The sequence below is a fragment of the Bacillus sp. 007/AIA-02/001 genome, from assembly GCF_004634455.1.
GTDB lineage: Bacteria > Bacillota > Bacilli > Bacillales > Bacillaceae_G > Bacillus_A > Bacillus_A cereus.
Window position 1 is genome coordinate 1 of record NZ_SEIY01000027.1, and the last position, 49,844, is coordinate 49,844.

The window sequence follows — 49,844 nt, forward strand, 5'->3', positions numbered from 1 at the left end:
TTGCATGTATTAGGCACGCCGCCAGCGTTCATCCTGAGCCAGGATCAAACTCTCCAATAAAGTTAGTTTGTCTAGCACCTAAAATAAAAATTGACGTTTCACGTTGTTTGTTTCGTTCAGTTTTCAAAGAACTTGTCCGCCGCTTCAGAAGCGACTTCATCATATTAACATCTTCATTTTTCGATGTCAACTAAGTTTTAAAATTTCTTTTTTGTCGTTTTCTGCGTTTCCGCATCAGCGACGTTTATTAATATACCATCATACTTTTTAAATAACAAGTGTTTTTTTATAAAAATATAAAAAAATTATCTACCCTACTTTCTTCTATAGAAATAACTATTATCCTCTCTACTAAAAATAGTTATTCTGATTGTATACTACTACACTTCATTCAACCAAATTGAATTTCACAATACCTTCCCAAATTTTCATTCTCTTCTATATTAAGGTTTATAATAATTATCCTTCTATAAAATAACTATACAAATTAGCCGTAAGAAAAAATCCCATCTACATTAAACAGCCACTCGCGCGCATTATCCCCTTCCTTCTCATTCGAAAATTCCCCCCTACAAATTAACAACATTCCAATCCTAATATAAACTTAAGGATATTGTTAGAATTTTTTTACATTTAATTAATGAAAAATATCCATTTTTTGTTATATAGTAAGAAAGGACGCACTCAACTATAAATAAACCAATGGAGGAATTATTTTATGGATAGGTTAACAAAGTTTTCATTAAAAAACCGAGCTGCCATTATCATCATGATCTTTCTCATTTCCATACTCGGTGTTTATTCCGGCTCTAAATTACCTATGGAATTTTTACCAAGTATCGACAATCCGGCAATTACCGTCACAACCTTATCTCAAGGACTCGACGCTGAAACGATGACAAAGGATGTAACTGATCCTCTCGAAAAACAATTTCGCAATTTAGAACACGTCGACACCATTACTTCTTCTACATACGAGGGATTATCACGTATCGACATTGCGTATACATCAAAAGCAAACATGAAAGATGCAGCACGCGAAGTCGAAAAAGCCGTCAATACAATTAAATTACCTAAAGATGTAACCAAGCCCGTAGTTAGTCAATTAAACACTTCTATGATTCCACTCGCTCAAATTACTATCCAGAAACAAAACGGTTTTTCAAAAGCAGATGAAAAACAAATTGAAAAAGAAATCGTACCACAACTCGAAAACATTGATGGTGTTGCCAACGTTATGTTTTTCGGAAAATCCACCTCTGAATTATCTATCGTACTTGATCCGAACCAATTAAAAAACAAAAACGTAACATCACAGCAGGTACTAACTGTTTTACAAGGAAAAGAAACTTCTACTCCAGCTGGGGCAATTACTGTTAATCAGGAAGAATACAACCTCCGCGTCATTGGGGACATAAAAAATGTAAATGACATTAAAAACATCACTGTGGCACCCCAAGTGAAATTGCAAGACATTGCTCAAATTGAAATTAAACAACACTACGATACAATCTCACATATAAACGGAGAAGAAGGCACAGGATTAATCATCATGAAAGAACCGAGTAAAAATGCAGTTGCCATTGGAAAAGAGATTGATAAAAAAGTTAAAGAGATAGATAAGGAATATAAAGATCAATTTTCTATTAAACTTTTGGCTTCAACCCATGAACAAGTTGAAAATGCTGTTACTAGCATGGGAAAAGAAGTAATACTTGGAGCAATTGCTGCAACTCTAATTATCTTAATCTTTTTACGTAACTTCCGAACAACACTCATCGCTGTTGTCAGTATTCCATTATCTATTTTATTAACACTCTTTTTACTACATCAATCTAACATTACGCTTAACATTTTAACCCTCGGTGGTTTAGCTGTTGCGGTTGGACGTCTCGTCGATGATAGTATCGTTGTCATCGAGAATATTTTCCGCCGTTTACAAAAAGATTCTTTCTCTAAAGATATCATTCTCGATGCAACGAAAGAAGTCGCAGTCGCAATTACTTCTTCTACTTTAACAACGGTCGCTGTTTTTTTACCTATCGGCCTCGTAGCGGGAGCAATCGGAAAATTAATGTTACCTATGGTATTAGCAGTTGTATATTCTATACTATCATCCTTAATCGTTGCACTAACAGTTGTTCCACTTATGGCTTTTTTACTACTCAAAAAAACAAAGCATCGAAAGCCAAATTCTTCATCACGATATGTCGCTACATTAAAGTGGGCTCTTTCTCATAAATTCATTATTCTACTTACTGCATTTTTATTATTTGTAGGATCAATTGTAGCTTATATATTACTACCGAAAGCAAACATAAAATCTGAAGACGACACAATGTTATCTATTAACATGACATTTCCAGCCGATTATAATGCTGAATCTCAAAAACAAAAAGCATTTGATTTTGAAAAGAAATTACTTTCTAATTCAGATATAACAGACGTTATTTTACGAATGGGATCTAGCGCAGAAGATGCACAATGGGGGCAAACAACTAAAAATAACCTCGCTAGTATATTCGTAGTCTTTAAAAAAGGTTCTGATATTGATCAATATATTAAAGAGTTAAAAGAGGAAAATAAAACTTTTGAGCCTGCTGAACTTGATTATATAAAAACAAGTTATTCAAGCTCTGGCGGCGGCAATAACTTACAATTTAACGTAACAGCTACTAACGAAGCGGATTTAAAAGAGGCGGCTACTATCGTTGAAACAAAACTAAAAAGCATGGATGATCTTTCTAAAGTAAAAACAAATTTAGAAGACTCTAAAAAAGAATGGCAAATTCATATTGATCAAACAAAGGCTGAACAACTAGGTTTAACACCAGAAATAGCTGCGCAACAAGTAGCATTCCTTATGAAGAAATCACCTATTGGCGAAATTACAATTAATAACGAAAAAGCTACTATTATGATAGAACACAAAAAAGAAAACATTAATAAACAAGAAGATATTTTAAATACAAACATACTATCACCTATTAATGGACCAATACCTTTAAAAGACATCGCAACTATTTCAGAAAAACAAACGCAAACAGAAATTTTCCATAAAGACGGAAAAGAAACAATCCAAATTACAGCCGAAGCTTCAAATGAAGATTTGAGTAAAGTAAACACAGCAGTAAATAAAGCGATGACTGACTTAGATTTACCTAGTGGTGCAAAAGTAAATATCGCAGGAGCTACTGAATCTATGCAAGAGAATTTTACAGATTTATTCAAAATTATGGGGATTGCAATCGGGATTGTATATTTAATTATGGTTATCACCTTCGGGCAAGCGCGTGCTCCTTTTGCAATCCTATTCTCCTTACCGTTAGCTGCTGTCGGTGGTATTTTAGGATTAATCATTTCACGAACACCTGTTGATGTAAATTCCTTGATCGGCGCATTAATGTTAATCGGGATTGTTGTTACAAACGCTATTGTATTAATAGAAAGAGTCCAACAAAATCGGGAACACGGAATGGAAACTAGAGAAGCCTTACTTGAAGCAGGTTCTACTAGACTACGCCCAATTATTATGACAGCTATTACAACAATCGTTGCTATGCTCCCACTCCTATTTGGCCAATCCCAAGCAGGAAGTATGGTATCAAAAAGTTTAGCCGTCGTCGTCATCGGCGGTTTGGCAGTCTCAACTGCTCTTACATTAGTAGTCGTTCCAGTTATGTATGAACTATTAGATAAAATCGGGAGAAAAAGACGCTCCCGTAGGAAAATAAGCACTTCTACAGAAACACCTGATATTTAAAAACAAAAGGCGTTACCTTCACAAATGAAGATAACGCCTTCTCTCTATTTATTCATAAAATCCATCATTTTTTCCACATATTGCTCTATAGGTTTACTAGAATCCACAATCCAAATTACATCTGTTCTTCTTTATAATTAATCACAAATTCAACAATCATTACATCCATTCCTTCTATATTAAAATACAAAAGAACCCCCTACCTATAAATAGAGAGTTCTTCTTTATAATTTATGCCGCTTTTACCTTTTTCGTTGTTTTACTTTTTCTTTTCGTTCCTGTAAAGCGCTTGTGTAATATAGATGCTATCAAGCGTGAAATAACATTGAATAGTAATACCATAATAATTAATACAGCTGCAGATTTTGTCGCAATCAACTTCGCATCTGGAATAACTCCTTCAGAATTTAATTTCCAAATGTGAACCGCTAATGTTTCAGCTGGTCTAAACGGATTTAAAGGATGCGCAGGACTTGATAAATCCGCTGCTGAATTTAAAATCGGGGATGTTAAACCCGCTGTGTAAATTAATGCTGCCGCTTCCCCAAATATACGACCCGCCGCTAAAATAATCCCTGTAATAATTTGTGGTAATGACGATGGGATAATAATACGAGCGATTGTTTGCCACTTCGTTGCACCTAATCCAAGACTTGCCTCTTTTACATTATGAGGAACTTCTGAAATCGCATTTTCACAAACACGCGTTAAACCTGGTAAATTTAAAATAGTTAAAGCAAGAGCACCACCCATTACTGTGTATCCCCAACCTGTCATTGTAACGAACACTAACAAACCAAATAAACCAACAACAATAGAAGGTAAAGACGCCATCGTCTCTATACATAGACGAACAAAATTTAAAAAACGTCCTTGTTTTGCGTACTCTGCTAAATATATTCCAGCACCTAATCCAAGAGGAATAGATATAATAAGCGTTATAACAAGCATGTAGAAGGAATTGAATAACTGCGGACCAATCCCACCACCAGCTCTTGTATTGCTTGGTTCTCCAAACAAGAAATTAGGATCCCAAAATCCCCATCCCTTTTGTAAAATTTCAAATACTAAGAACACTAGCAAAGCTACAACTAAAGCTGCAACCGCATAAAAGATACCTGTCCAAACTTTATTTACCGTTCTTGCATTCATTATTATCGCTCACCTCTTTGCCCAATCGCTCGAATTACTAAAATAAACAGGAATGAAATAACAAGTAAAATCATCGCTAAAGTCCATAGCGCATTGTTCCAAGCAGTTCCGTTCAATGTATTCGTCATGTCCATTGTTAAAATACCAGTTAACGTCGCTGTCGGACTATATATTCCTTCTGGTAATTTAATCGTATTCCCGATTACCATTTGAACCGCTAGCGCTTCACCAAAAGCACGCGCTAAACCTAAAACAACACCTGTTAAAATCCCTTTCTTCGCAGCAGGAACAATTACTCGGCTAATCGCTTGCCATTTCGTTGATCCTAGACCATAAGAAGCTTCTAAATAATCAAATGGAACAGAACGTATTGCATCAGAAGCGATACTAGCAATAGTAGGTAAAATCATAATACTTAATACAACAATACCTGCAATTAAGCTAAAGCCTACTCCCCCAAACGAATCACGTAATAGTGGTACTAAAATCGTAACACCTAATAATCCGTATACAACCGAAGGAATACCAACTAACAATTCTAGAACAGGCTTCAATACTTTATTTCCAAACTTTGGCGAAATTAAATTCATGAATATAGCAAGAGCTATAGCAATTGGTGCACTAATAATAACCGCACCTAACGAAACCACCGTTGAACCTACAATGAAAATTAAAGCCCCGAAGGATCCTTGATCAGCATTTGGATTCCATTTTGTCGATGTTAACATCTCAGTAAATGAGATACCACTTTGTGTAAAAGATTGAATACCTTTCCCACAAATAAACGCAATAATAGCTAATGTAATTAAAACAATAAAAATACCACAAAACGTAACAAGTGATCTTCCTATATATTCACTTTTTACGTAATTAATTTGTTTTTTCCCCTTCATCACAGGACAGACCCCACTTCACAGATTGAAATGAACAGGACTGGCCTTGCAGCCAGCCCCATAAAATTTTATTACTTATTTAATTTAGACATTGGAATGTAGCCCATATCTTCTACTTGCTTTTCAAAATCTTTACCTTTTACATAATCGATGTAAGCTTTCGTCGCTTCCTTCGCTTCACCTTTTGTTACCATATATTCGTAAGACCAGAATGGATATTTACCAGACGCAATGTTTTCAACTTTCGGTTCAGCACCATCAATTTTCACTGTTTGTAGTGCGCCTTTTTTCTCGCCGACCATGTAAGACATTGCTAAATAACTCACCGAACCAGGAGTAGAGTTAATCGCTTGCTCTACTGCACCGTTAGAATCTTGTGTTGTACCAGTTCCATCATTAATTTTCGCGTCTTTCATAATCGTTTTTTCAAATGTAGCACGTGTACCAGATGAAGCCGGACGATTAATTACATTGATTTTTTCATCTTTTCCGCCTACTTCTTTCCAGTTTGTTACTTTTCCAGTGAAGATATCTTGTACTTGTTGCATTGTTAAGTTATCAACTTTTACATCTTTATTTACGACAAGAGCGAATGCAATACCCGCTACCTTGTTATCTACTAATTCTTTCGCCTTTTCAGCATCTTTTATTTTATCTCCGGACGGAACATCCGAATTACCAATTTGCACTGCACCAGATGCTACTTGGTTAATCCCAGTTCCACTACCGCCACCTTGAACTTGAATAGAAACTTTTGAATTTTTCTCCATGAATTTCTTTCCAGCTTCCTCCGCAAGAGGTAGAAGAGCTGTAGAACCAGCCGCTGCAATCGTACCTGATAATTCTTGTTTTGTATTATCGCTTCCTTTAGCAGTTTCTTTACTAGTTGTATCTTCTGCTTTCCCACAACCAACTAATGCTCCTGCTACCACTAAAGCTGCTAAAGAAAATTTAATACCTTTTTTCATAACCATGTCTTGTACCCCCATTTGGATTATCACTTTTCGAATTCATTTTCTTTCGAACACAAATTCATTGTAGGACAACAATATTATGTGAGTGTTAAGCAATTTTTAATTTTAAGTAAATGACGATAATAATCCTTAAAAGCTAGAAATCCCAACATTTATAGTTAAATAACCCAACAAAAACCACACTAACTACGCTGCAATGTAAATATATTCTTAACAATGTAAATTCAATGTAAATGTTTTTCTCTCTTTTTCCCTTTTCGTTAAAGTTACATTTACAATTCCGCTGTATTTTGTAATTTTTACACACCTAATTTATGCACATTAAAAATAATTTCAGTAATATTTTTTAGTACAACTAAATAAATTGGAACAATTCTAAAAATAAATGAATATTTTTAAAGTACTAATTGACAACATAATCCAATGTAGTCTACTATATTACTAACAAAAAGTTTACCTTAGGAAACTTTTTAAACTCAAACTAAAAATATAGAGATGAGGTAACTTTTATGGTATCGGCTAATATAAAACCACTTTCCGAATTTAAAATAGGAGAGTTTGTACAAATTGAGAAGATACAATTAGAAGGAACTATGAAACGACGCTTATTAGATTTGGGATTTATCCCGGGGGCGACGATTAAAGTATTGCAACGCAGTCCACTTGGAGATCCGGTCGCTTATCAAGTGAGCAACACAACTATTGCACTGCGTAAAGAAGAAAGCTCCCTTATTTTCGGGGTATTAATAGGAGATGATTTCAGATGAGCAAACATCGTATCGCTTTAGCTGGTAACCCGAATACAGGGAAAAGTACATTATTTAATACTTTAACAGGCTTAAAACAACATACTGGAAACTGGACGGGAAAAACTGTTTTAAAAGCTGAAGGAGAATATGAACATAACGGAAGTAATTATACATTAATAGATTTACCGGGAACTTACTCACTATACTCAAATTCCGCAGACGAAGAAGTAGCGAGGGATTATATTATATTTGAAAAACCAGAAGTAACTGTAGTTGTTATAGACGCAACTGCTATGGAAAGAAATTTAAATTTAGCACTCCAGGTGATGGAGATGACAAATAATGTAGTCATTTGCATTAACTTAATTGATGAAGCCGAGAAAAAAGGGATTGTTATCGATGAAAAGAAATTAGCAAAATCACTTGGTGTACCTGTCGTTAAAATTTCAGCACGTAACCGAGTAGGTATTGGTCATTTGCTAAATGTTATTGCAAGAGTAGCAAATAAAAAACTAATTCCAACACCAATTAAAATTACTTACAGCGAAAAAATTGAAAATATGATTCAGGAATTAGAACCACAAATTTATAAAGTGTTCGGTGATACGTATCCAGCACGTTGGATTGCGTTACGTATATTAGATGGAGATAAAAATTTCTTAACTACACTTCAAAAACACCATAATGAACCACTTGTAAGGGAGGTCGTAATTAATGGAATCTCACTCAGCCAGTAAAGGTCTTCCATTAGACTATATTATTCAACATGCACAAACACTTTCAAAAGAAGATATACGAGATGATATAGTCGGAGATATTTACCGAACATCTGCAAGCATATGTAAAGAATCTGTCCAATATACAAATACTGATAAATTATATCGTTCTGAAAAACTAGATAAAATTTTCACATCTCCAATCTGGGGATTCCCAATTATGCTCGGTATTTTATCTATTATTTTTTATCTTACAATTGCAGGCGCTAACGTACCATCTGATATGATTGCCGAATTCTTCGGATGGGCCGAAGGATATTTAACATCTTGGTTCCAAGCAGCGCATGCACCTGAATGGTTACATGGCATTTTAATACTTGGTTTGTTCCGTGGTATCGGTGCTGTTATTAGCGTTATGTTACCACCTATGGCAATCTTTTTCCCTATGTTCGCGCTATTAGAAAACTACGGATACTTACCACGTGTCGCGTTTAATATGGACCGCTTATTCAAACGATCCGGCGCACACGGGAAACAATCTTTAACAATGGCAATGGGATTTGGTTGTAATGCAGCAGCCATTATGTCAACACGTATCATTGAATCACCACGTGAACGTATGCTAGCAATTTTAACGAACAACTTCGTTCCTTGTAACGGTCGCTGGCCTATGTTAATTTTAATGGCTTCACTATTTATGGCTGCTGGTTATACAGGCAGTATGCAAACATTGGTTACTGCTGGCGTTGTAGTTGGAATGGTTGTAATTGGTGTTATTATGACATTAACTGTTTCTTGGGTACTATCAAAGACAGCCTTAAAAGGGATTCCAACTCACTACACACTTGAGTTACCTCCGTACCGCAAGCCAAAAGTTTGGAATACCATTGTTCGCGCAACACTCGATAAATCAATCTATGTTTTAAAACGAGCTATAGTTGTTGCTGCCCCTGCGGCTGCATTAACTTGGTTACTTGCTAACATTTTTATCGGTGACACAAGCTTACTTATGTATTTTGTAAACTTCCTAGATCCATTTGCTAAAATGTTAGGACTTGACGGGTTTATTCTAGCTGCATTCATTCTTGGACTACCCGCTAATGAAATTGTAATCCCAATTTTATTAATGTCTTACTTATCAACTGGGGCTTTAACTGAAATAGATGATTTTAATCAAATTAAAAATCTATTCCTAGAAAATGGTTGGACTTGGTTAACAGCGTTAAACACAATGTTGTTCTCACTTCTTCATTTCCCGTGCGGAACAACACTTGTTAATATATACAAAGAAACAAAAAGTGCAAAATGGACATTCTTATCGTTTGCAATCCCTACCGTTATCGCCATTGTTGTTACATTCCTCTCTACACAATTGGTACATTGGTTAGAGCTTGTATAAAGCAAAGCATACATAGAAGGTATCCCCCTTCACATATGCTTTGCACGAAAGAGACCTGAAATTATTCAGGTTTCTTTTTTTGCACATCAGTATTCCACGGCTGTGCTCCATACGTTGTGAGTTTTTTATGAATAAAATATATAGTTCCTGGAAGAACTGCCATTAATATCGTGCAACTAATTCCTAATCCAGTAAACAACTTTCATCACCTTATTTCACTCTTTTCGGTAAAGCTGAACCTGAATGTTCAATTGTTGGATGAACATGAACAGTAATTTCAGCATTACTAAAGTAATTTTCGCCTTGATCCCAATTCTTACTTATTTTTGTCCACTCTTTATAATTATGTCGCTTATACACTTCCCCTAACTCTAATACATCTACCTTATATTTTTTTTGAACAAGCTTAATCGATTTTTGAATACGCTCCTCCATTTCTTCCGATATATCCTTCTCTAAACGCTTTTCATTCAAAACCTTTTTATGATCACTGAAATGCAACTCAGCCAATGTGCCTTCCAGAGATAAATGAATATCAAACTTTGGTTTTGTAGCATTCGTTGTAGATACTTTAATTTTTCGACGCAACTTATGAATTTCATATGTAATAAGTTGATTTTTTTTACGAATCGTAAAAAAACCTCCAATTTTTTTGCCTATTATATAATTCATCCCTAATGTTTCTTCCCCACTCAAATTGCCTACACATTTATTATCCTTTCCACGAAACAATGCTGCACCGTTCATTTGTACCCCTTGTTTTGTCAGTTCAAGAATAGGTAATACAAAACTGCGGTTAGAGATCATCTTCTCCTGTACCTCCCCAATTCTTGCAGCCTCAATCATTTGGGCATTTTTCGGAGGGTGTTCAGCTAACATATCAATATACTGCGCCGGTAAATTTTCAGGCTTGGCACTTTGTTTTAAAATAGCTTCTGCATTTTTCTTAGAAACGAACAAACGAATATTTCTTCTCATTTCATGATCGCGAATATATACATCTAACGTATTTTGTAAAATGTATGGATGTGAAAGTAATTCTTCAGAGAAAATAATCACTTGTATATGAGGGAAAAATAATGTACGGCTAATTTTTTTAGCGATTATTCTTATTTGTTCAAATACACTATCTGCTTTTGCACTAACATTAATATAATTTTCGCTATCCCCACCCCCTTGTCCACCCTGTTGAGACAATTTACTGGGGAGTACCATCTGATAGGTCCCTTTCATAATTGGATTCGCTTTCTTCTCCTTCACGATATCGTAAGCCGCTCCTACTACAAATCCTCTTTCTTCTATCTCTTCTAACTCAGAACACCCACTCATAAATCCAGTTAAAGCCATAACCATTATAATTTTAAGAAGGTGTTTCATTTCCACCATTCCTTCTTTTTATTTTATATACAATTAAAACAAGCAAAGGTGCTAACACAACACACCCCATATCTATCCAAGCTAAATAAGTCCCATAACTTGATAAAGCATTCAAACTACTAGGTATCATATTCGCCATAAAAATAATTGGGGCACTTACGAAAATAAAAATATGTTTCTTCACTTTCGGAAACATAGCACAAAACAATAAAGATGCGACATCATAGTACATTGCTGTCGTGTTATAAATAGTAATAATCCAAGTCGTAAAAAAAATCGCATCAAACCTTTCTAAAAATCCTCCACCAATTTCAATTTCTTTCCCTAATTCAATTGTTGGATATGTCAATCCACGTGTTGTCATATACGTAAAAACACTAATACAAGTTACATAAATTAAAATGTATGACAGCACGTTTACCATCACCGCTTTCGCGACTGCCATTGGCGCTTTTTTCGCTGTCTTATCATTCAGCAACACCGCATAAAATAAAGCTACTTCAAATCCAATAAACGTAAAAATAGAATTTTTAACTCCAACAGCATATTGACTTACTTTCGTTTGAAAAGCTGGTAGTAAATTATTTATTTCCATTAAATTTATATTCAATAAAGAAAGAAGTACTATCGCAATTAAAACAATAGGCAAGAATAAAACATTTAACCTTAATAAGGCTGCTCTTGATCCTGCTATTCCATAAATAACAACTAATAAGAAGAAAAAAGACAGTAGTTGTATTGGTGTATCACTAAATAAATATGTTTGAGAAATAACTGAAATCATTCGCGATTCATACGCTGTCAAAGCAGCAAACGTTAATACTAAAATACTACTAATTGTGTATGCAACAGGCTTCGTCAAATGCGCACTCGTATATTGAACAAAATTTTGTTTTGGAAATAAGATAGCCACTCTCGTCACAAACCAGCCTAAAACTGCGCAAATCAGTCCACCCAAAAGCAAGATAATCCAACCGTCCGAAAATAAAGTTTGGTTAGCAATATCTCTTGGCATAGACAATGCCCCTATACCAATAATGGTCGATGATACCGCAAACCCAATTTCCCGAGATCCAATCTCTTCATCGCCATACTCAAATGGTTTCAATTATTTTCGCTCCTTTGGACGTATTGTAGAATCTTTTGTTTGTAAGTACTCCGGTCTATCTTTCAACATCGCTTTTGGTATGCGAATAAATTCTTCTTTCCAATCTTTATAAAATGCAGGAGCAATTGGAGTTGTATACGGTATACCAACACTTGTTAAATTTGTAATATGAACAGCAAGTGCAATCAGAGCTAGAATGATCCCATACAACCCAAAAGCCGTTGCAGCTAATACAAAGACGAAAAGTAAAATCCGGAACGTAATCGTAATACTATATACAGGAAGCGAGAACGTAGCAATCGCAGTAACTGCAATAATAATAACTAAAAACGGATTTACAATCCCTGCATTTACCGCAGCTTCTCCAATTACAAGACCTCCTACAATCCCTATCGTTTGTCCCATTGGTTTGGGCAATCGGATTCCAGCTTCTCGTATTAATTCCATAGTCAAGGCCATCATTAACGTTTCAATATATGCTGGAAACGGAACACCTTCCCTCGCACCTGCAATTGAATAAGCCAGTTTAGAAGGAATAAGTCCTTGATGATAAGATACAAGTGCTACATACATAGCTGGTAACAAAACCGCGATTATACCTGAACCCATACGTAAAAATCTTAGTAACGTTCCAATCACCCAGCGCTCGTAATGATCTTCTACAGATTGAAAAATATCAACAAACACAAGCGGTGCAATAAGTGCAAACGGAGATCCGTCTACTAAAATGGCCGCTTTTCCCTTCGCTAATGACGCTATAATATTATCTGGCCTCTCTGTATTCAAAAACTGTGGAAATGGAGATAAATTATTATCCTGAATTAATTGTTCAATCGTACCTGTTTCCAAAATAACATCTGTCACTATTGATTGAAGACGGCGATCTAACTCTTTTACAATGTGAGGATTAATAATATCTTCTATATATACTAGGGTTACTTCTTTCTGCGATCGCTTCCCCATAATATAAGATTGGAACCTCAACTTTGGATCGCGTAAACTGCGTCGGATTAACATTTTATTCACATTAATATCTTCATTTAATCCAACTCTTGGTCCGCGTATTAAATCTTCTGTCACTGGTGGCTCTAAACTTCTCTTCTCCCAAGCCCTACTATTAATAACGATAGCAGTTTGAATATTATCAATTAATATAACTGTATCTCCCGCTAAAATCGCATTTATAATATCCGGAAACGTTGTCTTCTTACCCACTTCCGCAATAGAAATAAAACGATCCAATAACGTCTGAACGACAGCCGCTTCATTTTGCACTTCTTCATATTGAAGAGTACGAACTACATATTTATAAACATTATCCTTGTCTGTTAACCCACATAAAAACACAACCGCACAACGTGTAAAACTCCCAGCAAGAACAACTTCTCTAATTGTTAAATCATTAGGTGAACCTAACTCATCCCTAATTTCTTTCATAACTTCAAATAAGTTACCTTCAAGCTCTAACAATTTCCCCACCTAACTTCCTTTTCAACAAGTTTTTAGTTAGATTCCGCTAATTGAAGAAAATATATACAAAAAAGAGCTATCTCTTTTCAAAGATAGCTCTAATAAAGTAAAACTTTAATCAGCCCTCACCAATCGGACTTTTACAGGCAGCAGGGCCCCTACCTAACTTCTTTGCTTCCGCTGAATTTTGAGTTGAGGGTCTTACTGCCCGTTAATGCGGGATAAACGAATTACTTTTCTACTATTATATTGTTTTTCTTTATAGATACACTTTTTGTAAATCCACTAACTACAAACATCACAATCATATTAATTAACAATGCGACTATGCCTACATTCAAATCTTTTATATACTGCGGGAAACTCGGAAACATTGTGGCTATAGTTGAACCAGATAAGGTAATATATGCGACCACTAACAGCCCAACTCCTATTCCTGCAATCGCTCCTTGCTTCGTAATAATTTGGCGTGGAAACAAGCTACATACAAGTGCAGGGAAAAGTTGTGTAACAATACTGTATCCCATTAATAGAAGCGCTCCTATCGTTTCTCCTCCTTTAAATGTAAATAAAACTGCCACGAGCGTTACTACAGGCACAAATAATTTTGCCATCTTAGCAACTTGTCTATCTGAAGCAGATGGAACTATCGTTCGATAAATATTTTTCGCTAACAGTGTAGAAGCCGCCATAACAAGCATCGAACCCGGAACCAATGCCGTTAATACTCCCGCACTACCAATAATTCCAATAAACCAAGGATCAAAAGTTTGTAAAGCAAGACGGAATAACGAAAGATCTACATCCGCTCCCTTTAACCCAGGAACTTGCAATATAGCAGCAAATCCTGCAAAAAATACGAAAAGTAAAACTAAAGAATACAATGGCATAATTGCTGCATTTTTACGAAATACTTTTTCATTTTTTGCAGAAAAAGCAGAAGCAAATGTATGAGGCCACATATAAAAACCGAGGGCCGTTAATATAATAGTAGAAACAAACCAAGAAATACTCATTCCTTCTTCAGGTAAAGATAAAAATCCCGGTTTCGCTGCCTCTACAGCCTCAAACATCGGCTGAAATCCTCCATAATAATGATACGGTAAATATATACCTAAAAACATAACGATAAACAGTATCATAATATCCTTCAAAGCAGCCGTCCAAGCCGAACCATGTATACCTGAAACCATTACATATATAGTTATAACAATAGCACCAATCCAAACCGCAACAACAGGTGACACCCTTCCGTAAGAAGCTTCTGAAACGATAATTCCCAGTCCTTTTAACTGTAAAACAAGATATGGGATGATGGAAACAACACCAACAATTGAAACAATAATCCCAAGCGCTTTACTTCTATATTTCTTCGCAAAAAAATCCGACTGTGAAACAAGGTTATGCTCTTTCGCATACTTCCAAATCGGTGGCAATAAAAAATACGATAAAAGATAAGCTAAAGCGCCATAACCTAAAATATAAAAGGTAGGTGCTCCTTTGCTATACGCCCAGCCACTTCCTCCCAAAAATGTAAACGTCGTATAAATTTCACCTGCCATAAGGAGAAAAACAAAAATAGTGCCAAACCCTCTTCCCCCAACTGACCATTGCTCTAAATTCATATCTTTTCCATGTTGTGCCCGAATCCCTAAAAATAGTGCGAGAAACAAAAATAAAATAATGATAAGTAATGCAGTCATTTTACATCCTCCTTATTAGCAGGATCAAACACGTACACAAGCCCCATACAAAAAGATGTAATAAACACTGATAATAATACCCAAAATAATAAAAATGGCATCCCTAATACGTAAGGAGTAACTGAATTCGCAAATATTGGCCCAACTACTAAACAAAGAACTGGGATAAGCGCTAGAATGTGTATTTTCTTCATCTCATTCTCCTTTACTTATAAAGTTCATAATGGCTGATACAAAGACTTCCACTCCAATCGGTAATGCATCTTCGTCAATCGTAAAACGAGGGTGATGGTGAGGATATATAATACCTTTCTCTTTATTTCCCGCTCCGATAAAAAAGAATGTCCCCGGTGCCTTTTGTAAAAACGCTGAAAAATCTTCTCCAGCCATCGTCGGCTGTAAACGAACAACTCTATCCCTTCCATAAAGTTGTAATGCCGTTTGTTCAATAAGCTCTGTAGCTTCATAGTCATTTACAACTGGTCGATACCCATATTCATATGAAAATGTATATTTCGCTCCGTAAGATTCCGTAATATGCTTCACAATCCGCTCAATCTTCTTCTCTGTTTCACCTCGTAATTCATGTCTTAAACTTCTCACTGTCCCTTCAATCTCGGCTTGCTCTGGTATTACATTATGAGTTGTCCCCGCATGAAATTGCGTAACAGATATTACGAGAGAATCTAATGGATTCGTGAGGCGAGATACAATTTGCTGAAGTTGCGAAACGACTTGTGTTCCGATTGCAATACTATCCACCGTTTCATGAGGGATTCCAGCATGTCCACCTTTTCCCTCTATCTTAATTTTAAAAACATCCGGTGCAGCCATTGCAGGACCATAAATAACACCTATTTTCCCAACCTCTAACGACGCCCAAAGGTGAGCACCAATAATATAATCCACACCTTCCATTACACCTGCAGCAACCATCTCCTCTGCACCACCAGGAAAATTCTCTTCAGCATGTTGGAATAGAAAACGAATCTCTCCTTTAATCTTCTCTCTTTCTTCTACTAACTTATGTACAACCCCAAGTAATATCGCTATATGTCCATCATGACCACATGCATGCATTACACCTTTATATATAGAAATAAAATCAAACTCATTTTCTTCATGAATAGGAAGAGCATCCATATCGGCTCGAATCGCAACTGTTTTGCCCGGATGTTTACCTACTAACTTTGCCATCACACTATATTTAGTCGGCCGTGACACTTCTAAATATGGGAATTTCCGAAGTATATCGAACACAAACTGCGATGTTTTCTCTTCTTGAAAAGATAACTCTGGATACTTATGAAAATGCCTTCTCCACTCAACTAACTGATTTTTTGACAAAACAAGTTCCTTTGCAACATCCATTTCTCTTCTCCCCTTCTTCACCAAGTTAAATGTTATTATAACGTGAATTGTTAACTTTTAAAAGAATCTTCTGAATTTTCAGTGATAATAAACTAAAAAGAAAAAGCCATCCAAAAGATGACTTTTTCATTATTATAAAATAGTAATTGCTTGTTTTCCCATTTGCTCCCAAGCTTTCTCAAATTCTGCTCGCGGAACAGCCAAGCGCGGATTATTTTTAAGAGGATCATTTACATATACAAAGTTTTGATCATATCCAATTACTACTGCACTATGCTCATAATATGTAATTTTCACTTCGCCTGAACTCGTATTCCATGTTTCAAAACTACTTTCAGCTAGCGGCTTAAACGTCGTATTAATAATGACCCATACCGGAGAACCAGAACTAATTACTTTATATATATCTTGCATGTCTCTACCTGTTAAATTAATTACTTTTTCAGGAACATATTTTTCTGCTAAATCAAAGATTGGTTTATTGTATACACCATATCCAGGCTCTGCCTTTGTATAAATATTTCCCACAAATCCCTCGTAAGGATTTCCACGCAAACCATTTTGTTCAAATGGAACACGATGAATTTCGCTAGCAAGTTGCATCTTATCTACTTGTACACCTTTATATTGCAGCAACATAGCTAAACTTGTCACTTCACATCCTCGAGGTAATTCTGGTAATTGTTTAATAAACGGAACATCTTCAATCATAGCTGCTTCTTTCATTTCAGATAGAAACTCTAAGCGTAGAACTTGCGCCTTTTGCATGATTTTATCTTTTCCTATAAAAAATGCAGCAGCAAGTATAATTCCAAAAACAAAAAGATATTTTAACTTTTTCATTATAAACAAAACTCCATTAATTATTATTTTACAGATACACCTCTTATCATTGTACCCTTCTTCTTACTAGTTTGCTAGAAAGATCATGTGAATTATCGCTTATAGAATTAATTATAAAAATTCTAATTATTTTTAATAAAAAGAAAAATAAATATACATTTACAGAATATTTTGCTAAAATCAAAATTGTTAACATAGTGAAGATATCACCATGTTAACAAACATTCTTAGAGTATTTAGTCATAGTTCGTTTTTTACATACTCCATTCATTTCATAGCAAATAAACCGAGTGTGTTTTGCATCCCCCACTAATGATTAAAAACTCAGAATAAAACGAAGTTTACACATTCAAGAAAATACGGGGTGAGGGGCATATGAATCAACAAATTGAACAAACAGATTTAAAACGAACAATGAAAAGTAGACACCTATTTATGATTGCACTCGGCGGTGTTATCGGAACCGGGCTATTTATGGGATCTGGTCAAATCGTCCATAATGCCGGACCTGGTGGTGCTATTCTTGCATTTTTAGTCGGTGGATTTGTTATGTATTTAACGATGTTATGTCTTGGTGAATTATCCGTTGCTATGCCAGAAGCAGGTTCATTCCAAAGTTATGCAAGCAAATTCATTTCACCTGGTTTTGGATTTGTTGTCGGTTGGATGTATTGGTTAAATTGGGCTGTTACAGTTGGCGTAGAGTTAACAACTGTAAGTATTTTAATGAAACGCTGGTTTCCAGACGTTTCTTCCTGGATTTGGTGCGTTACATTTGCAGCAGCACTCTTCCTCGTAAACGCTTTATCAGCAAAAGCATATGCAGAAGCAGAGTTTTGGTTCGCAAGTGTAAAAGTCGCGACAATTGTCATTTTCATCGTGCTTGGTGGCGCTGTTATGTTCGGTCTACTAGACTTTAATGGAAAGCCAGCTCCAATGCTTCATAATTTCACTGAAAATGGCGGGCTATTTCCAAACGGTGCATTAGCTGTTCTTCTTACGATGATTACAGTAAATTACTCCTTCCAAGGAACAGAATTAATTGGAATCGCTTCAGGAGAAAGTGAAAATCCTGAAAAAACAATTCCAAAAGCAATAAAAAATACAATTTGGCGAACTCTCTTCTTCTTCGTCTTAGCGATATCAGTTGTTGTAGGTTTACTCCCATGGCAAGAGGCTAATCTAGTTGAAAGTCCCTTTGTACTTGTATTTGATGTAGCCGGTGTCCCATATGCAGCAGATATTATGAACTTTGTTATTATTACAGCTGTATTATCCGTTGCTAACTCTGGTCTATATGCAAATTCTCGTATGCTGTGGGCGATGGCAAAACAAGGAATGGCAAGCCCAGCATTTACGAAATTAACTAAAAAAGGTGTACCGCTAAATGCATTAATTTTCAGCCTAATTTTCGCTAGCCTGTCCTTACTAACAAGTGTATTTGCGGCAGATACTGTCTTTCTAGTTTTAACATCTATTGCAGCAATGGCTGCCGTTGTCGTTTGGATGTCAATCGCCGCTTCACAGTTTTTCTTCCGTAGAAATTTCGTGAAAAATGGTGGCGACATAAATGATTTAAAATATCGTACACCGCTCTATCCACTCGTTCCAATCGTAGCGTTCTCGCTCAATTTCATTACATTTGTTAGTTTGGCTTTCATTCCAGATCAAAGAATTGCTCTTTATTGCGGCATTCCATTTATGATTATTTGTTACATTTTATACCAAGTTAAATATAAAAAAATTGTCACACTTGAACAGCCACGAACTGTCACACAAGAAATAAACTAAATATACAAAATATTCAGCTATCTTTCTTATCATAAGATAGCTTTTTTCTATTTCTTGGATATCCTGGTATAACTTTATTTATCTTAAAATTTTCACAATCACGTTTTTCTCTGGAAAATAGTTTACAATGTAATCAAGTTACAAATGATATTCACCTTAAAAAGTGTGCATTTGTGTCTATTTTTTAACAATATATCAAAAACTATTGCCTTCTATAAATTAATAGGTTTATATTGTTTTATTGGCATAGTTTCAATCCAAGGAGAAAGGAGATTTTCAATCGTGCAACTAAAGAAAGCGTTTTGGAAGTTGGCTTCGCTTCTTCCGTTATCATTACTTCTGTTCCTCGGTGGCTGTGATAAAAAACTCGCAGTATTAAATCCGCAAGGACCTGTTGCAAAAGCACAGTATGATTTAATTGTTTGGTCATTCTTGCTTATGTCATTAATTATCGCAATTGTATTCATCTTGTTTACAGTCATCTTGATTCGTTATCGTGAAAAACCAGAGAATATGGACTATGAGCCACCTGAACAACACGGTAACACATTATTAGAAATCATTTGGACGCTTGTTCCTGTTATTATCGTTATCGCATTATCGATTCCAACAGTAAAAGCAACTTATGCTTCGGAAGAGGTTCCGAAAGAGTCCGAACATATTAAACCAGTGGAGATTTATGTTACATCTGCAAACTGGAAATGGTTATTCAGTTACCCAGAGGAAAAAATTGAAACCGTTAACTATTTAAACATCCCAGCTGGTGTACCAATTCAATTCAAACTGACTTCTGTCGGCCCAATGAATGCTTTCTGGGTACCAGAACTTGGTGGTATGAAGTACACAATGGATGGCATGATTATGGACCTTTATTTACAAGCTGATAAGCCAGGTTCTTACCTAGGCCGTAGCGCGAACTTCTCTGGTGAAGGATTCACTCACATGGAGTTCGAAGTTGAAGCAAAAACTAAAGAGAAATATGACAAGTGGGTTAAAGAAGTACAAGAAACTGCTCCTAAACTAACAGAAGCTAAGTACAACGAAATTGTTAAACCTGGTGTAGTTGGTCGTATGACATTCTCTAGTCACCACTTAAGTTATGTTGATCCAAAATCACTTGAATATTGTGATTACAACTACTACAAAAACAAAAAATAATAGCTATAATTCCAACAGATTGGAGTGAACACAGTGAAGCTTGATGAATTCTTTGTCACAGGTGATCCGATTATTTACGGTGCAGACGCTTCTATCGTTCTTGTGACATTAGCAATCATTTTCGTACTAACAAAGTATAAAAAATGGAAATGGCTTTGGGACGAATGGTTAACAACTGTTGACCATAAAAAAATCGGAGCTATGTATATTATTTCTGCGGTTATCATGTTATTCCGTGGTGGTATGGATGGTTTAATGATCCGTGCACAATTAACATTCCCAGAAACAACTTATTTAAACGCTGAACACTATAACGGGATCTTTACAACACATGGTACAGTAATGATTCTTTTCATGGCAATGCCATTCGTTATGGGATTAATGAACCTTGTAGTACCATTACAAATTGGTGCTCGTGACGTTGCATATCCGTTCTTAAATGCTTTAAGTTTCTGGTTATTCTTTGTCGGAGCAATGTTATTCAACATCGCTTTCGTAATTGGTGGTTCTCCAGACGCTGGGTGGACTTCTTACTTCCCAATGGCAGGTACAGAGTTTACTTCGGGCGTAGGAAATAACTACTACGCAATTGCATTACAGATTTCAGGTCTCGGTACGCTAATGACCGGTATTAACTTCCTTGTTACTATCTTAAAAATGCGTACACCTGGTATGACTTTAATGAGAATGCCAATGTTTACTTGGTCAATCTTAATTACAACAATTATCATTATTTTCGCTTTCCCAGTATTAACAGTTGCTCTTGCATTAATGACATTTGACCGTCTATTCGATGCTCACTTCTTTACGATGGCGAGCGGCGGTATGCCGATGTTATGGGCCAACCTGTTCTGGGTATGGGGTCACCCTGAAGTATATATCGTTATTTTACCGGCATTCGGTATTTTCTCTGAAATCATTAGTACATTCTCACGTAAGCGTCTATTCGGTTACAGTGCGATGGTATACTCAATGGTTGCAATTTCTTTACTAAGTTTCGTCGTATGGCTTCACCACTTCTTCACGATGGGTGCAGGTCCAGCGGTTAACTCATTCTTCTCGATTTCGACAATGGCGATTTCGATTCCAACCGGGGTTAAGATCTTTAACTGGTTGTTTACACTGTATAAAGGACGTATTCGTTTTACAGTTCCAATGCTTTGGTCATTGGCATTTATTCCAAACTTCGTAGTCGGTGGGGTTACAGGGGTTATGCTTGGAATGGCAGCTGCTGATTATCAATACCATAACAGCTACTTCCTAATCGCTCACTTCCACTACGTATTAATCGCAGGTACAGTATTCGCTATGCTTGCTGGATTCACATTCTGGTATCCAAAAATGACTGGTCATATGTTAAATGAACGCCTAGGTAAATGGACATTCTGGATCTTTATGAGCGGATTCAACATCTGTTTCTTCCCAATGTACTTCTTAGGTTTAGACGGTATGACTCGTCGTATGTACACTTACTCTGAAAGTCTTGGATGGGGATGGCTAAACCAAATCGCATCTGTTGGTGCGGTAATGATGGGTATCGGCTTCCTACTTCTTTGCTACAACGTAATTTGGAGTGCACGTCACGGTGAACGTGACACAACTGGAGATCCATGGGATGGTCGTACACTTGAATGGGCAACTCACTCTCCTGTACAACATTACAACTTCGCGAAGCTTCCTGAAATTAAAGAAGCTGATGCTTTCTGGTACATGAAAAAACGCGGAGAAACAGTTACACCAGCAGCAGAAGATATCAAACCAATTCACATGCCAAGTAACTCTGGTGTGCCTATTATTGCGTCTGGATTCTTCGGTCTTGCAGGTTTCGCATTAGTATTTAGCTGGTTCTGGCTTGCAGCAATCGGTGGAGTTGGTATTTTAGCTTGCTTAATCTATCGTTCATTCGATTATGATGAAGGTTACTATATCAGTGTTGATGAAATTAAAAAAACAGAACATATAGCATGAGAGGTGAAATGACATGGCGGCTTTAGATAAAAGCTTACCTTTGGAATATCAATCCGAACAAAGCAGATTGAATATCCTAGGATTCTGGATTTTTCTTGGGGCTGAAATTATGCTGTTCGCAACACTTTTCGCCTCTTATCTAGTCCTTGCTGGTCGTACGGCAGATGGCCCAACACCAGCGCAATTGTTTGAACTTAAAACGCTTTTAATTCAAACATTACTACTTTTAACAAGTAGTTTTACATGCGGTATCGTAATTCATGAAATGCGTAAGCATAACCAAAAAGCGATGCTTGGATGGTTCGTCCTTACATTACTTTTAGGTGCAGGTTTCCTATTCTTTGAGATCGAAGAGTTCATTATGTACATTGGTGAAGGCGCAACAATTCAAACAAGTGCTTTCTTATCTGGATTCTTCGTTCTTCTTGGAACGCACGGAGCTCACGTAACAGGCGGTATCATTTGGGCAACTTGTGTTATTATCCAAATTTTAAAACGAGGTTTAACACCAGTTACAGCTCGTAAAGTATTCATTATCAGCTTATACTGGCATTTCCTTGATCTAGTTTGGGTCTTTATTTACACACTAGTTTACTTGAACGGGATGGTGGCGTAAATGGCTCAAAACAACAATCAAGCAAACGGGCATGCGCATAGCGGATTCCCTTGGTCACACGTTTTCGGATTTATTTTATCGCTTGCATTAACGTTTCTAGCGTTATACGTGGCACTTTACACAACATTGCCACTTTCAACAGTCTTAACAACTATTATCATAATGGCTGTTGCGCAAGCATTGTTACAATTAATTATGTTCATGCATTTAAAAGAAGGAGAAGGAAGAGTTCAAATTCTTACAATGATATACAGTTTCTTCGTTGCAACTGCAACAGTTGGTTTAACTGTATGGATCTTCTTCTCAATGTAATGTACATGAAAAAGACTGCTGAGATTCCTCAGCAGTCTTTTTTTATCCCCTCCCCTATTACATCCACATTACGGAATTAACAACAGAATCATGAAAAATATACTTATTATGACAAATGTTAAGAAAAATCTTTCTTTATGAAATCGAATCCATATGCGTTGCTTTTCTACCTATTATATGGCTAAATAGGTACTATATTTATTTGAAGGGAGAGAACGCAATGGAACATCATACTTCTGTTCTATCACTTATGGTTGTCGTTGCAATCGCGTTTTTCGTTCCCCTTTTGTTACAACGCTTTAAATTAAAAGCACTTCCTGTTGTCGTTGCAGAAATTATTGCAGGAATCTTTGTAGGTAAAAGTGGGTTTAATATTATTGAGCCAGATATATGGCTTCAAGTTTTATCAACATTAGGATTTATCTTCCTCATGTTCTTAAGCGGTTTAGAAATTGATTTTTCTATCTTTAAACAAAAAGGGAAAAAAAATACGACAAACGAGCCAAATACATTTCAAGTAGCAAGCATTATCTTCTTATTTATTTTCATCTTATCTTATGCCCTATCATTACTATTCGTATGGCTAGGATTTGTAGATAATGCAATGTTCATGACTTTAATTATTTCAACTATTTCTTTAGGTGTTGTTGTACCAACATTAAAAGAAAACAACCTAGGAAAAACTGCAATCGGACAAATCATTTTATTAGTTGCTGTTATCGCAGACTTAGTTACAATGATTTTACTCGCTGTTTTCGTCGGATTAAATTCCGAAAGCGGTCAAAGTATGTGGCTCTTACTTATTCTATTCGGTGCCGGTATTGTCATTTACTTTATTGCAAAACGCTTTAAAAACATTCCATACTTAGATAGTTTAAAAGCTGGTAGTGTACAAATTGATACACGAGCTGTTTTTGCACTCATTTTAATCTTAGTTGGGTTATCGGAATCTGTTGGAGCAGAAAATATTTTAGGTGCCTTCTTAGCAGGTGTACTTGTATCGTTATTATCACCAAATGAAGATATGGTGGAAAAACTTGATTCTATCGGCTATGGTTTCTTCATCCCTATTTTCTTCGTAATGGTTGGTGTAAATCTAGAGGTGTGGTCTATTTTCAAAGAACCTTCTAGCATGCTAATGATTCCAATCTTAATTGTAGGACTCTTTATTTCGAAACTCTTACCATCACTCGTCTTAAGAAAATGGTATCCACGTAATATCGTACTTGGAAGTGCAATCTTATTAACATCGACACTTTCTTTAGTTATTGCGGCTGCACAAATTGGTGAAAAACTGGAGATCATCAGTCCAAGTTTATCTGCCTCTCTTATTTTAAGCGCAGTTATTACTTGTATTTTTGCACCTATATTGTTTAAAAAAATGTTCCCAAAAGTAGAAACACCAAAACCAAAAGTAGCTATTATTGGCGCGAGCAGAATTACCCTTCCGTTATCACTAGATTTAAAACGAGAAGATTATGACGTAACGCTATATATGATGCGTCAAAACAAAATAAATGATGAAGAAGCGAAATCACATGACTTCCCTATCGTGAAATTAGATGACATCACAATCGCATCATTAACTGAACAAACAGCATTTGATGCAGATCGCGTCGTTGTTGCAACAAGCGATGATGAACAAAACTTATTATTGGCAGAACATGCAAAAGAGCTAGGTGTTGAACATGTTATTGCAAGTGTAGAAGATCCACTTCTACAAGAAAAAGCAACGCAAGAACATATCGCTGTATTCTCAACAATTAACTCTACACGTATTTTATTACGTGCACTTATTGATAAACCTAGTCTCGTTCGCTTAATTACAACAGCAAACGAAACAGTACGTGAAGTTGAACTGCGCAGCAATAAATATAACGGCGTTGCGCTTCGCCGCCTCCCGTTTTTAGGTGATGTACTTGTCATTCAAATCTACCGCGGTAACAAAGCATTAATACCACATGGTGATACAAGACTACAACACGGTGACACATTACTTGTAACAGGTTCAAAAGAACATATCGATACACTAAAAAACATATTAGAGTAAAAAAATGCCCCTCACATAATTGAGGGGCATTTTTTTAACTTCATATGGTAAAATGTTACTATCACATATTATGAGGATGGATCACATTATGTCTATTGTAACTTTAGCTCTTTTATTATTAGCAGAAATACTCGTTGCCATTATTCTCATCGGTGTTAGTATTGAGATTTGTAGTTACGGATGGAAAAAATCGAATGGAATAAAATATTCTTGCCTCCTACTTTCACTCCTTCTCGGAACTGCTAGCATACTCGGACTTCTCGCCGCACCTGCTTATTTCTTTATACAATTAACAGAAAAGGCCTTATAAGAAAGGATGTTAATATGATTATCGTGAAAAATATTGAGGGATCTGAAACTTACGTATTACGTCAAAAAATTTTACGCCCCAATCAAACATTAGCAGATTGTAAATATCCTTCCGATTATGAAACAGACACCTTCCACTTAGGCGCATTTATAAACGATGAACTAATTAGTATCGCTTCCTTCTCAAAAGAAATATACCCTGACCTACCAGCCGGTATTCATTATCGTCTACGAGGAATGGCCACATTACCTGAGTTTCGAAACAACCACGCTGGAAGCTCCTTAATTCAGAATGCAGAACAAATCTTACAAGAGCGTCAAGCAAATATGTTATGGTGTAATGGCCGAATTACTGTAGCTGACTATTACAAGCGATTAGGCTTTCAGGAGCATGGTGAAATTTTTGAAATTGAACCAATTGGCCTTCATAAAGTTTTGTATAAAAAGATATAAGAAAAGCTTTCCTCAATACGGGAAAGCCTTTCTTATATTTCAATCTTCTCTTTTTATTTTTTTCATATATATGTATATAAACAAACTAGGAACTAAAAAACAAGCAAACATAATAAGTCCTGTCATACTAATTTCCTTTATCGAAATATCTGGTGTTACAACGATACAAATAGCTAAAATCCCAATAATAATACCCACCGGAATGAATAATAGCTTCATAAAATAACGACGCGACACTCCGCCCGTATGCTCATACACTTCCACTGAATTTTTCAGATTTAAAAAGTTAATAATTATTATCCCGCCCATAAATACCATTAATAAATCCGAAACACTTTCATATCCTGCCCCTTGCAAGACATAGCGGTAAAAGACGATAGCTAGTATGACGATATTTTGTAAGATGAAAGCTAATCTAATATGTTTTAACCCTTCAATCATTAAACGTTCATCTTTCACGATTTTCATCCTACCACTCCTTTTCCTCCCAAAACAAATCATTCAACGTTTTATCTACTGCATAACAAATTTTTAAACATAAATCTAAAGATGGATTGTATTTCCCCTTCTCAATTAAACTAATCGTTTGCCTTGTAACGCCTACTTTTTCTGCTAATTGTTGCTGTGTTAAATCTAACTGAACACGCGCGACTTTTATTTTACTTACAGCCATTCATGTTCCTCCTCCACCTTTATTGTAACATATATATTGCATTATGTAATTTATATTTTACGAAACCAATTAAGTTTTCACCTTATCCCAATTGGTGCGGGCTAATACACAGTGAGGATATCCCCTACTGCCTATAGTTTCACTTTATTATACACAAAAAGGGAGCCTCCCATAAGAAGGCCCTCTCCTATATTTATATTATAAGAATAAATGACATCCAAATAAGAATGCAAATAAGTATAGTAATGGATGTACTTCCATCCCTTTACCCTTCACAATTTTCAAGACTGGATATACTAAAAATCCAATTGCGATTCCATTTGCAATACTAGATGTTAACGGAATACCTATAAAAATTAAAAATGCTGGTAACGCATCTTCAAATTCATTCCAATTAATATCTCGAATGCTTTGTGCCATTAAACTACCTACTATAATTAATGAAGGAGCTGTAATAGCGGCTACACTTGATAAAGAAGCAATAACAGGACTAAAAAATGCCGTTATAATTGTTAGACCAACAACTACAATCCCTGTTAATCCAGTTTTACCACCTGCAGCAATACCTGCTGACGATTCAATCGTCGCTGCTGTTGGGCTTGTTCCAAAGATAGAACCTGTAGTCCCGCCAATTGCATCTGCAATAAACGCTTTACCAAAACGCTTCTCTGTATTGTCTGTAATTAAACCTGCTTGTTTAATTAAACCGAGTAATGCACCTGTTGTATCGAATAAAAGTACAAGTAAAAATGAAAATACAACGCCGTATAATCCGTATTCAATTACATCTGAAAAGGCATTGATTGGGTTTGAAACGATGATACCCTCTGGTAAATGAGGCATCGCCACAATTTTATCAGCAAACTTCAATTGCCCTGTAAAGAAGGCAATAATTCCTGTCACAATCATACTAATAAATAATGCACCGCTCACACGCAATGTCATTAATACCGCCGCTAATATTAAACCAATTAAAGTTAAAATAACAGCTGGAGAATGAAAATCACCAATCGTAACTAAATTAGACGGATGACCCACGATAATTCCAGAAAGGCGCAATCCAATAAAAGCAATAAATAGTCCAATTCCACCTGCAATTGCATGCTTTAAACTATCAGGAATTGCTAAAATTAACTTTTGCCTAAACGAAGTAAAAGATAATAAAAGAAAAATAATCCCCGTTACAAATACAGCTGAAAAGGCAACTACATATGTAATCCCTTCTGCCTTCTGTACAACAGAATAAGCAAAATATGCATTCATTCCCATAGCTGGAGCAATAACAATCGGGTAATTCGCGAAAATCGCCATACCTACTGTTCCAACAACGGTTGCAATAATTGTTGCTGTAAACGCTTGGTCAAATGGTACACCTGCATCAGATAATATTTTTGGATTGATGACAAGAATATACGCAAATGTAAAAAAAGTTGTGATGCCAGCTAAAAACTCTTGCTTCACAGAAGTGTTATATTTTTGTAATTGAAACATGCTTATGTACCCTTCCTACACCTGAATTATTATCACACATTCTTTTTCTTACTAGTATGTGAGAAATTATAATACTTAATCTTAACAATCAATAAAAAGAAGAGTCAATATATTCCCTAATAGTTCGAATTTTAAGTTTAAGTCTGACAAGTACAGATGTAGTACAGTTCATTATGATTATTTTTGTAGCATAACAGATAGAAATGTTTTATAATTTGAAATAGTTAAATATTTAGTAAACGCATTCAAATATCGTTCACTCTACAAGGGGGATTCTTCTTATGCAGCACACAAACAAATCTGGAACTTTAAATCGTGGTTTAAAAGAACGACATATTACTTTAATGTCACTGGGCTCAGCTATTGGCGTTGGGCTATTTTTAGGATCCGCTTCCGCCATTAAACTAGCAGGTCCTTCTATTTTGCTAGGCTATATGATTGCCGGTCTCGTTATTTTTTTCATTATGCGAGCGCTTGGGGAAATGGCAATTGAACAACCTGTTGCTGGTTCTTTTAGTAAATATGCATATGATTATATTGGACCACTCGCTGGTTATATTACTGGTTGGAATTACTGGTTCTTATGGGTTGTTACTTGTATGGCTGAAATTACAGCAGCTGGCATTTACATGCAGTACTGGTTCCCTGATATCCCGCGCTGGACTTGGGCATTACTTGCTCTATTATTAATGAGCGCTTTTAACTTCTTATCGGTAAAAGTATTTGGAGAACTTGAGTTTTGGTTTGCTCTCATTAAAATTGTCACAATTATCTGTATGATAGTAGTCGGAGCTGGTATTATTTTATTCGGATTCGGAAACGGTGGTATCGCTACTGGTATTTCAAATCTTTGGTCACATGGTGGCTGGTTCCCAAATGGATTTTCTGGGTTACTACTCTCCATGCAGATGGTACTATTCGCTTATTTAGGCGTTGAATTAATCGGCGTTACAGCTGGTGAGGCTCAAAATCCGAAGAAAACACTCGCAAAGGCAATTGATAACGTATTTTGGAGAATTCTACTCTTTTACGTTGGGGCATTATTCGTTATGATGGCAATTTATCCATGGAACGAACTTGGTGAGAAAGGCAGTCCATTCGTATTAACATTCCAGCAAATTGGTATCGCAAAAGCAGCAGGTATTATTAACTTTGTCGTATTAACAGCAGCTCTTTCTTCTTGTAACGGTGGTTTATTTAGTACAGGCCGTATGCTATATACATTAGCTCAGCAGAAAAAAGCTCCTGAAAGATTTGGTCGTTTAAATAAAAATGGCATTCCAAGCCAAGGAATTGTAGCAACTGCTATCGTTTTACTAATTGGTGTTATATTAAACTATCTTGTACCTGCAAAGGTATTTACATGGCTTACTAGCATTTCAACTTTCGGTGCAATTTGGACTTGGGGCATTATATTAGTCGCTCAAATTAAATTCCGTAAAAGCTTGCCTACTCAAAATAAACAAAAGTTATCATATAAAATGCCTTTATACCCATTAAGCTCATATTTCTCACTTGCCTTCCTTGCACTAGTCTTATGTATAATGGCGTATTCAGAAGATACACGAATTGCATTGATTGTCGGCCCAATTTGGCTTATCGGCTTAGCAATCGTATATTACATGAAAGGGTTTCATAAGATTGATGAAACACCTAACTCAAAAATTAGTTAAGCAAAACATCCCTTCCTTATTACTTGGAAGGGATGTTTTTATATCTATATAAATATTTCTCAACAAAATTCACGGTATTTTTACAATTTTTTAATATTTTTTATGTTTTCCGTCTTTATTTTTACAGAAAAATAAATTACATTATTAAAGCACATATATTTATTATTAGGGGGATTCTTCTATGAAGAATAAAAAATGGATTACATTTTCTTTAGCAACAGCAATTACACTAAGTATAGGGACCTCGTTCATACCGTCTACTTATGCCGAAAGCTCTGTAGACCCAGCTCCTGAAATTGCTGCAAAAGTTGTAAATCAAAACAATGGGAAGAAAGTATTATTTGATAATACACACGGTCAAACTGCTGGGACAGCTGACTGGGTTATTGACGGCGGCTTTTCTGACTTCGGAAACGGCATTGCAAAAAACGGATATCACGTAAAGGAACTTCGTAAATCAACACCTATTACGTACGAAGATTTAAAAGATTACAATGTATTTATCGTTCCAGAAGCTAATATTCCTTACAAAAAATCTGAGCAGGACGCTATGTTACAATATGTAAAAAATGGTGGTAGTATCTTCTTTATTGCTGATCATTACAATGCAGATCGTAATAAAAATCGCTGGGACTCTTCTGAAGTATTTAATGGATATAGACGCGGTGCTTGGGATAATCCAGCAAAAGGAATGTCTAATGAAGAAGCAAATTCACAAGCTATGCAAGGAGTAGAAAGCTCTGATTGGCTCTCTGACAACTTCGGTATTCGCTTCCACTACAATGCACTTGGTGATGTTTCAGCGAAAACAATTGTATCACCTGAACAATCTTTCGGAATTACAAAAGGTGTTTCGTCTGTAGCAATGCATGCTGGTTCTACTCTAGCAATTACAAACCCAAAACTAGCAAAAGGACTTGTTTACCTTCCAGAAAATCCATCAAAATGGAATAACGCTGTTGATAGTGGCGTTTATAATGGCGGTGGTATTGCAGAAGGCCCATATGCTGCAATTGCAAAAGTAGGACTTGGAAAAGCTGCCTTTATTGGTGACTCTTCTCCTGTTGAAGATGCTACGCCAAAGTACGTTCGTGAAGATTCTGGCCAAACAAAGAAAACTTACGATGGTTATAAAGAAGAAAACGATGCTATCTTATTAGAAAACATCGTAAATTGGTTATCGAATAAAGAGACATTTACAAGTTTAGATCAAGTAAATGGTTTACAACTTGATTCACCTACAGCTCTACAGACATTTGAACAGCCAAGCTTATCAACAGAACCACAACCTGAACCTTGGGGTGCACCAAATGCAGGTTATCAATGGTTTAATACAAATACTTTCAAACCAGGTTCATACGGTTATAATGGTGCGGTAACAACAAGCGACTACGTCGTTACACACCCTAGCATTCTACCAAACAATGAAATTTTCCAAATGAAGATTCAAGTAAACAACTTACTACCTAATACAACTTATAACAACTATTCTTTAGGTATCTTCACTACTGGAGGAACACAAGTGGCTAAAGTACAAAATGCAAACGGCACTTGGCCATCTACTTTTGGATATAGCAGTGCATTTTCTTTCACAACAAACAGCTTAGGCTCTGCTGAGAAAGTTGTAAATGTACAGATTGATTCAAATACAATTGGACAAGCAACGCTTCGTCTACGCCAAAATACAACAACGAAATATAATGAAACTGTAACAATTAATAAGAAATAATAAAAAAGGCAATCCATACATGGATTGCCTTCTTCTCACTTCTCTTCCTTCGAGAAAAACATTCTTGAAATAACGATACCTATACTACCGACGATTAGGAATAACACTGCCCTAATCATCATCGATACCTCTGGTAAGTCAAGTAAGAATAACTTCCCTACCGTTACGACTAAAACGACTAAACCAGCATATAATATTTCATTCATATTTCTATTTCTTCCAAACCAAACCGCAAATAATGCATATACCATCCATAATAACGATACTGATACACTAATTACGCTTCCATCTGTAGATAAAACTTCACCGATTCTCGTAATTGTAATAAATACAATTATCATAAACCAATAGAGCACTATAGAATACATATATTTGCCGAAGCTCGCTAATACTTCTTTCGCTTCTCTCATGCAATAATAGAACGTTCCTATTAAAATAAGATGAGCAACAAAGCCTGCCGAAATAAATTGATCAAACGGGCTAAAAATAGTCTGTATCATTCCAATTGCGTAAACCGTCGCACTAACATACAATTTTATCTGTTGTTTTACTTTAATAGAAGTGACCATGCCGAGGAAACCTTGTAATAATAGTACAATCGCTGCATTCACTAAACTATACTCATATAAAATTGCTAAACTAAATGCTCCCATTGCGAAACCAAATAAGAGATTTGTAAATGTAGAATGTCTATTTTTCCTATATTCAAATACGAACATAGCGGCATGCACGATTGCACTAATAATTAATCCCCATGTTGTAAAATCATGTATTTTTGAAATAGCTAGTATAAAGAACACTGCATTTGCACTAAATATCGCTAAACGTGGTTCTAGTATAAAACTTCTCTCCGTAAACATATGCCAAAATAATAGTAAATGAATCAAACCATATACAATCGTTAACTGTATTTGCAAGTTCTCTACTAACATTGACATAACAGCAAAGAAAACGAAAAGGACAATGGCTGCAACAGCGTAAGAAATCATATATAAGTATTTATAACGATTTTTCAACGCATACCATAATAAACTAAGTGTTAATACTGTCTCATATCCAAAGAAAATATAAGGATTAGGAGTCGTACTATTTAACAAGAATGGTACGAAGAACGCTCCGACCGCTACGAAAATAGTGAGATATTCCGATTGATATCTTTTCGCTAAATAAATACCTAAAATAACCCATGCAATATTACAGAGAAACGCGACACTTGCCGGAATAAATCCATATAAATAATGTGCTGCAAACGTTGTTAGAACAATCCCGGTAATACTTCCTCCAGCTAATACTAACCCTAACGCCTGCCGCTCTCTTTTAATTTGAATATCTCCTATATAATACAATCCGATAGATAATACGATACCAAACACAATTCGTATCGCTGGTGTTAATAAGCCAGCATCTACCCCTGCTTTAAATAACCAGATCACTCCAAGCAACATAATACCGACAAATACACGCGGTAACCATGTTTGACAAAACTTAATAATATTAAATGGCTCTGGTTTAAAAGCAGATATATCTACTTGTTTTACCTGACGTTCTTGCAAAGGCTCTTTTATCTTAACTATTTCTTCTTTTGGCTTTTCCTCCATTACCGTTTCAATATATTCTTTCTTGTTCTTACTAACATGTTGCTGAGCGTTTTCTACTTCTATTTCCCTTTGCTTTACTTTTAATTCAGCAAGTGCTTCTTGAATTGTTTCAATTGCCGTTTCGAGTGCTTCTATTTTCTTATCCAAATCCTTCTTCATACGCTCCCCCCTCATTTGTAACTCTCATTAAACCTATATATTACCAATTATCTTTATCATACTCCTAGTCTATTCATTTTCAATAGTATTTTTTCCAAAAAAAGAAAGGCGTCTTCCAAAATCGGAAAACACCTTTTTACTCAGTTATTCTTATTTAAAACAATGCTAACGATGAAACCAAGACACATGCCTACAATAGCTGGAACAATCCACCCAACACCTTCTGTATAAAACGGAATGTATTTTAATGCTGACGTCCACTGATTCATCATTACATTTTTATTTAAAATATCAATTGCACTAAATATCGCTACAACCAAAACAGTTACTGCATATACGTATGCATACTTTCCAATATACTGATGGAATAACCCTAGAATAATAAGCGTTAACGCAATTGGATAAATAAATCCAAGAATTGGTACTGATACTTTTAAAATTTGCGTTAACCCTAAATTAGCTAAAATCATACTAACAACGCTTACTATAAATGCCCACAATTTATAAGATACTTTCGGAAATGCACTCGCAAAAAATTGACTACAAGACGTAACAAGTCCAATTGAAACACATAAACACGCGATAGTAAAAATAAGACCTAATAAAACGACTCCGCCCTGTCCAAATAATGTAATCATAACTTGTGCTAACACTTTCGCACCGTTATCGAATGTTCCTAATGAGCCACTAATTGCCCCCATATATCCAAGGATGACATAAATAATCGATAATAATAATCCTGCCCCAATGCCAGCAATACTCATATATTTCGCTAAACCTTTATCATCTTCAATACCCTTTGCACGTAATGCATTTGCAATAACAATTCCAAAGATTAAAGCAGCTAACGCATCCATTGTTAAATATCCATCTAAAAACCCTTGAAACATAGGAGCTTGTCCATAGTTCCCTATTGGTTCTTTCATATCTCCTACCGTTGTAAACATACTCTTTATAAAAATGAGTGCAATCATACATAATAATAACGGCGTCAAGACTTTTCCAAACAACCCCATTAATTTAGATGGGGATAAACTTAACCAGTAAACAATACTAAAGAAAATAACTGTGTAAAACAATAATAATCCGTTTCCTGCTTCAGGGAATAACTGACCTGGCCCCATTTCAAAAGCTAAACTTCCCGCACGTGGTATACCAAGCCCAGGTCCAATAAATACATACACGATACATGGAAAAATAATTGCAAATGAAGAATGAACCCTACCCGCTAACGTTTGAAAACTTCCTGCTTTTGCAATGGAGATAACACCTAATATAGGAAGACCTGTTGCTGATATAATAAATCCTACTAATGAAATCCAAACATGTTCTCCTGCTTCATATCCAAGGAAAGGTGGAAATATCAGATTCCCTGCTCCAAAGAACATAGAGAATAACATAAGGCTAATAAGTAAAATTTCTTTTTTCTGTAACAATTTCATTTCTTTCTCCTTCTTTAATTTCATCTTTTATGAAATCAATTTCACATATAAAAAAGTACAATAACCCGCTTCCTTACAAAGAAAACATAGTCCATAGTCTATCACAAAAGAAACACCCATTCTATAGCTATTCCTCTTTTCCAATTTCTTCTGAAAAATCAACCTTTATTGACTTATAATAGTTAATAAAGTAAAATATTAAATGTACAAAATTATTAACTTTGTTTTTGTTTGTGTCAGGAGGAAAATAACATGGAATCAGCGATACAACTAGAAAGAGAACAACAAAGAAAAAAGAAACATCCTCCAGGTTTATACTTACTCTTCTTTACAGAAATGTGGGAAAGATTTAGTTACTATGGATTACGAGGATTATTAACATTATATTTAACGACAGCTTTAGTAAGCGGTGGTCTTGGGTTTAGTCCCGCATGGGCACTCTCTATTTACGGATTTTATACTGGAGCCTGTTATTTCACACCAATGATTGGTGGATACTTAACAGACCGTTTTCTAGGTAGACGAAAAGCAATCACAATTGGTGGTATAACAATGGCAATCGGTAACCTTACACTATTTGCCTTGCAAAACCAATTAGGCCTATACCTCGGATTAGCGCTTATTATTATAGGTAACGGATTCTTCAAACCGAACATCTCTACACTGGTTGGAGAATTATACGAAGAGAACGATCCAAAACGTGATAGTGCATTTACCATTTTCTATATGGGTATTAACGTCGGGTCATTTTTAGCTCCACTCGTTTGCGGATTTTTATCAGAAAATTTATTCAAAACAACAGTTGATGGCGTTGTACATTACGGATTCCGTTACGGTTTCTTAGCCGCTTCAATCGGAATGATCATTGGACAAATTTTATTTACAACACTATCAAATCGCTTCCTTGGTAATATCGGTAAAAAACCAACTCGTGATTTACAAACAGCTGCTGGACAACCATCAGTAGGAGATACACCGTTAACAAAAAAAGAAAAACAACGTACCGCAGTTATCGTCATTTTAACATGCTTCGTTGTCTTCTTCTGGGCTGGCTTTGAACAAGCTGGTAGCTCATTAACATTATATACAAACAAATTTGTAGACCGCTCTGTGTTCGGATGGGAAGTTCCAACATCTTGGTTCCAATCGGTCAATCCATTATTTATTATTTTACTTGCTCCAGTCATTTCTGCATTATGGGCAAAACTTGCAACTCGCAAGCAAGGTGATTTAAAAATCCCAACTAAAATGGGACTTGGTATGATCTTGCTCGGTATCGGTTATATCATTCTCGTTATTGCTACATTAAAAACAGGTAGTGATGAACATAACATTACAGAAAAAGCAAACTTACTGTTTATCGTCTTTACGTATCTTTTCCATACGTTAGGTGAGCTATTCTTATCACCTGTCGGACTATCAATGGTTAGTGCGCTTGCTCCGGTAAAATTAGCATCTTTATTAATGGGTGTATGGCTAGCAAGTTCAGGTATCGCCAACATTTTAGGCGGACAACTTGCAAGCTTCACAACTTCACTTGGATACGCTGAAGTATTCACAGTTATTGGCGCTGTGGCAATTGTATTAGGCTGTGTTTTATTATTAATTTCTAAGAAATTAGTGAAATGGATGGATTAAAAAAGATGAGGAATTTCTCCTCATCTTTTTTTATACTGTTTTACCTTTTTCTATTGCTTGTTCGTACAGCTCTTTATGTTCTTTATATTCACTTGGTACGAAACTCTTATAGAAAAATGAGAACCAGCTATCTCCCTTTTTATACCCTTCTTCTCGAATTTCCGCTGCTTTTTTATTCGATTTAAATCCTTCAGTAAACCATTTCTTTAACAATTCATTTCGTTCATACTTAGCAGGAACTTTTAAATCATAGTTTTCAAATGCATACTTATAGCCAGCCTTTTCTACTGCCTTTTTTGTAGACTTATAGCCTTTTTCATACGCTTTTTCATATGCCTTCACGTATACTTCTTTCTCTCTATTTCCAGGATTCTTTTCAGCTAGTTCTTTCCCTGTCTTTTCCCCTAATTCAGCTTGCTCTTTTTCAATTTTTTCTGTTCTTTCTTTATTCCCTACTTTGAATCCGTCTGCAAAGTTTACCTTAAACTCTGGAGCAACTTGACTATCGTCCATTGTCTCTTGTGCTAAACCTTGTTCTTTTCCTTTTTCAAAATGCGTTTTCTTCTGCTCTTCTAAAGACCATGCGGCTGCATAAGTCGCTTTAAACGCTTGTTTATATGCATCAGATTTTCCAGCTACATGCACTTCTGCATCATTTTTTCCTGCTTTAAAATCAGTTTCTCCATTCTTTTGACCTTCAAGTTGACCTTTTTCCATATCAGCTTGGCGCTGCGCTTCCTCTTGCTTACGTGCCTCTTCAGCTTTTCTTTGTTCCTCGGCTACACGTTGTCTCTCTTCTTCAGCTTTACGCTGTGCTTCTGCAGCACGTTGTTTTTCAGCCTCAGTATTGCGCTGTGCTTCTGCTTGTCTCTCAGCTTCTACAGCACTATTATTATTCTGACTAGGAGCTGGGCTCGTTGCGCCACTACTAGAAGCTGGTTTATTGTGATAATGATATTCCCCGTACTGTAATCCCCACTTCTCACAATTTGTACGACACGTATGTCCGCCATTAGCATCTGTACGCCCTGGATGCGCATAAGCTGAAATTGGAGCTACCAATAACGCTATACTCGTTGTTAAAAGAAGTTTCTTCACCTGTTGTCTCACTCTTGTTCCTCCCAAAATATAGAATTCTAACTTTATTATACATAAATAGAAGAATACTTAAATACGAACCGAAATATTCTATTATTTCTCAACATTAGTAAAAAAGAAGGTGAACTCTTTAAAGAGTTCACCTTCTTTTTTACTTCTTCGCCTTCGTTCCTACTAAATCACCAGCAACAACATAACGCTTAGAATTATCCTTTACAGATACACATGTAATAAGCGTTATCTCATCTTTCCCATGATCCTCTACAACTTCCCACTTATCAGGAGTCACTTCAGATACACCAGTAACCGCATACTCATATTCATTTTCATTGTCATACAAATAAATTTTATCGCCTTTTTTCAAAGAAGCTATATCACTAAATAAAACACCTTTTTTAGACATATTATGTCCTGCTAATGCGTAATTTCCTTTTCCCATAACTTGATTCTCTTTTACTGTCGCTGCACCTGATAATAAGTTTTTTTCAGTAGAAGCTTTTAAAACAGGCAGTTCTACTGAAACACTTGGAATCGAAATACGACCAATTACTTGTTTCTTATCTAATGATGCATTCGCTACTTCCGCCAAGTCTGGTTGATTAATTTTGGAAGCATCTACAAATTCCGTCTCATGCTTTTCATAATCCATCTTTTGAACAGCCTGCACATTTTCAGTCTGTTTCTTTTCAGCCTGATATCCATCATAAAATGGCTTTCCAATTAACACGCCACCTACAACAAATAGCAGAATTGCTACTATACTATAAATTCTTTGCTTATTCATACACAGTTCCTTTCCCTTACAAAATCTTACTCTATATAAAATGATAAAATAATATCGTCATATGTACAAGTATTAGCTGAAAAGAAACCTTCTTGCCGGTGCAAGAAGGTTTCTTTTTAAGCTAATTTATTTCTGTATAGTGATACGTGAAATACTGTCATTTGAATAAAGAAAATAGAAAATAGAATATATAATGGGTATCCAGGAAGATATTCATTAATAATAGGCGAAAAAGTTAAAAATCCAACTGCACAAGGTAACACAAACCATAACGATACAAATGTTGTTCGGCAAGCTTTATCCGTAATCGCTTTTTCACGTTCATCTTCTAGCGGAAATAATAATGGATACATCCAAAAAGATAAATTCTTATATTTTTTCTTTTGAATTCTATAAAAAATTGTAACTATAATTGCTCCAATAAATAATAAAATGAATGGTACTCCATTAAACCATACTTCAAACGGGAATTTCTCGTTTTTAATTATATCTGCTAACTCTGTAATAACACTATAAAATTCAACAAATGTCCAACATGCTAGTGCAGTATAGAGTACATTTATAATATAAGAAAAAACAATTCTATTCATCCTCTTCTCCCTCCTTATTTAAAACAAACACATCTTCCATCTTTAACTGGAACACATCACAAATCGTAAGTGCTAATAACAACGAAGGAACGTAATCCCCTTTTTCAATTGCTGCAATTGTTTGTCTCGTTACTCCAACCTTTTCTGCTAATACGCTTTGCGTAAAGTTAAAACGAGCTCTTAATTCTTTTACTCTGTTTAAAATGGTCAAATTTACCACCTCTCACCATTATTGTATGCTATTCTTAACAAAATGTAAACTCAACTTAACATTATTATTATAAAAAAATCCAACTCTACGTATTGTAAAGTTGGATTACTTGTTAGTTTAAAATTGTAACTTTAACTGTTCTTCTGCCCCAGCTACTTGATGAACCTTTATCTGGCATTAAAACATCAATTCTATGCCCTTTAATAGCCCCACCAGTATCGGCTGCAATTGCTACTCCATAACCTTCAACATTTACAGTCTTACCTAATGGAATAACATTTGGATCTACAGCAATTAATTTCATTCCTGGGTTTGCAGTTAGATTATAACCTTTACCACCTGGTCCCCATGCAGAAAATACTTGTTGACCTGGTGCATAACCATTTTCCCCTGGATCAGCTGTATAAGCTGTAGCTTCTACATAAATTTCTTTCCCACCAGCAGTTGGCTTAGAAGATGGTTCAGGTTTTGCAGGTTCTACCTTCGAATTATTATTAGCAACTGGTTCAGCTGGTTTACTAGCTTTTTCCTGCTTTTGCTTTTCAGCAATTTCTGCTTGTGCTTTCGCTAAAGCTTCTTGCTCTGCTTTTGCAGCTGCTTCTGCTTTTGCACGCTCTTCCGCTGCGATTCTTGCTGCTTCTTGCTCACGAGCAATCGTTTCTTGTACTGTCTTCATATTTGATTCAATTTTAGCTTTTTCTTCCGCTGCTAAATTAAGTTGACTTGCAACTTCATTATATTTAGCTTGAACTGTTTGTAAGTTATCTTGACGCTTTTTTAAGTTATCTTGCAGTTCAGCTTGCGCTTTTGCTAATTTTTGTTTGTCTACTACTAAAGATGCTTCTTTTTCGTCAATTGTTTTCTTATCTTCTTCAATTTGACGAAGATCTTGTTCTTGTAGACGTAAAATTTCTTTATCAGCTTCTAGAATAGTAGAAACTGCGTTCATACGTTGTAAGAAGTCTGCAAAGTTTTTTGACTCTACTACAACTTCTACTACTAAACTTGTATTTGAACTGTTTTGAACAGAAACCATACGTTTTCTCATAATATCTTTACGAGCAAGGACTTTATCCTCCAAAACGACAATTTCTTGCTTTTTTTGCTCAATCTGCTTATGTGTTTCATCGATTTTACGTTGAATAGCAGCTTGATCCTCTTTATTTTTTGCAATTGTATTATTTAAATTATGTAGTTCGTTTTCAATACCTTTAATTTCTTTACTAACAGCTTGCTTCTCTTGCTCTTTCTTTTGCATTTCTGCATCGTTTTGTTGCAATTGCTGTTGCATGTTGTTAAGTTTCTCGTCGTTTGACTCTGCTTTAACAGCGACTGTACTAGAAAGACCGATAATTCCTGCTAATACTAGACAGCTGATTCGCTTAAAATAGTTCATAATCCGACTCCCTTCTTATACAGTTATACATGATTTATTTTACAGTTTGTTTACAAAACGATTAAATACAGTTTATTTTTCGTGACGAAAAAAAGAGAATTATGAATAAAATGTAATAGATTCTTAAATATTTAACAATTCCTATATTTAAAAAATACAAAAGATGCTAAAATCCAAATATAGAGAAAATATAACTTTCGAAGGCGGTTGAAATAAATACATGTTTACTCAAAAAAAATCACTCCAACATACAATTGCTCAATTAGAAGAGCGTATACAAGAATTAGAAGCAGAATTAAAACAAAAAGATATTGAAAAGCAAGAGACTATTTCTACTATCCACGATCGTGTACAAAGCGTTGTACAAGAGCATCAACTTGTAAATAACCAACACAATACACTTCAAAATTTAGTTCAACAGTTAAGTTCATGTTTCGAAAATGTTTCAACACGTACGACACATTCCAATGAGTTAAATAATGAAATGTTACAAAAGGAACAAAGCTTAATTCAGTCTATTGCAGAAATTATTGACTGCTCTAATGAAGGAAAAGAATCCGTTCACCGCTTACTTATTGTAATTAATAAATTAGGTGAACAATCTCAACGCACGTCTAATAGTATGAATCATCTAAGCGAACGCTCAAAGGAAATCGAGCAAATTGTAGAAGTCATTCAAAACATTGCAGCACAAACAAATTTACTTGCATTAAATGCGAGTATTGAAGCCGCGCGTGCTGGAGAGCACGGTAAAGGATTCGCTGTCGTTGCCAATGAAGTAAGAAAACTAGCGGAAAGTACAGCAGAAAGTACAAAAAACATCGGCAACTTAACGAAAAAAATTCAAGAAGAAATTGAAAAAGCATATGATAACACAAAAGATAATTTACATTTAGTCGATGAAGGTGTAGAAATGAGCGCCGATACAAATGCTAGAATTGAAAATATTTTAGTTATGATTCAAACGTTACAAAATGGTGCTACAAATGTTATTAAGGCTATCGAAAACCAAAAGTCTTGTAATGATGACATATTACGAGAATTTGCTAACACACAACAAATGTTCCAAAAATTAAATACTACTATTATGAATCATATTCATGATGCTGAAAAAGTCGATGTTCAATTGTCTAAAAGTCTTCAAGGAACAGTGACTTCTTAATTAAAAATAAAAATCCCTTATACTGCTATAAGGGATTTTTATTTTATTTCGAATATTTATTTCTTTTCAATATTCATCCATATCTTTGTTATAATGGAAAAGTTGTTTCTTTCAACTAATAAACAAGGAGGTTATTATGGAACAATTTTACTACGTTTTAAAATATTTAATTCTCGGTCTGTTCCAAGGATTAACAGAACCAATTCCGATTTCTTCAAGTGGTCATCTCGTTTTAGCACAACATTTGCTAGGACTAAAAATAGAAGGGTTTAGCTTCGAACTACTTGTTAATTCAGCTTCATTATTAGCTGTATTACTTATTTATAGAAATGATTTAATTCGTCTAACAAAGAATGGTCTCTCTTATATATTTACAAGAGCAGAAGACGCAAAATCAGATTTCTTCTTTATTATTTATCTTGTTATTGCAACCATTCCAGCAGGTGTTATTGGTGTTTTATTTAAAGATTACATCGATCAGTACTTAAAAGGTGTGAAGATGGTTGGGGTTTCCCTTCTTATTACTGCTGTCGGCCTTTGGATTATTAGAAATTTACGCGGTCGTAAAAATGATGGCGACCTTTCTATGAAAGATGCAATCATCGTCGGATTAGCACAAGCTTGCGCACTGATTCCCGGAATAAGCCGATCTGGTGCCACAATCGTAGCAGCAATGTTACTTGGTATGAAGCAAGAAACAGCTCTTCGCTTCTCATTCTTACTATACATTCCTGTTAGCTTAGGTGGCTTATTGTTAAGCATTACAGACATTGCAAATGACCCAAATCTAGACACATTATTCGTACCATATGTCGTTGCATTCATCGCAACATTTATCATGACGTATATTTCACTAAAATGGTTTATGAACATTATGGCAAAAGGAAATTTAAAATATTTCTCTTTCTATTGTATTATCGTAGGTGTACTTACTCTTATTTTCTTATAAAGTAAAACTTACAAATTAAAAGCGAGTCATCTAGTGTAATAGAATGGCTCGCTTTTTTATACCTTTATTAAGTTAAAACCTGTTATTTACTTATAATTTTCTGAATAGTATAATATTTATAAAATTCACTATTACAGTAATTCTATCTTTCCTACTATTATCGTAAAAGAGGTGTTTATATGTTTATAGTTACTAAACTCATTCACATTAAGTACGAATATGAAAATGAGCTACTTTATGGGCTTAAACAATATTATCCTTCCCCCGGAACGAACGGTTGTATTAACATAGAGTTTTCACCTGTTCATCGTACAAATGATAAGGCAGAGTATATGATTCGTATGTTATGGAAAACACAACAAGATTACCATACATGGCTTTCTCAAAAAGAAGGCAATGAAACTTTGAAGCACAAAATATAAGGCTATATCCTTTCTTCCAAATCAAATGCTACCTATGTGCATTAATCCTTCTCTTTTTATTCCTTACGAGGGCCAAAATGATAAAGTTAAATTAATCAGCCCTCATCAATTGGGCTGTTCACAAATAACGAGATAAGGACCCTCTTACTTTTCATACTGTAAGAGGGCTTCTCTTATGCATACACTTTCTTCTCTTGACAATACAAACGAATAACATGTTTATTTTGTTGAAATACATCATGCGTCAGCCGAATAATAATAAAGTTTCGTTTTGTTTGATCATCATGAACAAAAATCTGTTCTCCCTCCTGAAAACGCCATGCACTTTCAAAAGTCGTAATATGATCCCCACTTACAGAAAAAAGTTCATATCGCATCTCTTGTACCCTCTCTCAACTTATATAATCACAATATCCTTATATTAAATTTATTATAACTTAATCCCTATCAAATTAGTAATTTTTTCTATTTAGAAAGGTTTTAACTTTGTATTTAAATATTTTTAGCGCTATAATGATAAACGAATTTTTATTGAAAGGAGTTTTACTTTGACTGCATATTTATTTCCAGTGAAAACAGCATTTATTTTATTTCCTTTTTTAGCAATGTTTCTTTTAATCCCTTTTTTAATATTTAATTATCGAAAATACGGTTATTTAAATAAATGGCGCTCATTTATTTTATACTCATTATTACTTTACTTATTAAATGCCTATTTTCTTGTTATTTTGCCGTTGCCACAAACGTTTGATACTTGTAGCCTACAACCGGCTAATACACAACACATGCAACTCGCACCATTTTATTTCATACAAGAGATTAGTAGTCATACATCGGCAGTTTTAACGAAACCAGCTACTTATTTCTACTTATTAAAAGAGTCTGCGTTTTTACAAGTTGCCTTTAACGTTCTATTAACTGTTCCATTCGGTATTTACTTACGTTATTATTTCCGACGTAGTTTCTTACAAACAATTTGCATTTCCTTTTTCCTTTCACTATTTTTCGAGCTAACACAAGTGACTGGATTATACGGTATATACAATTGTGCATACCGATTATTTGATATCGATGATTTGTTTTTAAATACATTAGGTGGCGTAATTGGTTTTATCATTGCACCAATATTTACGTACTTCCTTCCGAAGACAAACGAGTTAGATAGTCATATTGATTTGGAAACGAAACCAGTCGGATTCATTCGTCGCCTTATCGCGATGCAAATTGATTGGATTTTCTTATCTATCGTCGTACCTGTCGTTAAAAACAAAGGAAATTCTTTCTTCGTTTCTAATATGCAATCTTACACCAATATGTATGAACTCATTTTCATTACGTGTTCAATCCTTATTTACTTTATTATTATTCCATACTTTACTAACGGAAAAACAATTGGGAAAGCATTGCTTCGCATTCACGTGAAAGGAAAATCAAATCGTATTACATTAAAAGAACTATTTATTCGCTACGGTATATTTTATTTTGCATTAGGTGGAATCAATTATATTCTTTCTAGTAGCTCTATTTTAAATCACACAGAGCCTTTAGTATTACTCGTTACATTATTATTCCTATTCATCATTAACGGCCTATTTATTATTCATGTTTTACTGCATGTATTTAGCCGTGATAAACTACTATTTTATGAACATATTAGTCATACAAGAAATGCAATTACACTAAAAAAAGGTGACAAATAATTATTTGTCACCTTTTTCATATACATAATGTGAAACTTTAATTAGCCCTCACCAACCGGGCGGTTATCTCCCACCGAATTTTGCGACGAGAGTGTTACTGCCCGACAAATAGCGGGATAAATAACTTTTCTGCATAAGGATTAAAAAACATTCCAAGTTCATCTAGAGATTTCCTCACCTGTAAAAACGAATGAAATTCTGGATATATATATTGTAATTGCTCATATGATAATGTATGCATTTTCCCCCAATGTGGACGCCCTTCATACTTTAGAAAAATCTTTTCCACTTCGCCAAAGTAAGCAGCATATTTCATACCTTTATACATATGAACAGCGATATATGCTGAATCTCTTCCATAGGCCGGACTAAGCCATATATCATCCCCTTTCACATAACGGCATTCGATTGGGAAGTGCACCTTATACTTTTTCTTTTCAATAAGATTTGAGATTTCTTCTACAACCGTCCTCATATACTTTGAAGGAATGCTATACTCCATTTCATAAAATGGCACCGTACGTGATGTAGCAAATACTTCATAGCTCGGGCCAATTATTTTTGTGTTTGGTACAGCTTTAGCTGATAACCGACTCACGCCTTTACTTATAGAAGGAAACCATTTACATCCTTTAGATAGTAAAGAGAACATCCTATTTTCAAGTAACTCCACCTTTAGTTTATGCCATTTCAAATCACTGCCTTTATTCGTTGTTTCGTTCGTAAGTTTCACTTGTACTTCATCAGAATAAGGAAAAACGAAAAATTCAAAATGACGATGCTTCTTATATTCTTCTAGTTTGTTCATTACAGTGGATAATGACTGTTTTTCACTTTCATAAACGAGTGAATACGCTGGAATAACCTTCAATTTTATCTTTACAATGATACCTAACATTCCAAGTGACAACTGAAACGCTCTCCAATATTCTACGTTCTCAGCTTCCGAACAAACTATACTCTCACCATTAGATAGAACTGCCGTAATCTCTATAACTTGTGTTGATAAACTCCCAAAGGTAATACCTGTTCCATGAGTCCCCGTACTAATCGCTCCTGCAATAGATTGCGAATCAATATCCCCTAAATTTTCTTGCGCATAACCTTTTTCCTCAAGTAACTTCCCTAAATCATATAACTTTGTTCCTGCCCATACTTCAGCAACCATCTTCTCTGCATCAATATTCACAATACCCTTCAATTCATCTAAAGAAACTAAAACTTCTTCCGTTTGCACAAGGGGGGTAAACGAGTGTCCTGAACCGACAACACGAATTTTCTTTCCCTTTTTTCGCGCAAGCCCCACAACTTCTACTACATCTTGTATACTTTCTGGATACATCGTATAATGCGGCGTTCCTTCTACATTCCCTGTCCAATTTCTCCACTTTTGTCCCTTTATAGAAAGCATTGGCCATCCCCCCGATATGTTGAATACTCCCCGACAATCTCTCCTTTTTTAACACGATACAAAAAAGGAAAGCGTTCACATAATTCACCAGCCTTACTATGACGAAACAAAATGGTCTCTCCTATATCCACTCGTTCCTCGCCGTTATAAAAAATTGGCGTTTGTACCTCGCCAGCACCTTCTAAAGCTAATAATTTTGCACCCTTCGGTCTCCAAACTTCAGGCTCTTTATCTTTTCCAACTGCTCCTGAAGCAATATATCCACCACCTAGGCAAGTGTAAATAAACGGGACTGGTTTACGTACAACTGGTAAGGCAAATCCGACCGCTGGATGAAATTTCACCTCTTTATAATAATCAAACAGCTTCGGAGAATAAAAAGCAGAACCTATTGTAATCTCTGAAACTGAATTATCTTTCTCGGTTGTTTTTATGCTTCCTGTTCCGCCTCCATTTACAAACCTTAGCTCAATACCAATGTTTTGTATTGCTTTTACAATATGTTCTCTTCTTTCTTTAACTTCTAGCACTGATTTCTGCTTTAAATACGAAATCACTTTACTTTTCAACCATTGATTCGGTATATAATCGCCCACCCCGGCAATTTGAGCTTCATATCCCATTACACCATCTAACATTAAATATGATGACCTTCTCACCTTTTCTACTACTTTCAACGCATCCTGCACATTTTTTACTGGGGACCTTTGTACACCAAAATGAAATTGAAAGAAGCGACTACTCATATCAATATCCAAACAAACACGAAAACATCCTTTAGATTGCTCAGCAATGTTTTCTAAATACACAATATGCTCTTCACAATCCACCATACAAGTTATAATGAAACCTTTCTTTGTTAACAAACTAATTTCATACAGAGCTCTTTCATCGTAAGCAGGATATCCAAGCAATAAATCATTAAATCCTTGTTCTATTAAAAATAAAATCTCTCTAGGTGAAAAGCACATAATACCTTGAAATCGATCATTTGCAGCTAGTATCTTTTGCATAATCGGAACAGAGCGTAACGATTTACTCGCTATACGAATCTTTTTATTTCCACTTAACTCTATAATCGATTGAATATTTCTATCTAAAGCCACTTCATCCAAAAATGCACACGGTAATGGAACTTCTTTAAAAATTCCTCGATCCACATTTTTCTCTCCTCTTCTCAATATGTCTTATACATATTGGAAAGAAAGTGTGATTTTCCTGTTTGCAAATAAAAAAAGTTTCTTCTTTACGAAGAAACTTTTTGAAACTACTTCATAGAAATAGTCGCCTCTACTGGATAATGATCAGAGTAATCATTATACGTATATTTTTGGAACCATGATGTAACAGTCCATTGTGGAGATTGCGGCTGTAACACCTTATTCTCTATATACGATGGGTTCGCATGGTCTTTACTTGCAATAATATAATCTAAATACTCAGCAGGACTATCAGGGAAATTATATTTTGCAATACTGTTTGTCGTTGCGTCCCAAGTCGCTGTATGTCCAGTATAAGATGGTTCAGAAGCGTTCAATGTTTTAAACATAGATGCATACTCTGAGTCATTCTTGTTCTCTGCATTTATTTTATTTACGTTCATATCACCACCAATTAACACATACTCATTATTTGGTATATTTTTATTTTTAATAAAGTCTTGAATTTCTTTTAATTGGTCTGTACGTACAGATGCAGGTGAAGTTTTTCCGCACATACTATCTTCCGCTTGCAAATGCGTACCAATTACATGAACAAAGCGATCATTTTTCTTAATTTTCGTGTATACAAATCCTTTATTCGATAAATTATCTGGCCCGCATCCTTTTGCAAATACATATTGAATCTTTTCAGCGATTGGCCATTTGCTCACAATCGCAACGCCACCATCTTCAGGAGTTGAAGATGAATAGTTTCCTAACGTTTTATCCCATTCACTTCCACTACTACGACCTAATACTGCTGTTTGATTTGGATATTCTTTCTTCAAATTCCCTAATAAACGATCTGATGCGCTATTATCAAACACTTCATTTAATATAACTACGTCTTGATTCTTTATATAATCTGCCGCCCCGATTAAATCAGCACGCTCAGTTTGTCCCCAGTTCGGATATAAGTTTGTTGATAGCATATATACATTATGCGTCATCACTTTTAATGTATCGTTTTGATTTGTAGACGCTTCTGCTTGAGCTGACGTTCCACTATATAAAGCTCCTAGACCAACACCTAAGCTAAGTACACCTTTTAGCAATTTACCTTTCACGTTTCATACCTCCATGTATTGTATAGTGATAAAAAGGCCAAATACTCTATTCTGAGATTTGACCTTTTTTAAATACTTAACGATTTCCGTACGTATCAAACCAAAGCTGAATATATCCAGCAGTAACACGTTGTGCATCCATTAAACGCTTACCTGTCATTGGTGTAACTTCAGCGCGCCATTTATCTGCATATTCTTGTGATACAGCAGCTCTCACGAACCAATCTTTCGTATTATCATTTACAATGCCAGCGTAATCTTGTTTCGCAACTACTGCCGCTCCATGAATCCAATCTTCTGGATTCGTACCTTTCCAGTTCCAATATCCATTTCCATCCGTTACTTTATAGTTATCTTTTATCGTATCTACAAAGTTTTCATATTTAGAATGGAACCCTTGTGGATACGAAAGGTTTGTAAAGTTTGCTGCATGCATCGGTTGGTTTACATCCCCTAGATAATGAAGAGATAATCCTAAATAGAAGAATGCTTGTTTCATATCTTTATTTTTGTAAGACTCACCAGCTAATTTAAAATACTTAGCTCCAGTTTCCTTTGCCTGCTTTGCATACGGAATATAAGTTTTCCCATTGTCAGGGTCATAGAAATGTGAAGCAAATGTGCTATTATCATAATAAGGATTTTCATAGTCAGCAGCATAAATACCGTTCTCTAACTCCGTACGCCATTCATTTAATAGTGCAACTCGATCTTGTTTTACAAGTGTTGTATTACGAGACATAATATCAATTGCACGGTTTACAATCCATAAATGAGAATTCACGCCTTCTTTATGTTTATCTTCAGCAGACCAGCGCGGAATAACTCCAAATCTCTGTCCCCCATCATTTTCATGAGCAAATGCAACACTTTGTAATGGAGCAACTAATGTAATAGCTGCCGCTAAAGCAAGTACTTTCTTTTTCATATAAAATCCTCCATTTTATAATTGAATTATTGTAAACATTTTGTTAGGATCCTATGATGTCGTCCGGTTAACCTATGACTAGAATATCCCACCTTTCACGAAATTTCTATCAATAAATTAAAATATGCAAATGTTCATATCATTATAACTTTATACACAGTGAATATAATGAATGAATACACTTTCATTTTAATAAACTATTATTAAGGCTTGTCTAAACTAATGTAAAAAAAGAGTAAAGCTGGTCATCTCCCTGTCAAGTAGACAGTAATAAAAAGAGTATTATGCCACGGCCTTTTCCCGATATTCTATCGGGGAAAGGCCGTGAAGTTTTTCTTGGAATCTT

General features: G+C 35.4%; 44 protein-coding genes, 1 rRNA gene and 1 pseudogene. 19 read left to right on the forward strand and 27 right to left on the reverse strand.

Going from position 1 to position 49,844, the window contains the following annotated elements; translation table 11 throughout:
* Positions 1–60, reverse strand: a 16S ribosomal RNA gene (locus ES895_RS27445); the annotation flags it as partial.
* A 658-nt stretch (positions 61–718) separates the two neighbouring features.
* On the opposite strand from ES895_RS27445, the gene ES895_RS27450 reads away from it, so the two are divergent.
* Entirely contained in the window at positions 719–3,763 is a 3,045-nt protein-coding gene (locus ES895_RS27450; protein WP_135238816.1) for an efflux RND transporter permease subunit, read from the forward strand.
* Positions 3,764–3,994: 231 nt separating this feature from the next.
* Here the strand turns inward: ES895_RS27450 and pstA are convergent, their stop codons facing one another.
* The 3 genes from pstA to ES895_RS27465 form a co-directional block, all read right to left on the reverse strand.
* Positions 3,995–4,915, reverse strand: a complete 921-nt coding sequence (gene pstA, locus ES895_RS27455) for a phosphate ABC transporter permease PstA (protein WP_000994140.1) — start codon at positions 4,913–4,915, stop codon at positions 3,995–3,997.
* Positions 4,916–4,917: 2 nt separating this feature from the next.
* On the reverse strand, positions 4,918–5,808 hold the full coding sequence (gene pstC, locus ES895_RS27460; RefSeq protein WP_000676676.1) for a phosphate ABC transporter permease subunit PstC: 891 nt from the start codon (positions 5,806–5,808) through the stop codon (positions 4,918–4,920).
* 71 nt (positions 5,809–5,879) lie between these two features.
* Positions 5,880–6,782 (reverse strand): phosphate ABC transporter substrate-binding protein PstS family protein, encoded by a 903-nt coding sequence (locus ES895_RS27465; protein ID WP_000245109.1) that lies wholly within the window; start codon positions 6,780–6,782, stop codon positions 5,880–5,882.
* A 509-nt stretch (positions 6,783–7,291) separates the two neighbouring features.
* Between ES895_RS27465 and ES895_RS27470 the strand changes: the two genes are divergently transcribed.
* The 3 genes from ES895_RS27470 to ES895_RS27480 are packed head-to-tail and all read left to right on the forward strand — an operon-like array spanning position 7,292 to position 9,646.
* The gene (locus ES895_RS27470) at positions 7,292–7,549 is read left to right on the forward strand and encodes a FeoA family protein (RefSeq protein ID WP_000252982.1); all 258 of its coding nucleotides are present in this window, start codon (positions 7,292–7,294) and stop codon (positions 7,547–7,549) included.
* The gene (locus ES895_RS27475) at positions 7,546–8,268 is read left to right on the forward strand and encodes a FeoB small GTPase domain-containing protein (protein WP_000033868.1); all 723 of its coding nucleotides are present in this window, start codon (positions 7,546–7,548) and stop codon (positions 8,266–8,268) included. The genes ES895_RS27470 and ES895_RS27475 overlap by 4 nt, the downstream gene beginning before the upstream one ends.
* A complete protein-coding gene (locus ES895_RS27480; protein ID WP_065704863.1) occupies positions 8,246–9,646 on the forward strand; it encodes a nucleoside recognition domain-containing protein in 1,401 nt (466 codons plus the stop codon). The genes ES895_RS27475 and ES895_RS27480 overlap by 23 nt, the downstream gene beginning before the upstream one ends.
* A 61-nt stretch (positions 9,647–9,707) precedes the next feature.
* Here the strand turns inward: ES895_RS27480 and ES895_RS29535 are convergent, their stop codons facing one another.
* The 8 genes from ES895_RS29535 to ES895_RS27515 all read right to left on the reverse strand — a co-directional run bounded on the left by ES895_RS29535 (position 9,708) and on the right by ES895_RS27515 (position 17,518).
* Complete coding sequence (locus tag ES895_RS29535; protein ID WP_000493997.1) at positions 9,708–9,845, reverse strand: hypothetical protein; 138 nt, start codon at positions 9,843–9,845, stop codon at positions 9,708–9,710.
* An 11-nt stretch (positions 9,846–9,856) separates the two neighbouring features.
* Positions 9,857–11,023: a spore germination protein GerLC gene (gene gerLC / locus ES895_RS27485; RefSeq protein WP_000681627.1), complete on the reverse strand. Its 1,167-nt coding sequence runs from the start codon at positions 11,021–11,023 to the stop codon at positions 9,857–9,859.
* Positions 11,007–12,131, reverse strand: a complete 1,125-nt coding sequence (gene gerLB, locus ES895_RS27490; RefSeq protein WP_000802004.1) for a spore germination protein GerLB — start codon at positions 12,129–12,131, stop codon at positions 11,007–11,009. Before gerLB ends, gerLC begins: the two co-directional genes overlap by 17 nt.
* On the reverse strand, positions 12,132–13,610 hold the full coding sequence (gerLA, locus tag ES895_RS27495) for a spore germination protein GerLA (protein ID WP_002196203.1): 1,479 nt from the start codon (positions 13,608–13,610) through the stop codon (positions 12,132–12,134).
* 221 nt (positions 13,611–13,831) lie between these two features.
* Complete coding sequence (locus tag ES895_RS27500; RefSeq protein WP_000125929.1) at positions 13,832–15,304, reverse strand: sodium:solute symporter family protein; 1,473 nt, start codon at positions 15,302–15,304, stop codon at positions 13,832–13,834.
* Positions 15,301–15,498 carry a DUF3311 domain-containing protein gene (locus tag ES895_RS27505; protein ID WP_000719833.1) on the reverse strand — a complete coding sequence of 66 codons (198 nt, stop codon included), beginning with the start codon at positions 15,496–15,498 and terminating at the stop codon, positions 15,301–15,303. Before ES895_RS27505 ends, ES895_RS27500 begins: the two co-directional genes overlap by 4 nt.
* A gap of 1 nt (position 15,499) precedes the next feature.
* The gene (locus tag ES895_RS27510) at positions 15,500–16,675 is read right to left on the reverse strand and encodes an amidohydrolase (protein ID WP_000382127.1); all 1,176 of its coding nucleotides are present in this window, start codon (positions 16,673–16,675) and stop codon (positions 15,500–15,502) included.
* A gap of 132 nt (positions 16,676–16,807) precedes the next feature.
* Positions 16,808–17,518, reverse strand: coding sequence for a C39 family peptidase (locus tag ES895_RS27515; protein ID WP_000734488.1), 711 nt, complete (start codon positions 17,516–17,518; stop codon positions 16,808–16,810).
* 375 nt (positions 17,519–17,893) lie between these two features.
* Between ES895_RS27515 and ES895_RS27520 the strand changes: the two genes are divergently transcribed.
* The 8 genes from ES895_RS27520 (at position 17,894) to ES895_RS27555 (ending at position 26,175) form a co-directional block, all read left to right on the forward strand.
* On the forward strand, positions 17,894–19,309 hold the full coding sequence (locus ES895_RS27520; protein WP_001075749.1) for an amino acid permease: 1,416 nt from the start codon (positions 17,894–17,896) through the stop codon (positions 19,307–19,309).
* A 282-nt stretch (positions 19,310–19,591) separates the two neighbouring features.
* Positions 19,592–20,467: a cytochrome aa3 quinol oxidase subunit II gene (locus ES895_RS27525; protein ID WP_001176162.1), complete on the forward strand. Its 876-nt coding sequence runs from the start codon at positions 19,592–19,594 to the stop codon at positions 20,465–20,467.
* Between the two features lie 33 nt (positions 20,468–20,500).
* Positions 20,501–22,435 carry a cytochrome aa3 quinol oxidase subunit I gene (gene qoxB, locus ES895_RS27530; protein ID WP_000762367.1) on the forward strand — a complete coding sequence of 645 codons (1,935 nt, stop codon included), beginning with the start codon at positions 20,501–20,503 and terminating at the stop codon, positions 22,433–22,435.
* Positions 22,436–22,448: 13 nt separating this feature from the next.
* Positions 22,449–23,051, forward strand: a complete 603-nt coding sequence (gene qoxC / locus ES895_RS27535; RefSeq protein WP_000729318.1) for a cytochrome aa3 quinol oxidase subunit III — start codon at positions 22,449–22,451, stop codon at positions 23,049–23,051.
* Complete coding sequence (gene qoxD, locus ES895_RS27540; protein ID WP_000068425.1) at positions 23,052–23,363, forward strand: cytochrome aa3 quinol oxidase subunit IV; 312 nt, start codon at positions 23,052–23,054, stop codon at positions 23,361–23,363.
* A gap of 220 nt (positions 23,364–23,583) precedes the next feature.
* Positions 23,584–25,413, forward strand: coding sequence for a monovalent cation:proton antiporter family protein (locus tag ES895_RS27545; RefSeq protein ID WP_000399972.1), 1,830 nt, complete (start codon positions 23,584–23,586; stop codon positions 25,411–25,413).
* Between the two features lie 52 nt (positions 25,414–25,465).
* On the forward strand, positions 25,466–25,723 hold the full coding sequence (locus ES895_RS27550; RefSeq protein ID WP_044129536.1) for a DUF4022 family protein: 258 nt from the start codon (positions 25,466–25,468) through the stop codon (positions 25,721–25,723).
* A 14-nt stretch (positions 25,724–25,737) separates the two neighbouring features.
* A complete protein-coding gene (locus ES895_RS27555; RefSeq protein ID WP_000587679.1) occupies positions 25,738–26,175 on the forward strand; it encodes a GNAT family N-acetyltransferase in 438 nt (145 codons plus the stop codon).
* A gap of 39 nt (positions 26,176–26,214) precedes the next feature.
* On the opposite strand, the gene ES895_RS27560 is transcribed toward ES895_RS27555, so the two are convergent.
* The 3 genes from ES895_RS27560 to ES895_RS27570 all read right to left on the reverse strand — a co-directional run bounded on the left by ES895_RS27560 (position 26,215) and on the right by ES895_RS27570 (position 28,339).
* Positions 26,215–26,643 carry a hypothetical protein gene (locus ES895_RS27560; protein ID WP_000706629.1) on the reverse strand — a complete coding sequence of 143 codons (429 nt, stop codon included), beginning with the start codon at positions 26,641–26,643 and terminating at the stop codon, positions 26,215–26,217.
* A 1-nt stretch (position 26,644) separates the two neighbouring features.
* Positions 26,645–26,848 (reverse strand): helix-turn-helix transcriptional regulator, encoded by a 204-nt coding sequence (locus ES895_RS27565; protein WP_000301183.1) that lies wholly within the window; start codon positions 26,846–26,848, stop codon positions 26,645–26,647.
* Positions 26,849–27,046: 198 nt separating this feature from the next.
* Positions 27,047–28,339: an NCS2 family permease gene (locus tag ES895_RS27570; RefSeq protein WP_000487197.1), complete on the reverse strand. Its 1,293-nt coding sequence runs from the start codon at positions 28,337–28,339 to the stop codon at positions 27,047–27,049.
* Positions 28,340–28,620: 281 nt separating this feature from the next.
* On the opposite strand from ES895_RS27570, the gene ES895_RS27575 reads away from it, so the two are divergent.
* Together ES895_RS27575 and ES895_RS27580 are read left to right on the forward strand one after the other, a co-directional pair.
* Complete coding sequence (locus ES895_RS27575) at positions 28,621–30,012, forward strand: amino acid permease (protein ID WP_001164895.1); 1,392 nt, start codon at positions 28,621–28,623, stop codon at positions 30,010–30,012.
* Positions 30,013–30,193: 181 nt separating this feature from the next.
* Entirely contained in the window at positions 30,194–31,741 is a 1,548-nt protein-coding gene (locus ES895_RS27580; protein ID WP_135238817.1) for a DNA-binding protein, read from the forward strand.
* Between the two features lie 35 nt (positions 31,742–31,776).
* On the opposite strand, the gene ES895_RS27585 is transcribed toward ES895_RS27580, so the two are convergent.
* Both ES895_RS27585 and brnQ1 read right to left on the reverse strand, forming a co-directional pair.
* A complete protein-coding gene (locus ES895_RS27585) occupies positions 31,777–33,498 on the reverse strand; it encodes a DUF2339 domain-containing protein (RefSeq protein WP_000710927.1) in 1,722 nt (573 codons plus the stop codon).
* A gap of 140 nt (positions 33,499–33,638) precedes the next feature.
* Complete coding sequence (gene brnQ1, locus ES895_RS27590; RefSeq protein ID WP_135238818.1) at positions 33,639–34,940, reverse strand: branched-chain amino acid transport system II carrier protein BrnQ1; 1,302 nt, start codon at positions 34,938–34,940, stop codon at positions 33,639–33,641.
* Positions 34,941–35,192: 252 nt separating this feature from the next.
* On the opposite strand from brnQ1, the gene ES895_RS27595 reads away from it, so the two are divergent.
* Positions 35,193–36,578, forward strand: coding sequence for a peptide MFS transporter (locus ES895_RS27595; RefSeq protein ID WP_000443143.1), 1,386 nt, complete (start codon positions 35,193–35,195; stop codon positions 36,576–36,578).
* A gap of 30 nt (positions 36,579–36,608) precedes the next feature.
* Here the strand turns inward: ES895_RS27595 and ES895_RS27600 are convergent, their stop codons facing one another.
* From ES895_RS27600 to ES895_RS27620, 5 genes are all read right to left on the reverse strand, one after another.
* On the reverse strand, positions 36,609–37,688 hold the full coding sequence (locus tag ES895_RS27600; protein WP_001249813.1) for a YHYH domain-containing protein: 1,080 nt from the start codon (positions 37,686–37,688) through the stop codon (positions 36,609–36,611).
* A gap of 139 nt (positions 37,689–37,827) precedes the next feature.
* The gene (locus tag ES895_RS27605; protein ID WP_001041724.1) at positions 37,828–38,460 is read right to left on the reverse strand and encodes a class A sortase; all 633 of its coding nucleotides are present in this window, start codon (positions 38,458–38,460) and stop codon (positions 37,828–37,830) included.
* Between the two features lie 116 nt (positions 38,461–38,576).
* A complete protein-coding gene (locus tag ES895_RS27610; protein ID WP_001080043.1) occupies positions 38,577–39,050 on the reverse strand; it encodes a DUF2178 domain-containing protein in 474 nt (157 codons plus the stop codon).
* The gene (locus tag ES895_RS27615) at positions 39,043–39,261 is read right to left on the reverse strand and encodes a helix-turn-helix transcriptional regulator (RefSeq protein ID WP_000154019.1); all 219 of its coding nucleotides are present in this window, start codon (positions 39,259–39,261) and stop codon (positions 39,043–39,045) included. Before ES895_RS27615 ends, ES895_RS27610 begins: the two co-directional genes overlap by 8 nt.
* Before the next feature lie 112 nt (positions 39,262–39,373).
* Positions 39,374–40,657: a 3D domain-containing protein gene (locus ES895_RS27620; protein ID WP_001105787.1), complete on the reverse strand. Its 1,284-nt coding sequence runs from the start codon at positions 40,655–40,657 to the stop codon at positions 39,374–39,376.
* A gap of 631 nt (positions 40,658–41,288) precedes the next feature.
* Here ES895_RS27620 and ES895_RS30320 point away from each other — a divergent pair.
* The 3 genes and pseudogenes from ES895_RS30320 to ES895_RS27635 all read left to right on the forward strand — a co-directional run.
* Positions 41,289–41,819 (forward strand): annotated as a pseudogene (locus ES895_RS30320) (methyl-accepting chemotaxis protein); the annotation flags it as partial.
* Between the two features lie 136 nt (positions 41,820–41,955).
* Positions 41,956–42,768, forward strand: coding sequence for an undecaprenyl-diphosphate phosphatase (locus ES895_RS27630; protein WP_000434796.1), 813 nt, complete (start codon positions 41,956–41,958; stop codon positions 42,766–42,768).
* A gap of 179 nt (positions 42,769–42,947) precedes the next feature.
* Entirely contained in the window at positions 42,948–43,190 is a 243-nt protein-coding gene (locus ES895_RS27635) for a hypothetical protein (RefSeq protein WP_135238819.1), read from the forward strand.
* Positions 43,191–43,363: 173 nt separating this feature from the next.
* On the opposite strand, the gene ES895_RS27640 is transcribed toward ES895_RS27635, so the two are convergent.
* On the reverse strand, positions 43,364–43,567 hold the full coding sequence (locus tag ES895_RS27640; protein WP_001268332.1) for a hypothetical protein: 204 nt from the start codon (positions 43,565–43,567) through the stop codon (positions 43,364–43,366).
* Positions 43,568–43,738: 171 nt separating this feature from the next.
* Here ES895_RS27640 and ES895_RS27645 point away from each other — a divergent pair, with 171 nt between their 5' ends.
* Entirely contained in the window at positions 43,739–44,890 is a 1,152-nt protein-coding gene (locus ES895_RS27645; protein ID WP_000128014.1) for a VanZ family protein, read from the forward strand.
* 94 nt (positions 44,891–44,984) lie between these two features.
* On the opposite strand, the gene ES895_RS27650 is transcribed toward ES895_RS27645, so the two are convergent.
* The 4 genes from ES895_RS27650 to cerA all read right to left on the reverse strand — a co-directional run bounded on the left by ES895_RS27650 (position 44,985) and on the right by cerA (position 49,498).
* Entirely contained in the window at positions 44,985–46,301 is a 1,317-nt protein-coding gene (locus ES895_RS27650) for a D-arabinono-1,4-lactone oxidase (RefSeq protein WP_000948949.1), read from the reverse strand.
* Entirely contained in the window at positions 46,289–47,461 is a 1,173-nt protein-coding gene (locus tag ES895_RS27655) for an amino acid deaminase/aldolase (protein WP_000373747.1), read from the reverse strand. The genes ES895_RS27650 and ES895_RS27655 overlap by 13 nt, the downstream gene beginning before the upstream one ends.
* Positions 47,462–47,568: 107 nt before the next feature.
* A complete protein-coding gene (gene sph, locus ES895_RS27660; RefSeq protein ID WP_135238820.1) occupies positions 47,569–48,570 on the reverse strand; it encodes a sphingomyelinase C in 1,002 nt (333 codons plus the stop codon).
* 76 nt (positions 48,571–48,646) lie between these two features.
* On the reverse strand, positions 48,647–49,498 hold the full coding sequence (gene cerA / locus ES895_RS27665; RefSeq protein ID WP_000730997.1) for a phospholipase CerA: 852 nt from the start codon (positions 49,496–49,498) through the stop codon (positions 48,647–48,649).
* Positions 49,499–49,844 lie beyond the last annotated feature (346 nt).

What these genes read in the sequence shown, in the direction of transcription:
- ES895_RS27465 (WP_000245109.1), bottom strand. Translation starts at nt 6,782, where the DNA reads ATGGTTATGAAAAAAGGTATTAAATTTTCTTTAGCAGCTTTAGTGGTA.
- ES895_RS27650 (WP_000948949.1), bottom strand. Translation starts at nt 46,301, where the DNA reads ATGCTTTCTATAAAGGGACAAAAGTGGAGAAATTGGACAGGGAATGTA.
- ES895_RS27570 (WP_000487197.1), bottom strand. Translation starts at nt 28,339, where the DNA reads ATGTTTCAATTACAAAAATATAACACTTCTGTGAAGCAAGAGTTTTTA.
- gerLC (WP_000681627.1), bottom strand. Translation starts at nt 11,023, where the DNA reads ATGAAACACCTTCTTAAAATTATAATGGTTATGGCTTTAACTGGATTT.
- ES895_RS27550 (WP_044129536.1), top strand. Translation starts at nt 25,466, where the DNA reads ATGTTACTATCACATATTATGAGGATGGATCACATTATGTCTATTGTA.
- ES895_RS27580 (WP_135238817.1), top strand. Translation starts at nt 30,194, where the DNA reads ATGAAGAATAAAAAATGGATTACATTTTCTTTAGCAACAGCAATTACA.
- ES895_RS27630 (WP_000434796.1), top strand. Translation starts at nt 41,956, where the DNA reads ATGGAACAATTTTACTACGTTTTAAAATATTTAATTCTCGGTCTGTTC.
- ES895_RS27555 (WP_000587679.1), top strand. Translation starts at nt 25,738, where the DNA reads ATGATTATCGTGAAAAATATTGAGGGATCTGAAACTTACGTATTACGT.
- pstA (WP_000994140.1), bottom strand. Translation starts at nt 4,915, where the DNA reads ATGAATGCAAGAACGGTAAATAAAGTTTGGACAGGTATCTTTTATGCG.
- ES895_RS27610 (WP_001080043.1), bottom strand. Translation starts at nt 39,050, where the DNA reads ATGAATAGAATTGTTTTTTCTTATATTATAAATGTACTCTATACTGCA.
- ES895_RS27560 (WP_000706629.1), bottom strand. Translation starts at nt 26,643, where the DNA reads ATGAAAATCGTGAAAGATGAACGTTTAATGATTGAAGGGTTAAAACAT.
- ES895_RS27595 (WP_000443143.1), top strand. Translation starts at nt 35,193, where the DNA reads ATGGAATCAGCGATACAACTAGAAAGAGAACAACAAAGAAAAAAGAAA.
- ES895_RS27470 (WP_000252982.1), top strand. Translation starts at nt 7,292, where the DNA reads ATGGTATCGGCTAATATAAAACCACTTTCCGAATTTAAAATAGGAGAG.
- ES895_RS27520 (WP_001075749.1), top strand. Translation starts at nt 17,894, where the DNA reads ATGAATCAACAAATTGAACAAACAGATTTAAAACGAACAATGAAAAGT.
- ES895_RS27500 (WP_000125929.1), bottom strand. Translation starts at nt 15,304, where the DNA reads ATGACTGCATTACTTATCATTATTTTATTTTTGTTTCTCGCACTATTT.
- ES895_RS27505 (WP_000719833.1), bottom strand. Translation starts at nt 15,498, where the DNA reads ATGAAGAAAATACACATTCTAGCGCTTATCCCAGTTCTTTGTTTAGTA.
- qoxD (WP_000068425.1), top strand. Translation starts at nt 23,052, where the DNA reads ATGGCTCAAAACAACAATCAAGCAAACGGGCATGCGCATAGCGGATTC.
- brnQ1 (WP_135238818.1), bottom strand. Translation starts at nt 34,940, where the DNA reads ATGAAATTGTTACAGAAAAAAGAAATTTTACTTATTAGCCTTATGTTA.
- cerA (WP_000730997.1), bottom strand. Translation starts at nt 49,498, where the DNA reads ATGAAAAAGAAAGTACTTGCTTTAGCGGCAGCTATTACATTAGTTGCT.
- ES895_RS27480 (WP_065704863.1), top strand. Translation starts at nt 8,246, where the DNA reads ATGGAATCTCACTCAGCCAGTAAAGGTCTTCCATTAGACTATATTATT.
- ES895_RS27565 (WP_000301183.1), bottom strand. Translation starts at nt 26,848, where the DNA reads ATGGCTGTAAGTAAAATAAAAGTCGCGCGTGTTCAGTTAGATTTAACA.
- ES895_RS27635 (WP_135238819.1), top strand. Translation starts at nt 42,948, where the DNA reads ATGTTTATAGTTACTAAACTCATTCACATTAAGTACGAATATGAAAAT.
- ES895_RS27510 (WP_000382127.1), bottom strand. Translation starts at nt 16,675, where the DNA reads ATGGATGTTGCAAAGGAACTTGTTTTGTCAAAAAATCAGTTAGTTGAG.
- ES895_RS27620 (WP_001105787.1), bottom strand. Translation starts at nt 40,657, where the DNA reads ATGAACTATTTTAAGCGAATCAGCTGTCTAGTATTAGCAGGAATTATC.
- ES895_RS27585 (WP_000710927.1), bottom strand. Translation starts at nt 33,498, where the DNA reads ATGAAGAAGGATTTGGATAAGAAAATAGAAGCACTCGAAACGGCAATT.
- ES895_RS27640 (WP_001268332.1), bottom strand. Translation starts at nt 43,567, where the DNA reads ATGCGATATGAACTTTTTTCTGTAAGTGGGGATCATATTACGACTTTT.
- ES895_RS27515 (WP_000734488.1), bottom strand. Translation starts at nt 17,518, where the DNA reads ATGAAAAAGTTAAAATATCTTTTTGTTTTTGGAATTATACTTGCTGCT.
- ES895_RS27450 (WP_135238816.1), top strand. Translation starts at nt 719, where the DNA reads ATGGATAGGTTAACAAAGTTTTCATTAAAAAACCGAGCTGCCATTATC.
- qoxC (WP_000729318.1), top strand. Translation starts at nt 22,449, where the DNA reads ATGGCGGCTTTAGATAAAAGCTTACCTTTGGAATATCAATCCGAACAA.
- pstC (WP_000676676.1), bottom strand. Translation starts at nt 5,808, where the DNA reads ATGAAGGGGAAAAAACAAATTAATTACGTAAAAAGTGAATATATAGGA.
- ES895_RS27475 (WP_000033868.1), top strand. Translation starts at nt 7,546, where the DNA reads ATGAGCAAACATCGTATCGCTTTAGCTGGTAACCCGAATACAGGGAAA.
- ES895_RS27545 (WP_000399972.1), top strand. Translation starts at nt 23,584, where the DNA reads ATGGAACATCATACTTCTGTTCTATCACTTATGGTTGTCGTTGCAATC.
- ES895_RS27575 (WP_001164895.1), top strand. Translation starts at nt 28,621, where the DNA reads ATGCAGCACACAAACAAATCTGGAACTTTAAATCGTGGTTTAAAAGAA.
- ES895_RS27605 (WP_001041724.1), bottom strand. Translation starts at nt 38,460, where the DNA reads ATGAATAAGCAAAGAATTTATAGTATAGTAGCAATTCTGCTATTTGTT.